The following is a 45,427-nucleotide window of genomic DNA, read 5'->3' as shown; positions in this document are numbered from 1 at the left end:
GGTACTGCCGCCACCGCCCCAGCCAGAGGCATTCCCCGCCCAAGAGCCATTGACGTAAAACTTGGGAATGCCAACCATTCTGCCGATATGCCCGACGCCAGAGACGGAGGTGGAATCTTCCCCCAACAATGTATCGGAGCTGGCACAGGCGCTTAACGACAGTGCCAGCAGCATCAGACAAATCCAACGATGTAATACGGATTGTTTTGCTTTCATTTTTCTTGTCCTAATTATTGTTAGTGCCGTCAAAGAAAATGCCAATGTTGAGGGTATATTCGCAATGACCGCCAGTGGCGATAGGTAGTCCCCGTGGGCAGGTTACTTCTACCGGGACCAAGCAGTTTTTGGCGATAGTCATGGTTGCCCCTTCTTATTGATGCGTTTGTCATCCAACGGTGATGCATAGCCGGGACCTGGGCGACTACTCGGGTAAGCAGGGCCTGGATAATCAGGTGACTCTGGATAATACTTATTCACCGACCAAACTTCGACCTTGTTTTCTGGTAAAAAATGTACATAGAGATAGCCAAGCCTATCCTCTGCAAAATGCACTGGCACAGTCGTCTCATGCCATTCGCTGATGCAGCGTGAGTCAGGGTCAACGGCAAGGCCATTGACGAATTTGATATGACTGATGTCACAAGTTTCCCACTTCACTGTCACCATCGCCGGTTTGTTCGGCTTCGGTTTAGGCACTTTCGCGCAACACACGGTACTGCCGCCACCGCCCCAACCAGAGACATTACCTCCCCAAGAACCGTTTACGAAAAACTGTGAGACGCCAACCATTCTGCCCATATGGCCGACCCCCGATACAGACGTCGAATCTTCTGCTAAAAATGCATCGGAGCTGGCACAGGCGCTTAATGACAATGCCAACAGGATTGAAAAAAGCCAGCGGCGTAAAACGGATTGTCTTGTCTTCATTCTGCATTCTCCTTGACTATGCTTTGACGACATCTTGCGGTTTCGCATGCGCTAAAAATGTCGCCCAGTCTCGCTGTTCCAACGCATTTCCTCGTGTGGCAAACATGTACTTACCAAACGCGGTTAGCACGTGCTGATTGCCATTCCCACTTTGCAGCCACAAATTCACGCAATGATGCGCAAGGCTCCAATAGGCGTAAGTGTTTTCTCCCAATGTTTGCGGGTCGTAACCTAAGCGATCAAGCAGATTGTCGGGAAGTGCCGCCGCCATCAGTTGATCCATTTGATCCGTCGTCAGTACCCAAGGCCCATTATTTGGTTCGGTGTCAGGTGTAGCCAGCGGCAGATCGAGGCGGGAATCATCACGCTGGTGAATTTGCCATTCGGTCATCGGGCGAGTTAATCCGCGCCATTGCTGTGGCGTGAGCGCGTTGGCTAGATGCGGGATCAAACGGCAATCTGCAAAGCGCAGAAAGTACACAGTCCCGGTGTCATCGAAAATACGGGTGAACTGCTGCAAGTGCTGCACCAGTTCCAGTGCGGTGAGCGTGGTGCGTATCAGCGATAGATGCAGACTGGGCTTGAACGCATTCCACATCGCTTTTACTTCATCGAAGTGTTGCGTCGCTTCGACTGCGGCTGCATCTATGATGATTGGCCCAAGCAGCGCTGCATCTTTACTGGCATATAGCGGATAAAGCCACGCTGGATGAGATTGCGGATAATAGTTGTTGAGACCACCTATCATCGCAGCGTCGAGCAATACAAAAAGTGTCGGTGTCGTCATGGTGGCCTTACTCCGAAATGATAAAAGGACTGGCCGATTTGGTTTGTCGCAACAAGCAAGGTATGCACGGTTCGACTGTTGGGAGCGTCGGCAGACTGTCCGGCATCAATTTCGGCCCTGGCACGGAGTTTTTTGCATTGACGATATGGTCTTGTGCATAGTGATTGATCTCACTACTTTTCCAGACAGTACGCGCGCCACCCTCGACACCGATTTCCACCTGCGTCTTGGCGATGATGAGAATGCCTTTGTCGGTGCTGATGATCTGAATGCTTTCTTTGGCGATCATTTTGATCATGTCGGTCAAGGCTTTGATTTCGATGATGCCGGCAGCGGCCACCATTTTGATGCCCAGCGTGTGGACAAACCAACGCATGCCCTTGCCGACGCTGCCGAATAAACTACCGACGCTGGCAACTGAAAAATGGCGGCCGGTCGTGACGGCGGTATCTTCGCCGCTGGCGATGTGGGTTGATTGTGCAGTGGTGGTCTCGATACCGGCGGGGCTGGCGAGGATTAAGTGCGGTTCGGCCAGTTCCGGAAAGTCGCCCGCAGCAGGATTGCCGCCACTGCCTTTGATAGCGTCATTTTGCGCTTTGATGGTTTTGGTGACATCGCGCTGATCAGCGTCGCTGCCCTGTGCGTCACCTTGCCGGGCGAGATCGGCAAGGTTTTCGTGTTGATCACGGGCATTGGTCAAGTACCCCAACGGTTCCTGCATGTCCTTGATGTGGCTGTTTGCCTTGTCTCTGGCATCGGTAGAAATCAGCATCCCCTTGCCGGAACGAATGCTGCCGTGACCATCTGAGCGCAGCTCGAAACCCTGACCGCGTTCGTCCTTGCGCCCTTGGTTGTCTTCAATGCGCGTGATGTAACCCAAGCTCAATTGGCTATGCTGATGGTCCGATTTCAGCTGCGCCTGAATCTTGCCTTCGCTATCGTCCATCACCAGGTGGTTGCTGCGTCCACCGGCAGCATTACCCCCATCGGTCGTCAATTCCCTGGAGCGAAATCCCGACAAGGCCTGCTGGCTGGGAAGTTGCCACGACGGCAGATTGCTTTGGTTGTGGACGCGGCCCGTACAGATCGGTAAATCCGGATTGCCGCTGATGAAGGCGATCAGCACTTCCTGCCCCATGCGCGGGATGTGCACACTACCTAGCTGGTTACCAGCCCACGGCGAAGAGACGCGCACCCAGCAAGAACTGTTCTGGTCGTTTTTTCCTAGGCGATCCCAGTGGAACTGCACCTTGATACGTCCCAGATTGTCGGTCCAGAGATCTTGCTTGTCGGGACCGACCACGATCGCGGACTCCAAACCATACATCTTCGGTGCCGGGGTTTTGTTGGCAGGACGGTAGCCACCGGCCCCTTTTAATGGATAGACCTCGAAATCCGCCTGCACTTCATGGCGCTGGGCGTGCGGATTCCCTGGCCTTTGGGTTTCCTGGGCGACGTCCCTGATCGTCAGGGTAGTGTTGAGAATCAGGTACTCGACATTGGCGGCAGTACGCGGATGCTCCTTGAGCGTGAAACTGTGACCAGGCTGCATGCCTTTGAGGTGGCCGCTGCCGTGGGCGCGATAACCCTGGCAGTGCAATTGCTCCATGCGGATACGCGCCAGGAACTGGCCTTCGTCCAGCGGGACATTGGTAGCCTGGTTCGGACCGGCTTTCGGTTGCACGTAGTGGTTATGGCCACTGTGGGGGCTGTGCCACTCATACACTTCGTGTTGATTGTGGCTGGCGTCCTGTATCGGATCTTCCTTGGTGACAGTGAGATCGGCACGCGGGCGGGTGTAATCGAAATCCCTGGTGGTGAAAATGCCTGAAGCGAGCTTGTTTGTCGGGACGAAGGCGTGGATATATTCTTCGTCGATCTTGGCATTGGGAGTATGGAACAGCACCGTTTGATAGGCTTCGCTGGGATTGGGCTGATAACCGCCCATATAGTCGGTGAAGATTAATCGGTGCTTGCCGTCGCTGTGTTCGAAGAAATAGCTGATGCCCCAGGTTTCGCACAGGCGACTGACAAAATCGAAAGTGCTTTCGTTAAATTGGGTGGTGTAGTCGCGCTTGGGATAGGTATCGATCAGCCGCCATGCGATCGGATAGGTCAGCCCGGACAGCGATTCGTCGATGACTTCCTTGACGGTCTTGTTTTGATAGATCTTGCAGTTGGTGACGAGCGTGGCGGCGAACAGCCAGGGTTTCAGTTTGACCTCGTAGAACGCGTATCGCCCCTCTACACGTAAGAAGCTGGCATCGTCGATGATGCCGTTGATTTCACGCACGCCAGCGCCGACATTACCCATGCCGCTCATGCCCATTTGTCCAGCCACGAATTTGCCATTTCCTTCCAGCTGGATTCGTACCGACATTTCCTCCCCCAACCAGGCGGCGGTGTTGAAATTAGTGGTGTCACTGATCAGGTGATTCAGGGAATCGGGTGTCTTCAGGATGACCTGATAGTCGAATAGACTATCCACACCTTCACTGCCGACAATGGACACTGCGACCAGCGCGGACTCACCCAGAATCTCCGGAATGACGACACTGCTAACGGATAAAATTCTGTTACTGAACTTGTTCGAAACAGCAGTCATTTAGCGGCATCCTGACGAAAAAGGGATTGCCAACTATTGCACAATAGACAATGAAATGCAATGAAAAATTGCACTAATGACATCGATCATTAACCAATGTTAAATTCACTGCCCCTCTAACATGCAAAAAAAGTGCGCACGCCGGGCGCACAAACAGAAACGCCGGATCAAACAATGTGATCCGGCGTTTTTTTGTCACCTTTCAACGGCGCAATCAGTGATCGACCGCCAGCCTGGCCACCTGCAACACTTCGCCATTGCTCGCATTCTGGACAAAGGCGACGATGCCGAAACGGTCGGCGCGAACATCGGCGCCGATGCTGTCGAGCGCGATCTTTTCATTGATCTGCACCGCCCCGTCCTTCAGTGCAAAAGGCCCCAGCCAGCGCCGCACAACATAATCGTGATGCAAGGTCACGCCACCGTTCTCGCCTGCCGCCACGTTGGAGACAAGCTGGTTTTCGTAGACCGCAATGTAAGCGTTGTGGCTGTCCTTGGAAGGCTGGCGCAGCTTGACCTTGGTCGACAAATCGAATGTACGCGCCGCCGTGCCCGACAATTTGATCGCAATATCGGCCAGCGACGGTTGATCTGTAATTTTACCGATCGCAGTATCGAAGTCGCTCTTCGTATTCCAGTGCCTTAACTCACGGCCGCCGGCGAAAATTTCCGGCGTATACACCACATGCTTACCGGTAAACGCCGCCAGCTCCTGCTGCCGCACAGTGAAACGATGATCGCCGAAGCGGTCCTTCCAGCCCAGGTTATCCCAATAATCGACGTGCAGCGCCAGCGGCACAATCCGTTCCGGCTTGGCTTGAGCCCCCAGTTTGGATAGCCATTGGTCAGCCGGCGGGCAACTATTGCAGCCTTCGCTGGAATACAGTTCGATCAGCGCCACCCGGTTGGGCGGACTCTGCGCGCTGTAGTCCAGCGCGTAGGCAGTGGACGAAATGCCCAACGCAAGCGCGCTTAGCGCCAAATTCTTTGCAGTATTGATAAGGATTTGCACCTGAGTCTCCTGGCTGGTTATCTGCCTGTTAGTCGCCCTAACCGCTATTTCCTTACAAGTCAGCCTCAACCCAAGCCAAATTTCCTACGGCGCCCGATATAAATTAATCACGTCACGCTCCACCCGCACCAGGTTTTGCCCCGCATCCACCACAAATTCAGCGCCGTTAAAGGACGGCCTGGTCAGCAGCAATATGGCGTCGGCGATTTCCGTAATCGGCGCAATATAACCGAGCGGGGTCGAATGGGCCGCAGCATAGTCGAAATCGGCCTGGCTCTGATCGCCGCTGTTCATCATCAGCCCGGGATACAGGGCGTTGACGCGCAGCACCGGCGCCGCCGACATCGCCAGCATCGCGGTCAGGTTGCCCAATGCGGCCTTGGCCACGGTGTAGCTGAAATCGTCGGGATGGAAATTGGCGCGCACCTTCTGGTCCACCACATTGATCACCACGCCCTGCTGCGCGCGCTGCCTGGCTTGCCGATGAAACGCCTGAGTCAGCAGCAACGGCGCGCGGCAGTTCACCTGCCACGATCGCTCCAGATCCGCCAGCGCAAAATCGGCCAGCGCATCCGGGAAAAAGACCGCAGCGCAATTCACCAGCACATCCAGCCGGCCGAAGCGGGCATAGATAGCCGCCATCATCGCCGTCAACTGCTCCGGCGCTTGCAGATCGGCTTGCTGGGCAACTGCAACGCCGCCTCCAGCTTCGATCGCCTGCACCGTATCCAGCGCCTCCTGCTGCGAGCTGCCGTAATGCACCACGACGGCATAACCCGCCCGTGCAAACCGCTCCGCAACCACCCGCCCGACCCGCTTGGCGGCGCCGGTAATCAACACCACTGGCGGCGTCGCACCATTCGTTACACCGGTCTTGGCCGGCTTTGCATGTTTATTCAATTTTTGACGGCGGCGCTAGCGTGGCGCTCCATGAATGTCGCCAGGCGGACGTCGAGATCGGTAACGCCGTTAGCGTCATGGGTGGTCAGCACCACCTCCACCCGGTTATAGACATTCGACCACTCGGGATGATGGTCCATCTTTTCCGCCAGCAAAGCCACCTGTGTCATGAAACCGAAGGCAGCGTTGAAATCGGCAAACTTGAAGGTCTTTTGAATCGCATCGCGGCCATCCACCGCAGTCCAGCTTGGCAGGCTTTGAAGTGCGGCGGCAGCGCCGATATGAGTAGAGCTTGGCATTGAAGTATCCGTTCGTGAAAACTTCAATTCTATAACTGGAAGGGATGGAATGCTTGAAAGATGGGATGTGGGGAGTAATGCCGTTCAGTTAAGCCCAGAACGGCATTCTTTAGATGGACCGATGCGGTCATTCCGTCATCCCCGCGGACGCGGGGATCCATGTTGCAGAGCATGGTGATTAAAAATGGATTCCCGCGTTCGCGGGAATGACGGGGTCGCCAATGACGCAGCTAACGCCATTCCCCCGTAACCTTAACTGAACGGCATTAGGATGTGGGGAGATATTTTAGTAGTGGTGACGTTGGTTGTGGCAGCTCAAGCTCGATCTGACAGAATTGTTTGATTTGAGCGAGTGCGATCGCCCCAATCCGGACTTCAGTTCAAATATTCGTCCAAATGGCTGGATTCCTCTGCAAAGCGCCTGATGAGAAAATCGAGAAGAGCCCGCAGGCGGGGCGCCATGTACCGGTTACGTTGATATAGGGCATGCACCGGCTCGCCTGAAGAACGCCATTCCGGCAACAAAATGTTCAAGCGTCCTGCACGCAGGTCTGCGCCAATATCCCAAATCGATTTCATCGCAATGCCGTGACCATGCACAGCCCACTCCCGCGCGACTGCGCCGTCATTGGTCTCGCGCGCGTCCGCAAGCGGGACCGTATAATTTTCGACTTTGCCGTTTTGGGTAAAGCGCCAGTCGTTCGCGGGCCCGGCCGCAGAGCTGAGGACAATGCAGTCGAAACGCGCCAGATCCCGCGGGTGTTCAGGGGTTCCGTGTTTCACAAGATATCCGGGCGATGCACACAACACGCGCCGGTTGGACGCCAAGGGCCGGGCAACGAATGAACTATCCTGCGGCACGCCGAATCGGATGGCGAGATCAATATCGTCTTGCAACAGATTCGATAGCGAGTCCGACAGCACCAGCGCGAACCTCACCTCGGGGTATTGCGTGTTGAACTCGTCAAGCCAGATCTTGAGCACGTGGCGACCGAAATCCGAGGTTGCCGAGATACGCACCTTTCCACGCACGACGCTTTTCCCTGCCTGTAGAAAGGCGTGGCCATCATCGAGCGCCTGGAGTGCTTGCTGGCAATAGGCTAAATACGTCCGCCCCTCATCGGTCAAACGCAGATGGCGTGTCGTGCGCTCGAACAGGCGCGTATGCAGCTCAGATTCGAGCTTGACGAGGCGCGCACTCGCGGCCGCGGGGGACAGCCCGAGCTTGCGGCCGGCAGCCGATAGTCCGCCCAGATCTGCCGCTTCCACAAACAGCCTGATGTCACCAAGATTGTCCATGATATTTCCAATTTATTTGAAAATCATTCAAATGCTACGCCAATTATCAAATTGACGGAGCGAAAGCAGAATAGCGACATGAAGAACCAACTGCCACCTTGTCATGAAGCTTGACCATGCAACGATTATCACCGGAGACCTCGAAGTGCACGGCGTTCCTAGTCGCCAATCAGCACCCCTCCCCCCTCGAATTCCGCACGTTCCACTTTCCATCAAACCTAAAGGCTATCAACCATGTCTACTCCTTCGATTCTTTTTACTTCCACCAACGTTGCCGGCCTTGAGGTGCCGCACCGTGTCGTGATGGCGCCGATGACGCGTGCCCGGAGCACCCAGCCCGGCGACATCCCCAATGCGATGAACGCCCGCTACTACGCCCAGCGGGCGTCAGCGGCCCTGATCGTGACCGAGGCGGCGCAGATTTCGCCGCAAGGCAAGGGCTATTCCTTCACGCCCGGCATTTACAGCCCCGAACAGGTTGCCGGATGGCGTCTGGTGACCAAGGCCGTACATGCCGCAGGCGGGCGGATTTTCCTGCAGCTCTGGCATGTGGGGCGCATGTCCCACCCCGACTTCCACGACGGCGAACTGCCGGTGGCGCCGTCCGCAGTTCCGTTCGAAGGGAATATCTGGAAGGTCGATCCGGCCACCGGTGCTGGCGCCATGGTTGACTGCCTGCCTCCGCGCGAACTCACCATTGACGAAATCAAGGACGTCATCGCGGATTACCGCCGCGGGGCGCGCCACGCCATCGATGCGGGCTTCGACGGCGTGGAGATTCACGGCGCGAACGGCTATCTCATCGACCAGTTCCTGCGCACGAACTCAAATACGCGCACCGATGAATACGGCGGTTCGCGCGAGAATCGCCTGCGATTTCTAAAGGAGGTGGTCGATGCGGTGGCAGACGAGGTTGGCGCCGGGCGTACCGCCATTCGCCTGGCCCCCTTTCTGACCGCGCGCGGCATGGTCTGCCCCGACATCCTGCCGACCATTCTCAAAGCCACCGAATATCTGCAGAGCCGCGGCGCCGCCTATCTGCACCTGGTCGAGGCGGACTGGGACGATGCGCCGCAATTCACCGAGGAATTCCGCCAGGCCATCCGTGCGCGCTTCACACGGCCGATTATCGTTGCCGGCAACTATGACAAGGCACGAGCCGAGTGGGTCGTCTCCAAGGGTTATGCCGACTTAGTCGCGTTCGGCCGGCCATTCGTGGCCAACCCGGACCTGCCGCGCAGGCTCGCCGAAGGCTTGCCGCTGGCCATGCTCGACAGCAAGGCGCTCTATGGCGGCAGTGAGAGCGGCTATAGCGACTATCCGAACTGGAACGATACCAGACGCGCCGGCGTGGTGAAGGAAGCGGCGCGCCTTGATGCCAGCGCGTAGCGCGCTACGTCCTGAACAGCCCGCTGACCCGGCGCGAAGCCGAAACGGAATAAAAATCTACTATTAAAGGTAAATGCAAAATGTTTAATTATCACGAATCGACTGCGTTGGTCACAGGGGCTTCCAAAGGAATCGGCGAAGTCTTCGCCGAGCATCTTGCCGCACGCGGCATGAACCTGGTACTGGTTGCGCGTTCGCTAGATGCATTGGAAAGCCTGGCGCGACGTTTGTCTGCCAAATACGGAATTCAGTGCACTGCACTCAATGCCGACCTCGCTGATCCAGAGTCCGCAAATTGGATTGCCGCCGAACTTGAACGCCGCGGCATCCAGGTGGATCTGCTAGTCAACAACGCCGGCTTAGGATTGAGCGGCAATTTTCTGTCGCACGAACTGCAGCAGGAGCAAGGCAGCATCCAGGTGAATATACAGGCGCTCGTCGCCCTCAGCTATCTGTTAGGCAAAGGCATGAAAAGCCGTGGCAAGGGCGGCATCATCAATCTTGCCTCCAACGCCAGTTTCCAGCCCCTCCCCGCGATGGCTACCTACGCCGCAACCAAGGCCTTCGTGCTTCATTTTAGCGAGGCGCTAAGCTATGAACTGGCCGGCGACGGTGTGCGTGTGATGGCCGTGTGTCCTGGCCCGACAGCCACCAATTTTTTTGCGGGAACCGCAACCAGTATGTCTGTGAAGAACATGGACACTTCAGAGTCGGTGGTTCAAAAGACGCTCGATGCATTTGATCAAGGCAAAACCGTCGCATATCCCACACGCATAAGCGTGCGGCTCGGCACGTTATTGCCAAGATTTCTTCCCCGATCGCTCGTGACGAAAGTTGCTGGAATGACGACCAAAAATATGGGTCTTCATTAGAACTCATTTTAAGTTCAACGCGGCTTCTTCTGCCTGCTGGTCAGCACCAGTGCAATGCCGCCAAGGATCGCCGCAGAGGCAGCCGCCAGGCGCGGCGTGATCGCTTCCGACAGGAACGCCACGCCGCCAAATGCGGCGATGAGCGGCACCGACAGCTGTACCGTGGCGGCTCGCATGGCGGAAAGCCTGCTCAGCGCGGCATACCAGATGACATACCCGAGGCCGGACGTCAGTGCGCCGGAGGCAATCGCCAGGACGACTCCAGCTGCATTCGCGTAAGCGTTGGCGACCGAAAGCAAACTCAGCACGAGGGCCAGCGGCGCAGCCCGCGCGAAGTTGGCTGCCGTGGCGGCCAGCGGGTCGAGCACGCCGCGGCCGCGCAGCGAGTACACGCCCCACGCCACGCCGGCAACCGCCATCGATGCGGCGCCGAGCAACGGCGGCGCCGCGACACCCGGCGACACAAGGTAGACCAGCCCCGCGACAGCCAGCGCCAGACCTAGCCATGCGATGGCGCCGAACATCTCGCCCGAGCGCAAGCCCACGATGAACATCGTCAATTGCACCGCGCCGAACAGAATCAAGGCGCCTGTGCCCGCAGGCAAGGTGAGATACGCGAAGGAGAACAACGCGACATAGGCAAACAGCATGGCCGCAGCGAGCCAGTCGGCATGGCCGGGCGAGGACCGTTCGGTCCTGAAGCGCACGATCGCGGCCAGCGTGATCGCTCCGGAAACCAGCCTGATGCTGGCGAAGCTGGCCGGATCGATAGCCCCTCGCTGCAGCGCAAGCCGGCACAACAGAGAATTGGCCGCGAAGGCGAGCATCGCCGCCGCAGTGAGAACTATCGTCTGCAAGGCGAGCGGACCGTTGCGCTCTTCATGCATGGGCCGCCACCAGCACCACAGCCCAAGACAGCAGCGCAACACCGAGCGGCGCGCTAAGACGCCGGCCCCAGCTAATATTCTTTTCGATTGCCATCGCAGCTGCCAGCAGAAGCATCCAGCCGAGACTGCCGGCGCCGAGCGCGAACATCAACAGCATCAGCGCCCAGCAGCATCCGACACAGAACAGGCCGTGCTGCACGCCAAGCGCAAACGCGTGCCGCGCTTGCGCCTGCCCGCGCCAGCGTTCGATAACGAAACTCAAGGGCGTACGGCACTTTTCCAGGCATCGGTACTTGAGCCGGCTGAACTGAAAGGCGCCGGCCAGCGCAATTGTGGCAGTGCCGATCAGCCAGCCATGCCAAGCCAATGCGGGCACGCTGGCGAGCAGGAACAGCAGTGCGCCATGCAGTGCGTGCGCCAGCAGCCCGAATGCGCCCCACACCGTCATATAGCCCAGGCCGAGCAGCGTCAGGAGGCGTCCATGATCCGGACGCCGGGCCGTCAGCCGGTCGAAGGTGTTGAACAAGGGCAAGGTGGTCGGCAGCATCATGGCTGCCGTCATGAGTATCCACGCGGCGGCGTAGAGCGCCATGGGCACGACCACAGCGCCGGCGGGAACGACACGGCACAGAAACGCAGCAGGCCCTGAGACGGTCCAGTCGCCGTGTTCAAGATAGCGTCCGTACGGACTGCGCGCCCATGCCCATAGCGACAGCCACGCGAGCCCGATCAATGCTGCCAGGACCGGCAGGAATACCCGATGGCGACGGGAATTGCCGGACGGCAGCGGGCCTGCCGAAGCGCTCATGCGTCGAAGACGAAGGTGCTCTGCAAGGCGTTGTGGTTCTTGATGTTGAGATCGATGCCGAGGGCCGCGTTCTTGGATCGATAGGTCGGGGCCTTGCCGACAAACACCGGCGCTCCCGGCACCGTCGAGAACACGGTGTCGGAGAGAGTAGTCTGGCCGCCGGTGGCACCGAGATAGGGCTCAAGTTCGGCGTAGTAGTTCTCGCCGATCTCCAGTTCACCCTTGCCCGCGACCACGGTGAAGCGTATCGGCGCCCGCTCTACCGACACCACCTCGCCGATCAGTGCGGCGAGTTCGGCGATCGGCCCGCCGGCTTTGCCGGTGTAGACCTTCAGCAACGCTTCCTCCTGCTCCTTGGAGGCCTGGTCGTCGACATAGATGGCGGCAGTCCAGTTGCCTAGCAGAATATTGCCGGGTACATGCGCCACGGCCGCGATGGTGTTGCCGCCCACATCGAGGCCGTCGATCGTTCCCTTGTCTATGCGCCAGGCGACGATGGTGTCGCAGGTGCCGTTGTCAGGGTCCTCGCCGATCCAGCAGGGGCACAGGACGTTGCAATTGCAAACCTCAAGCAGACGGCCTTCCAGGTGATAGCTCATACCAACCTCCGCAGCAGTCACAGCAACACGGACTTGTCGCCGCAGCTCGTAGCGGCAAGGAATAAATCATTCTAGGTTGCGTGCCGGGTCAATTCAAGTTCGATGACGGCCAGGCAAGCCGCCGCGAGAGGCTGCCGGGTTATCTCTGATCCTCGGGGCGGCTGGCGCCGAGCGCCTCGATCAGCGGCCGGAGGGCATCGAGTTCCGAGCCGAAACCGCTCCAATCCCCCGCCTTCAATCGCTCGATGGCGCGGTCATAATGGGCGAGTGCCTCGCGGGCGCGCGCGTCCGCCGTGCCACGGGGCGGCGATGCCGCCGGGACGGTCTCCTTGAAGAGCGCCGCCAAGGCTTCGCCCAAGGTCTCCTCCATCACCACGTGGTCGCCATAGGCGGCGATCACCCGCTTCAACTCGGGCAACTGACCGGACGCCGCGCGCAGGTAGAGCGGGGAGACGTAGAGGATCGAGTTCTCGATCGGCACGACCAGAAGATGGCCGCGGATGACGCGCGAGCCCATCTGGTTCCACAGCGAAATCTGCTGCGAGATCTCGGTATTCTGCTGGATGCGCGCCTCGATCTGGAACGGCCCGAAGACCAGCTTGTCCTTGGGGAAGGTGTAGACGATGAGCTTGCCGTACTCGGGCGGATCGCAGCGCGCCGCCAGCCAGGCGATCATATTCTCGCGCTGGCTGGGCGCCATCGGCAGCATGAGGACGAACTCGGCGCGCGGCTCCCCAGGGAGCCGCATGATCATGTAGTAAGGCGTCATCGGCGTGGCGGGGGCATTCCCGCCATCGATGCCGGCCACCCCCCGGGGGAATTGCCAAAGATCCTCGCGATTGTAGAAGACTTCCGGCGCGTCCATATGGTAGGCGCGGTAGAGTTGCGCCTGGATCAGGAACAAATCCTCAGGGTAGCGGATATGCTGCTGCAGGTCTTGCGGCATTGCCTTCAAAGGCTTGAATAGACCCGGGAAGATGCGCTGGTACGTCCGCAGAATCGGATCGGCAGGATCGCTGACATAGAAGTCGACCGTGCCGTTATACGCATCGATCACCACCTTGACCGCATTGCGGATGTAATTGGCGCCGTCGCCGATACTCGGCTGGGCGTAGGGGAACCAGCGGCTGGTGGTATAGGCGTCCTGTATCCAGAAAAGGCGCCCTTCGCTCGCGACGATATAGGGGTCGTGGTCGAGGCGGAGGAACGGGGCGATCGTGCGTACCCGGTCCTGAATGTTACGGTGCAGCAGGATCCGGCTCTGGTCCGTGATGTAGCCGGTAAGCAGGATGTTGGGATCGTCGAACTGCCAAGCGAAGAGACTGCGTCGCGCCATGCTGCCGATGGCGACACCGTCGCGCCCGCTGTAAGTGGTGTAGACGTTGTCCTTGCCCATGGGGTAGTCGAATTCGGGTACGCTGCCCTTCACGATGACGTAGCCATGACCGCCTCCACCGAAATAGAGGCGCGGTTCGCGGATGGTCGGGCCGCCGTTGGCGACGGGCGGAATATCCTGCAAATAGAGGGAAGGCAAGCCTTCCGTGGATTTCTCGGTGACCGGCGACATCACGACACCGTTGCCGTGGGTGAACAGGAGATGCCGGTTGACCCAGGTCTGGGCGTTTGCCGGAAGCATCGCCGGCTCCAATTCGCGCGCCGACAGCATCACCTGCCGGTAGCCGGCGTCAAGCCGGTAGCGGTCGATGTCCACCGAGAGGAATTTGTAGTAGGTCCTGATCTCCTGCAGCTGCGCGTAGGTATCCATCAGCGGCTGCACATCCCACAGGCGGACATTGTCGATGGTCGCGCGATTGGCCTGGAGCGAAGCGAAATTCAGCCCCTGCTCGGCCGGAAACGGTTTTGCTGCAATCTGCTCCAGACCGTAGGCCTGCCGCGTCAGGGCGATATTGTGCTCGATATAGGGCGTCTCCAGCTGCAGCTCGCTCGGCTTGACATAGAAGCGCTGGAACAGCGCCGGGTAGATCAGGGCGAACACAAACGAGCTGCCGAACACCAGCAGCACCGAGGCGGCAGGAATGCGATAGCTCCGCCAGCGCAGGTAGATATTGGCCCAGGAGGCGACGGCCGCGGCAGCGGCGAGGCCGACCAGCAGCCACAGGACCGGCAGCTCGACGTGGATATCGGTATAGCCGGCGCCGACCACGACGCCGTTGTCGCCGTAGAGCAGCAGAAAGCGGTCGAGCCAGTAGGACCAGGCCTTCAGCACAAAGAATAAACCGAGCAGTGCCGAACCGTGAGCGGCGGCGGCGGGCGAGAGCCCGGGCGGCGGCGACGGCCCGAGCGCGATGTCGCCGCGCACCCCGTAGATCACGCCTGCAACGACCGCGCTGCAGAAGAGCAGCTGCAGCAGCCAATTCTTGAGCGCAACATAGGCGGGCAGCGAGAAGAGATAGAAGCTGATGTCCTTGCCGAAGATCGGATCGCGCGCACCAAAGGGAGCCTGATAAAGGAAGCGAAGCGCCATGTCCCAGCTTGAGATTTCGAAGGCGGCGATAACCAGCCCGAAGAGGACGGCGCCGCCAGCAATGCTGGAGCGCCAAGGAATGCGCGGCGCGACCTGGTCGGCCAGGTCGCTTATGACCTGCGGCGTACCCGGCGAAAAGGCAGCTACCGCGTGCAAGGCACCGACCCTCCTCGCGTAACGATGCGCCAGGAACCCCGACACCCATATAGCGCCCGCCGAGACGGCGAACACGGCGACAAACAAGAGCGCCTGGGCGGATAGAACCGTCCAGAAAACATCGATATAGCCGACCGAAGAAAACCACAGCCAGTCGACCAGGACGCCAGTGATGCGCCCGACGACGATCAGGCCGCCAATGACGACGACCGCAACCGTGATCGCATTGCGTCTCAAGCGCAAGCCGGATCTCACTTGTGACCGCATGATCCTCCTTTGCTCGGCTATCACCCATGGCCGGCTGCGACCGGACCATTGCGCACCGCAGATCTGCCAGGAGCGCGGCCGAACGGGTTATCAATGCAACGCTCATAGCCGGCGCGCAGCCAGGCAATGACTAGCGCCAGATGAATGATTGTAGCCCAGTAAACCAGGAGGCGGCACGCTCGCCGCCAGACGCTCCCTCAAGATCGGCTTGTGTGATATCTCACTCGGCGCCCGGTGTGTTTGACCATCCTGCAGGTTTCTCGATGTGCCCCAAAAAATGCTAATCACACCCGAATTCGCGTGGTGTCGAGGTAGAGCGAAACGCATCGACGGACACTCCTACGATGTCGAATTCTCGTGCTGAAGACAGTACCGGGTTATTGCCTGAATTCTCGCAATGCTCGGTTGTCTGAATGCCGGAGGCCGCTATCTGGCCGTTGTATCCACCGGTTGAGTCCACAACCCAAAACGGACCTTTTGCCTACAACCGCCTTTCGCTGCTTACTTGGGCAAGGCAACGCTTGCAGGCCAGATTATGGCCTGCGCGACGATCACATGTTCCCCATTGAAAGTGGCTGCGGGGGAACCATGGAGCACGTAGCCTATTTTCAGGGCATCGCTTACGCGGTGGCAGAACGTGGCGTCATCGGGTCCTGTCAGTACCCTGTAAATAGGAAGCCCTCCAGGCGGCAAACTCATATATCAGTCTCCTCGGATAGTTAATGAATCGGATTACTTCTAATAACTCAGCCTGCCTAAGCTTGCGGCCCGGTTCCTGATTTTGAATGATTCACTGCGTCAGCAAATCTTGAATGTCCCGTCCGACGGTGCCGGCTCCACGGCATCCTCGATGGTCACATTACTTACCCGGGCGGCGGGTGGGCCTTGCCTTGCCCAAAGGATGATGGCCTCAATCGCCGCCACTTCGCCATGAACGCAGGCTTCCACGGAGCCATCGCGGCGATTGCGCACCCAGCCGGAAAGGCCCAGAGCAACCGCCTTGTCGGCAAAGGAAGCGCGATAACCGACACCCTGCACTCGTCCTTCTATCATCAGCCGCTTAACCATCGCCAGTCTCGCTTTGTCGAATTAACGTATCTTCCAAGAGCATGCATTGAAGAGACGTAGTACAACATAACCCGGTTCCGCTTCATCGCGCGTTGGCGAACAGATGATATCGACCCGCCGCTTAAGGTTCTGCATCATCACTGGCAGCCTTGAACAGTTCGTCAAGGGGATCAGGTTTCTTTTGGGTGCGCACGATACCTCGACGGCCTGTGAATTCCTCTTCTATGTTGTCGCGGTAATAGCTCCACGCCGAACCCGAGGTCGACAGCCGACGCCAGACCTCGTTCCCGACACCCGAATAATCTATTACGCTTCCATCGTCGAGTTCGACCCGCAGCGTACGCTCTCGCGGTTCATATCCGATAGCACGCAGTTTCCCGGCATTGATGCGCTTCATCTCCATGACTGCCTCCTGTATATACGTATTCTACGGGCTCCCATGACGATAGAAACGGTCGTTATTGCCGTTCAAGCGACTCAATCAATGATGCCGAGCCAATGAAGGCTATTGGCCGATTATCGCACACACGGCAACCGCAACTTGACACTTCGAGGGGCGCGAACTATATATAAAAGTACATTGCCCTTTTTATAAAAGTACATTGTCCCGGTACAGCTATTGCCACCAGAAGTAATGCAATTCGCATCTGTCTGCACGATCGTATTTGTTGGTAAAGGCGCCAATAAAGGCTCTCACATAATCAGACCTCGAAGGAGTGTAAACATGAATCGTTTTTTCAGAATGGTCAGTCGCGTGTTGATTGTAAGCATGCTGCTGACGTTTCATCCGGCTCACGCCGGTATTGTGGGAACCGACCAGCTGATCAGCGCGACACAGGTACAAGGCGATCGTGAAAAGGTGCTGAACTTCATTAGCCGCACGAATGTCCAGCAGCAGTTGGAGACACTCGGGGTGAAACCGGGGGCAGCGCAAGAGCGTGTCGCTGCCATGACAGACGAAGAAGTCAGAACCCTCGCCGGCCAAGTCGATACCTTGCCTGCCGGCGGCACCCATGGCTGGGCTATTGCGGCGGCAGTCATCCTCATTGGAGCGGCAGTTCTCTATTTCGTCTACAAGTAGTGCGCTGCATGCGGCTCGGAATATCAGCCCGCCTCCTGGCGGGCATTCTTTTTCTGGCGCTGATGCTTGGCGGCTGCGCAATTGCGCCACAAACGCGCCTGCTGGAAAGCAATCGTCCAACCGACTTGCCGGAGCGTGCAGAGCTTACGGCAGTCCCCTTCTTCCCGCAGGAAGAATACCAATGCGGACCGGCCGCACTTGCCACGGCCCTCAACAGTGCCGGCGTAGCGATCCGCCCGGATATATTGACCGATCAGGTTTATCTGCCGTCACGCAAAGGCAGCCTGCAGATCGAAATGCTTGCAGCCACGCGCCGCAACGGGCTTGCCGCATACGTTCTCGCGCCGCAGCTTGCCGATGTGCTCAAGGAAGTCGCGTCGGGCACGCCGGTTGTGGTGCTGCAGAATATGCTGGTGAGCTGGTATCCGCTGTGGCATTACGCGGTCGTGGTCGGGTATGACTTGGACGCGTCGCAGCTGATCCTGCGCTCAGGCGCCAACGCCCGCCAGGTATTGCCGTTTTGGTATTTCGAACACACTTGGCAGTTCAGCGGGCATTGGGCGATGGTGACGGTCCGCCCGGATCACATACCGGCGACCGCTACCGAGATCGGCTATGCGTCCGCTGCGGAAGCGCTGGACGCAAGCGGACAAAAAACAGCGGCCGCCACGGCCTACTCCACGCTTTTGACACGCTGGCCCAACAGTCTGGTCGGCCAGCTGGGGCTGGGCAACATTTACTATGCCGCCGGCAAGCTGGGCGAAGCTGAATTCGCATTCCGGAAGGCGACAGAAAACCACCCGGATTCGGCCCCGGCATTCAACAACCTGGCGCAGACCCTCGCGGATCAGGGGAAGCTGCCGGAAGCATTGCAGGCAGCGCAAACGGCGGTCGGTCTCGGCGGGCCTTTTCTTTCCGCATCCAAGGAAACGCTTGAGGGTATTCTGAGCAGAGGGGCCGCGCCGCCATTATCACGCTAGAGTGCAGCTTATTGCATGGATCGGCGGCTTCGCGTTCAATATTCATCCATCATGCCAAAACTGGTGTAAAGAGAACGATTGAACTCTACAAGCAAAGGAACAGTTAGGTACCGCACTCTCAATGGCGGGCCACGAACCGTACTTCACACCGGCTAATTCGCATCAACAAAATCGATACCGATGGTGCCTTTGTATTCGGGAGAAATATAATGAATTTTCTTTTCAATTCCATTGACGTAAATGGTCGCTCCTTCGACAACATTGACATCAACAGGTATTTGGCCCGGACGGAGGCGATAACCTCCAGCCCCATCTAGACCTTCCTGTAAATTCTCGCGCGGCAAAGAGTCTGCTCGCCGTTGAGGAGCAAGTGGGGCCAGAGGCATTGGGATCACAGGCAGAGGACCTATCGAGCTTGACGCGTGCATAGGCGCACTGTCTTCATGCCCTCTAGCAGCACTGCTAGGCGGAACATCCATTCCGTCTAGCAATTTTCCCGTGATAAGGTTAAAAAGTTCAGGATCGGCCTCCCGTGCTCCACCCGGGTCGCGGAGAAATCGTTTTCCTGCCCATTCGTTGGCGTGGGCAATTAGCGTATCCCTTTCTTGAACCTCGCCCGTTTGATCAAAATCGATGTAGATAAGGTCGGGGGTGCCATCTTTTTCACCTACATTGGCAGGTCGAAAATCGGGAAACGGTTCTGCTTTTCTTTCCATCATCGCCGCTATGTTAGTTTGAAATATTTCAGAAATTGCTCGTAAGCGCTGTTGCAATAGTCTTTTTTCGGCTGTATCGTCCTTAATCGATTTAATGCGATTCCACATGGCCAGAGCATCCACAGATCGAGCTACCTTTTCAACCTCGTAAGCGCTATCACTCAGCGCTTTGACCTCAGGCACTCTTATCCCAGCAATTCTCCTTAGATTGCCGCTTAATTTCGACATATTCGCCATGCCTTGCCCGATAGGCGTGGCTTCGGCCTTTCTAGCCCTGACGATAAAATCGGCTTTCGTGGGGTGCTCTAGAATGGTGTGGTACCCACCAGAGTCATTAAGTATTCTGAGTGTGTGAGTGCCTCCAAGCAGAGAGATGGTTTGGGTTGCCGGCGTACTTGCGGACCCTTCGCTTGAATGAACCCCACTGGAACTGCTTGGTGGGTTGAGCGCCTCTGCCAAAGTATCTGCAGTAACCTTTATATCCGCCCCATCGACTAACAATTCTATCTGAGCTCTCTGTTCAGAGGTCAATTGCTTCCATTGGCTATTGAGCTTCTTGCCCTCTGTTAAGCATTGAATTTTAAAATTCACGCTGCTTATTCTTACTCCTGCAATGTCTATAGCCCGCTGCACTGGGGCCTGACATGAAGTGACCCTTGGTCTCCCCCCGTATGGCTGATTAATAGGGGCCGATGCGGCTCGTGGCGCTATAGTCATCCGTTCCGCACGCTCTCCCATCCGATCCGCTTCAGCCTCCAACCCTTCGTCATCATTCACCGACACTCCAGTCTTGGTTTGCAATGTCGGCTTTACCCGTCCCTGAGCCTGCTGGACTACGTGCCACGCTTCGTGCGAAAGATGCTTCTCTTGCCCAGGTGCCAGATGTATGTCGCTACCTTGCGCGTATGCGTGCGCCCCGACCTGCGCCGGTTTGGCCGAGTTGTAATGCACCTTCACGTTATCCAGCGCCATACCAGACAGGTTTTCGACGCTGCTTCTCAAGGTATCAGGAAGACCACCGTCCATGCCAGGCGACGCTTCAGCTGGTCCGGGGAGCTGCGGAACGGAATCGTAGCCGATACTGGTCGCACGCCCCCGGATCGCGCTCCCAGCATAGTGATATGTCCCCATTGCAGTAAGATCGTTGCCACGCACCTGCGTCGCGCCAAGTTGTGGAGTCAAGTTGCTTTGCGTACTAAGCTGCGTCACCTGCTTCGGTGCCTGCGACTTCATTTTTTGCATGCGAAACGCCTTCCGACTGACAAGTTCGATTTAGTTCCCACAGTGCAACGTACGAGATTTTTAATCAAAAAGCAATTGCAGAATGACTGCCTATTGATTTTCATTGCCAGATTTAACAAATTCGCCTGAGTCAACTAGATGCATTTGCGGAGCGACCATCGCTGCGGCCGAGGTTCGAGTCCATGGCGCGGCTGGTACAGGGCGGCAAATCCGCTTGCGCTCATGATGAGCAAATGACCCTTGCGTGCCGCCCAGCGTCGCGCTACAGTGGAAAACAACCGGTCCAACGTGCGCAGCGCTCCGACACAGCCTCAAGCACGCGGCTCCCGCCAACCCATGGGAGATGGTGCGATGCAAAACCTCATCCAGATCGCGTGCGCTGCCTGCTTGGTCGTGGCAACCGCCGCGACGGCGCAAACCCCAGCCTCACAACCCCCGGCGGGCGGGACGCCCGACAAGATGCCATTCGACATTCCCTATGGCACTACGATTGGCCTGGACACCGCAAAGAGGCTGCTCACGGTTGCGGAAACCGAAGCGAAGAAACACGACTGGAAAATGAACATCGCTGTCGTCGACACGCATGGCGAACTCCTCGCGTTCGAGCGAATGGACGGTGCGCAGTTCGCGTCGATCGCGATATCGCAGAACAAAGCACGCACGTCTGCGAGATTTCGTCGTGAAACCCGGGTCTTCTACAACCAGTTTGAGACCGGACATGGATACGTGCACACGCTGGATGCGACGTTGGTGGCAGCACCGGGAGGGTTTCCGCTCGTAGAGGGAGGAAAGCTTGTCGGCGCTATCGGCTGTAGTGGCGGCACAGGCGATCAGGACGCTGCTGTGTGTAAGACTGCCGCCGATACGATCAAGTAGTGCGGCGCCACTGTTCGCAGCAGTCGAAGACAGCGAAACGAAAGATCGCTAAGGCCCGCAGATCAGGCTGCGGGCAGGCAAGCTAGATGCCACAAGCCACGCAAACGGCCGATCTGAATCGGCCGTCTGTTCACTTCACTTGAACCCAAGCAGAATCAAGCCGCCTTGCACAATTGCGCCGTCACCTGCAAAAATTTATCGATGTCTTGCGCCGAATTACAGTGCAGCGGCGATATCCGCACCGCGCCGTCCATATCGAAGGATTCCAGCATTCGTTTTGAATAGATGCTCGACGCCGCCCGCTCATAGACGATAACCCCTCTCTTCTCATATTCCCTGACGGCCTCGGTGTGATCCAGCTTGTCGATGCCGATGGCAACGATCAGATCGCGTTTCGACAGGTCTTCATAATCCAGGAATACCTTAACGCCGTTCAACCCTCTAAGGCCGGCAATTTCAGCAGTACCGTTGAGCATCCTCGACAGCAAAGCCCGTTCGTGCAGCGCGATCTGATTAATCCCGCCAACGAACAGCGCGCGCCGGTCATCGCTATCGACGAATTTGGCGCCGAGCCAGCACACATAATCGACGATTTCAGTCACCACGGAAAATTGCCAGGGCGCGGCGCTGCCGAGATCCCAGAAGTTGGCTTTCTTGCCGCCTAGTTTGTGGTGCGGCAGTATCGATGCCCTGTCGGACAGCCATGAGATTCCGGATCCTCTGCAGCCAAAGAACTTGTAGGGAGCTATGTTGATGCCGTCGACCGGCGTTTTTTGAAGATCGATTACGCCGTGAGGAGCATGCTGTACCGCATCCACCAGAATATATACGTCAGGGTTGATCTGACGCGCCTGTTTGACGATGCTTTCGATATCGAGCTTGGCGCCTGAAATATTCGATGCATACATCACGTTGAGAAGGCAGGTATCGCTATCCACCAGTCTGGCGATTTCCTCGACATCGACGCCGCCGGTGACCGGATTGCTCTTGGCAACCCGCAGTTCCTTGCCGAGCTTTTCCGCGTAGAGCGTCATCGCATCAAAGGCGGAAGGATGCTCCAGCACGGTGGTCACCATATTCGTGCCGCGGACATTTTCAGCGACAGCTCTCACCATGTCGAACATGGCTGCGGACGCCGTCAGCGAGGAATAGACGCTGCCGCCGGTGGCGTTCAAGATGATGCGGACATCCGCGGTGCCGGCTGCCTGCATTTTCTGTAAAGACAAGGCGGTTTGGTGAATCCGTTCCGGGTTGTCTGGAATCGAGTCTGCCTTGGCAAATTGCTCAACGGCTTTCTTGAGCCGGAAAGAGCCTCCGGCATTATCAAAATACAGCCGCTCGCGCTTGGCCGGATCGCTATCGACGTAGTGGAAGCGGCTCTTGATCTCTTGCATCAATTCGTCAGAAAAAAATACTCCTCGGCTCACATCCATGACTAACATTCCTTTTTAAAAAGCGGTCGTTGCGGCATTCCCGCGACCAGAATCAAATAGTTCAAATATTTCTTTTTTTTGACAAACCCGATGGCGCAAAAAGGGCGAATTCTTAGTGGGAGCGCAGATCGGACAGGAATTTTTGAGCGCGTTCGCTTTGCGGCCGCAGGAAGAATTCTTCGGGGGTTCCGGTTTCAATCAGGCGGCCTTGATCCATGAACCAGACCCGGTCAGCGACTTCGCGCGCGAAGCCCATTTCATGCGTGACGCAAATCATCGTCATGCCGTCGCGTGCCAGGCTTTTCATCACTTGCAGCACCTCGCCCACCATTTCCGGATCGAGCGCGCTGGTGGGTTCGTCGAACAGCATGGCGGGCGGATTCATGGCCAGGGCGCGGGCAATGGCCACTCGCTGTTGCTGGCCGCCGGAGAGTTGTCCGGGGAAGGCGTCGGCCTTGGCCGCCAGGCCAACCCGTTCTAGCAATTCGCGGGCATGGATGCGCGCCTGGGCGCGCTTGGCGCCAAGCACATTGACTGGCGCCACGACGATGTTATCCAGGACCGACAGATGCGGAAACAGATTAAAGCTCTGGAATACAAACCCAACCCGCGCACGGAAGTGATTCAGGTCGAGCTTGGGGACATAGATATCCTGTCCGTCAAACACAATCTTTCCCTTTTGGATTTCTTCCAGTCTGTTTACTGTACGAATCAGCGTCGATTTTCCAGAGCCGGACGGGCCGCAAACCACGACAACTTCGCCTTTTTCAACTTCGGCCGACACATCCGTCAGTGCATGGTAGGAGCCGTACCATTTGTTTACGCAATCAAAAGTAATCATATTCGGGGTGCTGATACTGTTGCCAAAAGGAGTAAGTGTCATGGTTGAGATATTCCAGTTTGAACGGCTATCATTCGACCGCTTGCGCCAGCGCCAGATTCACGTCTGGTTCAGACGGTTTTTTATTGCCGGCGCCGGCGCGTTTATTGGTGATTCGCCGCTCCAGGAAATGCGCGAACTGCGACAGCGTGAAGCACAGCAAGAAGTAAATCAGCGCCAGCAGCATGAATACCGGGAATGGCTTGGTCAGCAAGGTGGAATTGACCTGGTTGGCGGCAAAGGTCAACTCATTGACACTGATGACATACCCTAGAGAGGTTTCCTTGATGGTCGATACAAACTGGCTCACCATGGCCGGCAGCATGTTGTACAGCGCCTGCGGCAAGATGATCTTGACGATGGTTTGCATATAGCTCATGCCCAGCGCTCGCGCCGCCTCGCTCTGCCCTCCCGGCAAACCCTCAATCCCGGCCCGGATCACCTCGGCCAGGTACGCCGCCTGATAAATCACCAAGGTAATCAGCATCGTGGTGAAGCCGCTGACGGTGCTGCCGATCAGCAGCGGCACAAAAAAATAGACCCAGAAGATAAACATGATCAAGGGTACGCCGCGCACCACATACACCACGACCGTGGCGGGCATTCTGATCCACCTGAGCGGGCTGACACGGGCGATGGTCAGCAGGATACTGACCGGGAACGCCAGCGCCAGTCCGGCAACCGATAGCAGCAAGGTAATCGCCAGGCCGCCGAGGGGGCCGTTTGGATATTGGCCGATCAGCAGCAAAATCCAGTTGTCTCTTACGATATCTAAAATGTCCATCATGATTACCTGGCCTTGATCCGATAGCGGTGTTGCAAGCCGGCGCCGGCCGCCATGATCAGCAGCGATATCGCGAGATAGATGGAAGTGGCCACGATATAAATTTCGATGGTGCGAAACGATTGGCTTTCAATTTCGCGTGTGGCGTAGGTCAGCTCGGCAACGCCGATTGCCATTGCCAGGCTGGTGTTCTTGAACAGCAGAACGGTGTGGCTGATCAGCGTCGGCAGCGCAATCCGTACCGCCTGCGGCAGAATGATCAGGCGGAACGCCTGCAGATAACTCAAGCCCAGCGCCCGCGAAGCTTCAAGCTGCGATTTGGGTATAGAACGGATGCCGCTGCGCAGGTCTTCCGACATATACGCCGCCATGCACATGCCCACCGCAACGAAGGCAAACAGGAACTCACTGCGCTGGGCATTGATCCAGTGCTGGACAGCCGGCGACAGCAAAGTCGGCACGCCGAAATACCAGATGAATATCTGCACCAGCATCGGCACGTTGCGGTGGTATTCGACGTAGACCGAGACTGCGCGTTCGGCCCAGCGGTTTTGCGTCATGCGGATCAGCGCCAGCAGTGTGCCGAGCACCATCGCCAGCAGCCACGCAAAAGCCGTCAACTGCAGCATCGTGATAATGCCGTCAATGATCCAGTGCCGATATACGGCATCCAGCAAGACCGAAAAATCAAGCTTCGAGTTCATGGCGAACAGGCCTTATGAATTGACATGCCCCTATCCTTCCAAGCGGATAGAGGCGATGTGCTGTTAGCCCTTGATCGGCTCGATCTTGAAACCGCGGTGCAGCTTGTAAGGCGAGTTGGCGCCAAGCCATTTGTCGAATATCTGCGTGGCTTCGCCGGATTTTTCCATCGATTCAAGTACGTTGTTTACCTGTTTGATGAGCCCGGCCTCTTCCTTGCGCATGCCGATTCCCCATGCTTCGTTGAGCACCGCGGGTTCGAGGATGTCGATCAGGGTAGTGGCTTCGGTTTGCTGCTTGAATTTGAGGAGCATCAATTCAGAAACGGCAAAGCCGTCAACCTTGCCTTGTTGCATCGCCAGAAAGGCTGCCGGAGGATCTTGAAAGGTGACGGTAGTCGCCGTCGGGATTGCCGAGCGCACCGCCATTTCGGAGGTTGAGCCTTTGGGCGCACTGACACGCTTGCCGGCCAGGTCTGCCGGCTTTTTGTAGCCGTCGGAGCGTTTGGTTGCAACCTTGGTCAAGCTGACATAGTAACTATCGCTATAGGCGATTTGCTGGGCACGCTCCGCAGTCCAGCCGAGATTGGCGGCGAGTACGTCGATACGGTTCTGCTGCAGTTCGGGGATGCGGGCAGCTACCGAGATCAGTTTCAACTCAAGCTTCACGCCGAGGCTTTTAGCCAGGGCCTTACAAAAATCCACGTCGTAGCCCTGCACTTCGCGGGTGGCCGGGTTGGGGAAACTGAATGGTTCAGCGGTGCCAAGTGTGCCGCATACCAGTACCCCCTTCTGCTTGATGTCGGCAAGCTGGTCTGCGGCTGCCGAAGCACTGATAAGCAGTAGCACGGTGGCGATGGATGCGGCTCTTTTAATGTTGAACATGGTGCCTCCTGTTTCAATTGGGTGAATTCGTTTATCAGTGAATCGACAGCAGCCGCATTTGTTAGCAGCCCGGTTTGCAGCCTGTTCGAGAATAATAAAAGGTCTAAATAATTAAAAAAAGCGATATTTAATTATGAGTTAGCATCGCTTTAAGTGATGTAATATCGGTCGTTGGCATCGTTGAATCAAGGAGATGAACAATCATGTTTTCCTTCAAGCAACTGGAAGCAATCTACTGGATCGCCGAGCTCGGCGGCTTTGACGCCGCTTCCAGGCATCTCAACACCACCCAATCCGCCATCTCCAAGCGCATAAAAGAACTTGAAGCCGCGCTCAGCACGGAACTGTTCGACCGCAACCACCGGCATGCGCGCTTGTCGGAAAAAGGCGAGGAAATGCTGCTCATCGCCAAGCGTCTGCTGGAACAACGGGATTTGGCGATCGAACAGTTCAGTACCCCGGAAATCGTCGAAAGACGCTTGCGCATCGGCGTCACCGAGTTGACCGCGATGACCTGGCTCCCCCGTTTGGTGCGCCTGGTGCGGACGCACTATCCCAAAGTGGTGATAGAGCCGGATGTCGATCTGAGCGTGAATCTGCGCGACAAATTACTGGCCGACGAGGTCGACCTCATCATCACTCCAGACGCCTTTGCGGAAGCCAGGTTTTCCCTGATACCGCTGGCCGTTGTCAAAAGCGTCTGGATGTGCAAACCCGGCTTGCTGCCTACCTCGCGCGTGCTGCGCATGCATGAGCTGGCGTCATACACCATCCTAACTCAGGGCAACATGTCCGGGACTGGCATCATTTACGACCGGTGGCTAAAAGCGCAGACCATTTCATCGGCGAATTCCATCAGTTGCAATAGCCTGGTTGCCCTGATCGGGCTGACCGTATCGGGGCTGGGGATCAGCTACCTGCCGCAGCAGTGCCTGAGCACGCTGGTGGAGCGAGGAGCGCTTGAAGTTGTACAGACCTCCCCTGCCCTGCCGGAAATTTCATATGTCGCCATGTATCGAGGCGAGCGCAAAAGCGCATTCGTTTCTTCGATCATCATGCTGGCGCAAGAGTGCTGCGACTTCTCTGATTTATTTCAGACGGATGAAGTTGTTATTGACGGTGTCAGTAACAAAACTGAAGGGCGATCTGGGGTTGACTTTTTTTAAATCATGCATTTTTGCCAGCGTTCAGTGCTACACCGTATACGGCGTAACACCACAGCCGCGGTCTGCCGTGCGCTAGTGACGCTGACGGCTAATACCGCTTGTTCGGTATCTCGGGGAAGCAGGTTTGCTCATGCCGTCAGCTTACTTGATGACACTACTGAGTGTCGCGCCGACTGATTTATGCCACAAAGCCATTTGGCATATCAAAAATTTAACAAAATTCATGGCGACAGTAGATTTGATGGGTTAATATTGACGTATTGTTAACAAATATTGTCCGCCGTCATCGCTAGGAGTCGCTATCGCCATGCTTACTTCCTCACGAACGCTCATCGCAAATCCGGAACTTGCGGCGCCGCATCTGCTGCTGGCCGGCGCTACAGGCATAGCAAGCAGTACGCCAGAATCGACGCACATTGCCAGTGGCGAGCACATCGCCTTGACCAGCGGCCGGCATCTGCCGATGTCGGTCGGCAAATCGCTGTTTGCCAGCATCGCTGAAAAATGGTCGGTCTTTGTGCAGCGACTGGATCTGATCATGATCGCAGCCAAAGGCAAAGTTACCGTGCGCGCAGAGAGCAACGCGATGGAACTGCAAGCGATGAAGGAGCTGCACATTACCAGTAGCGATGACAGCATTTATATCACCGCAAAGAAGAAAATCGTTGTCAACGGCGGCGGAAGTTTCTCCGAATGGAGCAACGGCGGCATAACCCATGGCACCGTTGGCGCATGGATCGAACATGCAGCAAGTAAAAGCTCGCCTGGGCCGAAAAGCATAGACCAAGCTTATCCAGTGATGAACATCGCAGAAGCAAAGTATGCAGAGAAATTTTCAATCTTTGAGCCAGCCAGTGGTTGGTCACTTCCGAATCAAAAATACCGCATCATTTTTGACGGTGGGCGCACGGTTGAAGGTGTCTCCGATGCGCAGGGAAAAACCAATATTGCCGCTTCGGAAGTGGCGCAAAACACCCGCATCGAACTCCTTAGCGGTGCAAACAATTATGTGTGGTCGTCATTTCTCTGGACAGTCATAAAGCCACAAAATCCTAACGCATAGGAAGAATATGAAACAACCAATATCCGTAATAAGCAGTGAAAAAAAGGGCGTGAAAATTGGTGGAGTCGTACACACCGAGCCAACACTGGAAGACATTCGTACTCATGCTGTCATCACATGCGACGCCAACAATTGGGGAATGCGTGAATCTAACATGCTGCCGAGAAATGGCAAAGACCAATGGGAATATCCTGTGGCGAAAGCCTATGTGCAAGGCATAAAGCCCGCGCTAGAAAAATTGCCCTGGTCGCAAATGACTTGGCCGTTTAACGAAGAACAGCAAAAGCAAATCGAATTAGCAATAGAACCTCACTTGCGTCAGGCTTGGGCTGCAACAGAATTTGGATTGCCACAAGCGGCTTTTGCTGAGATTGTTTTCCCTGATCAAACAAATGGAAGTCCGGCAACTGATTCGGGACAGCATGGCTCATTTAATTCGGATAAATGGGAAATCAAGCTAGAAAAACTGGCTTTTGAAATCTTACTAGATAAAAATCAGACGGCGGATGCACGAGCACAAGCAATCGGGGAGTTAGCTTTGACGTTATTCCACGAAGGTCGTCATACCCAGCAGTTCTTTTGGATATACACATCTGTCTTTGCATACCCGGAAGATTATGAAGATTACGCACTCATACATGCATTGTTTACTGATCTGGTTAAAAAGAAGGTTTTAGATGTAATGAAAACCAAGAAGATCCCTGACGAACCTTTCGCAAAAATCTCAATTAAGCGTTTGGCTTTGTCTGCATATTATCGCAACCTATGCTTTTTTATCGATAGAAATTATCGAACCGATTTAATTGGAAATGAAAATGATCCCAACTCAGAAGTTTACAAAGTACGGTCTGAACTGGAACGTTTCTATCAAAATGTCCCCATCAAAAAAATTGGGCATGATAGAGACGGTGGATACCGGATACGTCCTACCGAAGAAGATAGCTTCGCATTGGAAAAAATTGTTGAGCACTATTGGCATGGCCGTGACAGTGGCATTCCCAATCCATCTAAATGCACAAACCTCTACCAAGGCGTCGTCCGAGCCAGCAACCCATAAAATATTGACGGTGGAAGACATGAAACAACACGAAGAGCAGTTTCGCCGAGAGTATCAAGCGTTTCGCTATACCGATGACATGCGATTAAAAATATTGGAACTACTTCGACTCGTTGAAGATGTGATTGCGGGTAATCAACCTGTTGCAGCACTAAAAAATATGGTTCGGATTAGTACCAGGGGCGATAGCAAGGATTATTATCGGGGCGAGTTTTTAAGCAAGTGGGGAGCATTCACTCTACGCTATAACTCCGATCCCGCTTTCCCTAACGGAATAGAACCTCGCAGCTTCTATTTTCAATTTGGGCCATACCTGGATGGCATTAGCCTTGAACAGCTCGAGTCCACGTTGGGATTAGACCGCAAGCCAGAAAGCGAAGCAAGGATCAACGTGCCTAACTTCAATATGGAAACGGGAAAAATAACGGAGTCTGTCAGCCTATACCGCAAATATTTGCGTTGCGGTGATTTTTCTCTCGGCGTTACGATTGGGTACGATGCAAACGACAGTTATGAAGTTTCGTACCCAACAAAATTAAAGACAATAGAAATAGATCGCATTCCCCTATACGATGAAACCCGCAAAATCCGCGACCAAATGTTTTTTGGAGATTTGCCCAGAACGGGTGACATGTGCCACCTGACCGGCTATTACCTTCCGATTTTTCCTAATCAAGAAAAATTTGCGTGGGCAACGGAACGTCCCTTGTCGCGGCAAGTGTACAACTATGCCGCTGGCCTTCCATTCCAAGATTTCTCTTGGTATAACGCAAAAACCGGCAACTACGAGAACGAACCGGTATTTTGGAAACTCATGCCAACTGAATTAGTGCGTGGGCCACTTAGCTGACGCGATCAGTCAATCTGGTAACGCTACAAAATTTGATCGACCGCCTTCGGGTGGTCTTTTTTTACTACCGATTGGTTCGGCCGAACCGTTGTCATTCATCAGGTAAGCAGGGATAGTCCCGATAATGAATTCAACATGAGTTACCGGCATGGATATCGGCTTTGTTGCATAAATAATCGCTGGTCGTAACGCCCCATTCCCCAGACGAATGAAATGGACGCCGCCCTCCTCGTACCAGAGAAACGAGGAGCAAGGATGCGTGGGATTGGCGCATCGCCGATGCTGTTGTCCGTGACCTCAATGGTGCGATTTTCCAGCGGTGCGGCGTCAATGCCCAAGTGCACCTTGCGCCACTGGCGACGGTAGTCGGCACCGTGTTTCTTGGTTTTCCATTCGCCTTCGCCCAACATCTTGATGCCGGTGTTGTCGACCAGCAGGTGCAAGCCGGTCCTGGTCGGCCTGGCTTTGATCGCCACGCTCAGCTGCTTTTGTCGACGGCTCACGGTGCTGAAATCCGCCACCTGCCGTCCAACCCCGCCAGCTTCAGCAGACTTTGCGCCAGATTGAACAGGCACTTGATCGTCAGGCAAAACTGGATGGCGGCGTCACTGAACTTCGGCCTGCGGTCCTGCTTGCCATTCGCGCTGCCTTGCCAGCGCATCTCTTTGTCCAGCCAAATCAGCAGCGAACCACGCGACTTCAACGCCGTTTTGTACTCTTTCCAATTCGTCGTTCGGTATCTCGGGGAAGCAGGTTTGCTCATACCATCAGCTTACCTGATGGCACTACTGAGTGTCACGCCGACTGATTTATGCAACAAAGCCATCTGCTGCTGTCAAAACAAACACCATCAGCTCTAAAAAAGGAGACACCATGAACTCGAAAATCATCGCAACAATGTTATGCACGCTGGCACTCGCCGGCACGGCCGCTGGCGCCAATGCCAAAGGCTGTTTGAAAGGCGCTGCGGTTGGCGCGGTAGCCGGCCACTATGCAGGCCATCATGCAGTGGCCGGTGCGGTTGGCGGTTGTGTCGTCGGCCGCCATATGGCTAACAAGAAAGCTGCTGACCAAGCCGCTGCCGCGCATGCGTCCGCTCCGGCAGCGCAGCCTGCTCCAGCAAAATAAGCCGGCAAATCGCTGGCCCTGCCAGGCGCAAGCCTCGCCTTTAAACCCGCGCAGACTCCGGTTTGCGCGGTTTTTTTCACGGACATCTCATTCTCCAAGCGGCAGCAAGCCATCGAGCTTGTTGGCATAATGGGCATCCGTGCAAATTCCTTTGGGCAACATGAAATTCCTCGCCATCTCGGGCAGCCTGCGTGCTGCCTCTCACAACTCTGCCCTGCTGCGCGCCATGGCGCGTCTGGCGCCGGCGGATGCCGGCATTAGCCTTACGCTGTACCGTGGCCTGGGCGATTTACCGTTGTTCAATCCCGATATCGAAGCCAGTGATCCCGCCGCTGTGGCAGATCTGCGTGAACAGATCAAGAATGCCGACGCCGTGCTGATCGCCAGCCCGGAATATGCGCACGGCATTACCGGCGTGATGAAAAATGCGCTGGACTGGATGGTGGGTTGCGAGGCTTTCGTGCGCAAGCCGGTGGCGTTGCTGAACGCTTCGCCAAGGGCAGTGCACGCGCAGGCTTCGTTGACAGAAATCGTAACGATGATGTCGGCGCGGATTGTCGAGGCGGCGTCGGTCACGGTGCCGATCCTTGGTGCGCATCTGAGCGAAGACGAGATCGTTCAGCACCCGGATATTTCGGTAGTGCTGCGCAGCGCATTGCAGGCATTGCGCGCCGCCGTGCTGGCGGCACGCCTGGAGCCGCAATAAATTCAGACGCTGGCAGCGCTATCGGTTGATCAGCAGAAAAACCAGCGCGATGGCTGCCGGTACGGCCTGTATGATCAAGATCTTGCGGCTGACGGTGACGGCGCCGAAGATGCCGGCGACAATCACGCACGCCAGGAAAAAAATCTTGATCGATAAGCCTGGCGCGCCCAGACACACACCCCAAGCCAGGCCGGCCGCCAGAAAACCGTTATACAAACCCTGATTGGCCGCCAGCGCTTTGGACGCCGCGGCAAACTCCGGCGTCAGCCGGAAAGTCTTGATGCCGAACGGTTTATTCCACAAGAACATTTCGAGCACCAGAAAATAGACATGCAGTAAGGCGACCAAAACAATCAGCAGGTTTTAGTTTTTGGCTTCGGCCTGCTTGACATGCTGCGCCGACAGTTCGGCATCGAGCGCGGTGACGCGTTGCACTGCCGGCCGCGCATTGACTCTGTCGATATACGCCTTGATCACCGGCGACATCGGCACTATCTTGAAGCCGGTGGTCCAGGTCAACGCGGTGCCCCACAGGACATCGGCGGCGCTGAATTTTTCGCCGAGGATATAAGGGCCCTTTTCAAGCTGGTCGGTCAAGGTTTTCAGCATGGTGTCGAAATCGCTGTAGGGGCACATCGACGCCGGCGTCGGCGGGTGCTTTTGCGCGCGATCGACCAGCGCCGGTTCGAAACAGGAACCGTAGTACACCATCCAGCGCAGATACGGGCCGCGCAAGGGATCGTCCAGCGCCGGCGCCAGCCCGGCGTCTTGATACAGGTCGGCCAGATACAGGAAGACCGCCACCTGTTCGGTAATCAACGCTTCGCCATGCCGTATCGCAGGCACTTTGCCCATCGGATTGATCGCCAGATATGCCGGCTTGCGCTGCTCTCCGGCTTTCATGTTGAGCGCATGCAGTTCATAGTCGGCGCCCAGTTCTTCGAGCAGGATACGGGCGCCCGTGGAACGCGTATTGGGCGAATGGAAAAACGTTACGCGACGGTTCTGTGTCATGGCATCTCCTGTTTTTTTGTGAGTGGCGCTTGGATTCAGCGATGGTTCACTAATATAGCCGAAGCGTTGCCGACACATAAGGAAACAGACAGATAAAATTTTGTGCTTGCAACAGTCGAAATCCTCTATTTCGACTACGCTGCGACCTGTTTTATTAATCTATTCACAAGTCCGCCATGATCTTCGCGACCTTCGCCGGGAGCGCCGGAAAAATCCAATCTTCCATAGGGAAATCACGCCGACCTGGCGCCCTGGGCGCAATCGGAATAACAGATCCTGGCTGTAAGTGGAATGTGAAAAGTGTAAGCAAATGCACGCGACACATTTTGGCAACTCCGGCTTCGTACAATCGATAGCACTGAACACTTTCAGGAGCCCAAATTGAAACACCCACTCAGCATCGCAGCAATCATCGCCGGACGCTTTTCGTCTTTAACCAAGCCGCCGCAAAAACATCAGGACAACCCTGATATTGTTCTCAGAAATGCACCGCCGGCGCCTAGGGAAGAAGCCGAGCCTGGCCCGCGCGCCGGCCTGGTATGGAGCCCTGGATTCTGGAATTATGTCGGCGGCTGGTATGTATGGGAAGCCGGTCATTGGGAATTGGACCGGACCGATCAGTCCTACCTGAAACCGGGCTGGCAGAAAGTGATACATGGCTGGAAGCTGCAACGCGGCGAATGGCGCATCACATCGATCAGTTTTATCAAGCAGGGAAACAACGCCAAGGAGCAGGACAACGCTGCGGAAGCGCACTACGATCCGCTGGCGGCGTTTCGCTAGAACGCTTTATCCGGCTGCTCATTTATCTTGCCAGCGCCTCGCGCCGCAGCCGGCTGCGCTCCTGGCAGCGGAAACAGACCCAACGCCTGGATTTATTGCGCACCACGAAATCGCCGTCCGCTACCGCTGCTTCACCCTGATGATGCGAGCAAAATCGCTTGCCGGTAACGTTTGCCGTGGCCTGGGTCACCAGTGCCAGCCGGTCTTGTCGTTGCAGATATGCGGTCATGCCGATTCTTCTTTCAATATCTTCTTTTAGTATGCTCGGTTCAAATCAGATCATCAGGCGCGAGCTATTTTCCAAATGGATTGATGCTGACGGCCTCTTGCGTCTTGCTCGACACGGCAGGCGACTGCGCCGCTAGCGGGCTGGGTAAAAACCGGCCGTGATCCTGAGCCGCAACCATAGTCTGCGGCTTGGTTTGCGCTATCGAATCGTCCACCGAAAAAACAGCGTATACGCCGCCGGCGCCAAACACAAGGGCCGCTATAGTCCAGGCTAGATTGGTTTTGTTCATGTCCGGCTCTCCGTACACAGGCCAATTCTGTCGATCCAATTACTACCACCTAGTCGCCACTGCGGATCAATGCAATCCACAGCGGCGACTACCGACAAGCTAACTACGGGTTCCTCGGACGATTAACGTGCGAAATCCGAAGTGTTGGCGATGAAGGTATTGAGTTTGGCAATGTTCAGGCTGCCGAAACCTGTAGTTGCATCCCAGCCTGCGCCTGCCTTGTAGCCGTAAGAACTGCTGGCGCCGTTGGTGCCGGAGGTAACGTCATGCAGCAGCGAGGCATTGGCGGTCAGGCGGAAATACTTGTAGAAGCTGGCCGCAGGGAAGCCCAAGGCATTGTTGTTAGCCGATTGCAGACGGGCCCAGACGCCGGAGAAAATCGGCGCCGCCAGGCTGGTGCCGCCCACCACGTTGCCGCTGCTGCCGTTGATGACGATATCGGCGCCGCTGGCGCCGGCGGCGTCGAATGCAATGTCTGGCAGGCCGCGTGTGGTTTTGCCGGCGGCAATCACACCCGATTGATAGCTAGGCGCCGCTTCGAATTTGCTGTAGCCGCCGCCGGTGGCCCACAGGCGTAGGGTGGAATCGTAGTCGCCTGCGGCGTCGTAGGTGCCGATCGGGCGCAGGCCTTCATTCCACACGACTTCACTGCTGTAAGCGCCGGCGTTGGTATACAGGGCTGTTCCGCCGACGGCGATCACGTAAGGAGAGCTGGCTGGTTCGCTGACGTCATAGGTGGCCTTGCTGGTCGGTACGCCTGGCGCGCCGGAAATCGAACTGACCTGGCAGTTGTAAGCGCCGGCGTCGCCAGTCGAAATGGAGAAGGTCTGGCCTTGCGCCACAGCCTGCTTGAAGACATTGTCGTCGGCTGCCTGGGTGCCGTCGGCATGGGTATCCGATTCGCAGCCGCCGAGCGAGACGTTGATGACCTTGGCGAGGTTGTCGGACACTGCCTGGTTGTAGGAGGTGGTAATGCTGCTGAATTGCATGTCAGGCGATGCGTAGAAGATCAACTGGCCGACGCCGCCGGAAGTGCCGGTGATGGACTGGCTGTCCAGATTCCATTCGACCTGGCCGGAGGTATCGCTATAGTCGGCGCCTGCGGGGCCGGTTTGCACTACCGAAGTGTTGACGGTAGCCAGGCCGTTATTCGCAGTAAACGTTCCCAGATCGGCAATCGTCGGATCGATATTTCCTTCCGAGATGATGCCGACCACGGTGTTCGATCCGGTTGGCGTGCTGCCGGCGTTATAGATGGTTGGGAATTGTGCCGGATTATGCGAGGTTTTCACCGGTGTCGCATTGGTTCTGGCTGAGGCTTGCAGGCTTGCTGTTGCAGCGGCTTCCGCCTTTGGCAACAGGCGATGATGGGTTTGCGCGATCGCGACGTTTTGCAAGCCGAGCACAGAGCCGACGATGTGGCCCAGTGCGCTCGGCACTTGCGCTGCATCGGTATTGGCAAACACCTTGCGGCCGTCTTGCTGGAAGCGTTTCAATCCAGTACGGAAGCCTGTTTGCACCGTGGCGGCGGTACCATCGGCCGACACCAGCTGGCGATTCTTCGCGACCTTGATGTTGACAAAGCCGGATTTTCTCAGATGCGCAACCACTGCCGCCACGTCTTTTTGAGTCGGGCCGTATTCTGCGGCGAACTGGGCCGGTGTCAGAAATTTACCGAAGGAAGCGGTGCCTGGAGTATGCAGATCCTGCAGGAATTTATCGAGCTTGGCTTCGTTGCGCAGATTCAGGCTGACTGTCACATGGACCGGCTCGCCTTGCGCCAGTTGCACGGCCGCCGCCGCTGGCGTAGCCCCGTTGGCGTCAAGCGCCGCGCTCTTTTGAGCGGCTTGCACTTGCGGCAAGAACGCCTGGGTCTTGGTGGCGACCCAAGTGCCGGTGTCGGCCACGGCCGCATAAGCGGACCCCGACAAGGATGCAAAAACCAGGGACAACGCTAATGACAATGCCGAAGCCTGGAAATGTCCTGCTGATGCTTTCGCTGAGTTTTCCGATTTCATATCGCTAATTCCTCTTGAATGGAACAGATAAAAGACGCCGCAGCTCGGCATTGCGATCGGCAATGCAAAGTTGATCTGGCGCTGGAGTCTGCATCACCGGTCGTGATGCAGTGCTTAACGGACGTAAAGTCCGCTAACGGGGGGCAGCAGCGTTAACGCTGACAGTGCCGGAAGCTGGGAGGAGCTGTGGTGCGGTGAGCTGCGTATGATGCGCAACGCGAAGCGATGAAGATCGGATTGAGTCTGATGCAAATCATGGGGCTTCCCTCTTGAGGATTAACAACAGCATCGAAAACTCTTTTGGAGTGAATGCCGTATAAAAAATCAACGCTAAATCAACGCTTGATAGCTTGTGCTTCACATCCTGTTTTCACGATTCAAATTCGTTCATTTGATGATTCAGAATAAAGCAATTATTTCCATTCAGCAATATTAGATGCGCTGAAAATGAACTGATATTTTCTTCTAACGAAACATGGTTTTCGTTCGTGTTTTTACTACCGTTGAAATCTTCTCATTCATTGGCTGGAGTCAATCCCGACGCCGACGATGGGGGTATTTTCCGGCTTGATATTGCGCGCCGAAAAAAGCGCGCCGGGATTAAATACCGAACGCGGCAAGGTCGCCCACAAGGTGGCGCCGACGATCAATGCACCGCCGATCCAGGACATGGCGCCGAGCTTTTCGCCCAGCCAGAAAGAAGCAAACAGCGCACCGAATACCGGCTCGCTTCCCATCAGCAGAGAAACCCGGGTCGGGTTGCTGCGCCGTACGCCATAGTTCTGCGCAAAAAAAGCAAAGATGGTGCAAAACAAGACCAGGTAAGCCGTGCTGGCCCAGAAGCCGGGATCTCTGGGCAGAGGCGGCAGACCGTCCTGCATGGACAGGCTGGCGACCAGCAGGCAGCCCAGGCCGACAACGCCGGATTGCACCGCGGTCAGGGCCAGGTTCGACATGTTCTTACCGACCGTCAGACGCTTGGTCATGACCATCATGCAGGCGCGCAGCAATGCTGCCGCCAGCATCAGGCCGTCCCCCAGATTGAAAGTCAGATCGCTGCCGATGGTCAGCAGCCAAGTGCCGAAGAGCGAGATGAAAGCCACCACAAACGCGCTGACCTTGGGCCGCCGCGCCATCACCAGCCACTCGACGAACGGCGTGAAGACCACGCACAGGCTGATCAGGAAAGCGGCGTTCGAGGCCTGGGTCAAGGCCACGCCGAAAGTTTCGCAAATAAAGATGGCAAGCAGAATCAGGCCCAGGGGCAAGCCTGCGCGCAAGGCTGCCCGGCCTTCCGGCCTGGCCAGTTGCCGCAAGCTGGGCAGCAGCAATAAAAAGGTCATGCAAAAACGAATCGCCACAAAACCCAGCACCGGGTAAAACGCCAAAGCGTCCTTGGCGACACCGTAGCTGGTGCCCCAGACGATCGCGACCAGCAATAGCAGCAGGTCGGCAACCCAGAGACCTTTGGTGGAAGAGCGGGCAGATAAATTGGTCACTTCGTTTTACTCCAGATAGCGCTACCAGCACTATCGGTTAAGAAAAAAAAACGTTCCGCCAAGGTGGAGGCTGAGCGGAACAAACGGCGGGAGCACCGAGGATATTGGTCAGTTCTGCTTCGCTATGCGGTTCTGCTGTAGGCAATCACCAGCACATCTCTGAAGGCTTCACGTTTAAGTTCGTACGGCAGCACCTTGGTCACGCCGTGCATGGTGCGGGCGTCGTCGGCCAGCATCAGGTCGAGCGGATCGGTCAAGGTATAGCGGCACATCAGTTTGCCGGCGACATCGGTAATATAGGTTTCGCCGCCGGCCACGTTGTGACGGCGCACCATCATGGTGACGATGTAATCGACGCCGTCGCGATGCAAGCCTTCCGGCGTCGGATTGCCGGGCGCATGGGAACTGGCGCGTATGCGGTAGGGATGGAGACGGATATTCCATTTGCCGCTGCTGCCTTCAACCTGGTCAAACACCTGCGCTAGAGAGTGCAGCAAGCCGGACAGGAAAGGATTGTCGACAAACTGCTGTTCCAGCGGCTCGAAATGACGGGCGATGTCGCCATTCAGTTTATTGATGTAGCTCGGCTGCACGTAAGGCGCATGCGGCAGTTGCGTCAGCACGCCGTCGGCCGTATCCAGCTCGAAGGCGCCGTAGCGGCGGAAGCGATAGCTGCCGTTGTCGCCCATGAATTTGTCTTGCGGCAGGTTGTTCCAGCAAGCGGCGAACTCGTCCCAGGTAGCCGGATCGACATCGCAGGCGGCCTGCACGGCGCGGCCGGAAAGCACGGTGAACAAGCGGTTGCGCAACTCGCCGCTGAGATGATCGATGATGGGCGGTGCGATCTTGATAGGCGCCAAGGCATCGATGTGCATTTAGTTTTCCTCCGCCAGCAGCTTGCTTGCATCCAGTACCGAACTGGCGGGCAGGGATAGCTGCCGGCTGGAGCGTTGCGCGGCAATCTCTTTTTCCCAGCTGTCGCGATCGGTCAGGTAGAGCGGCGCATCGGCCCGGATCGCGCAGACGTCGGCAGCACCGGCGCGCAAGCGGTAATTGACGGTGCCGTTGACGTATTGCGCGGTGTCGAGGATGAAGCGGTCGGTGGCTGCGCGCAGCGGCGTGAACCAGCGCCCTTCGATCGCTTCGCGCACCCACAGTTGTTCCATCCTGAGTTTTTCGCGCAGCAGCTCGGCGTCCAGCACGGCAGTCTCCAGATGCCGGTAGGCTTCCAGCAAGGCCATGGCGGCCGGCGCTTCGCGTACTTCCAGCACCTTCTCGCCCTGCTCCAGGTGCTCCAGACCGCAATAGCGGCCGATGCCAAACGCGCCGACGCGGCGGTTAAGGCGGGCGATCAGTTCCACCAGCGGCAGGGCCTCGCCGTCGACGGCGACCGGACGGCCGCCTTCAAACCTGATCGACAACTCAATGCTGGCCAGCGCCGGATCGGGCGCTGCGGTCCAGTCGAACAGCGATTCCGGCACCCAGAACGATTCCGGATTGTCGAGCGAGCCGGATTCGAATTCGCGGCACCACAGATTGGCGTCGCCGCTGATGCCGCGCGCCTGGAAATGCGGCAGGCCGGCGGTGCGCAAGGCTTCGATTTTTTCTTCGCGGGAAATCGCGGTGTATTCGTAAGGCGTGCCGTAATAACCGGCGTAACCGAGCTGGGCAATCGCGCCATTCAGGCGGCGCAGGGTGTTCTGCGATTGATTGGCAGTGTGGACGATGGCGTTGCAGCCCAGGCGCAATGCGGTCTCGACCGCGAAGCGGGCGATGATCGGTCGCGACAGCGACGAACTGATCGGATACATGCCCATATAACGGGCGTTGGCGCGGATCGCCGGCAACACTGCATCTTCGGCAAACGCTTGCTGGCCGTCTATCACCAGCAGCTCGGCGCCGAAGTGGGCCGTGATCTGCTGCAGATCGGCGGCGTTGACGCCCTCGCCCAGATCTACCGTCAGCGCCGTCACGCGGCAGCCGCTGTCGACCAGGCATTTCAAGGCATAAGTGCTATCCAGTCCACCGCTGAACAAAGTCAGGACATGCTCGCAATGGCCGGCGACCAGTTTCAGGTCGTCGATGCTGCGTATTCTTTTTAGCGGCTCAATCATAGGCGCTCCGGCATTCGAAAAGTGGGGGTGTTTGATTATTTACGAAGCACTGTATTTGTGAAGCACTACAGCAGATAGCGTGAATAAATCGATAAAAATAATCATTCGATGTGGGCTATTATGTTTTATTCCGGCAATTACGATAATCTACGTATTCAGAACAACACTTGTGCGCGGCGGGAACAAATGGGAGCTAATCGATACATCAAGCTGATGCCGGATATGGCGGTGTTTGTGCGCGTGGTGGAGACCGGCAGTTTTTCGACGGCGGCCATGGAGTTGGGCATGACGCCCTCCGCCGTCAGCCGCCAGGTGTCGCGGCTGGAGCAGGCATTGTCGGTCAAACTGCTGGAGCGCACCACGCGCAAGCTGCGCCTCAGCGAATCCGGCAGCGAGGCTTATCAGCGCTGCCTGGAAATGGTGAATGCGGCCAAGGCGACAATGGAGGTCGCCGATAAATTCGTGGCGCTGCCGCAAGGCTTGCTGCGGGTCGGCATGCCGAAAGCTTTCGGCAAATCGGTAGTGACGCCGCTGATACCGGGTTTCCTGGAAAGATATCCGCAAGTCGATGTGCAACTGATTCTGACCGATCGCCATGTCGACCTGATCAACGACGACGCCGACCTGGTGATCCGCATCACCAGCCAGCCGGCCGACGGCCTGGTGGCGCGGCCGCTGATGTCGATCGATCAGGTGCTGTGCGCCACCCCCAGCTATCTGGCCCAGCACGGCACCCCCAAACAGCCGCAAGACTTGTGCAGCCACAGCTGCCTATACCTGGGCGAAAATGCCGGCGACTCCGACTGGCACTTCATACGCCAGGGCGAAACCACCATCATCAAAGTCCGTGGGCGGTATGTGGTCAATCACAGCGAAGCGCGGCTGGAGGGCGTGCTGCAAAACCTGGGAATCGGCTGCCTGCCCTACTTCATCGTGCGCAACGCGCTGGAGCAAGGCTTGGTAAAAGCGGTGCTCACCGATTGGGAGTTCGTCGCTGCCTACCAGGGAACGGCTTTCATACAATACCTGCCGACGCGTTATCTGGCGCCCAAGATGCGGGTCTTCATCGATTACCTGGCGACCCATCTGGAGGCCGATCTGAAGCCCTTGGACCGGCGGCGGCTGGCGGCAGGGAAATAGCAAAGAATGCATAAATCCGCTCTACGCCAAAGCATCCTGGCCGTGGCCAGCCTGATTTGTCTATCTAGCCTGCAGCTCGCCGACTGCGGCGCCCAGCAAGTGCTGATCGATACCGGCCATACCACGGAAAACCCCGGCGCCATCGGCGCCGCCGGCCATCGTGAATTCGATCTGAACCGGCAACTCGCCGTCGCCTTGAGCAAAGCATTAAAAGCGCAAGGACTGGATGTGGTCGACGTCGCGGCGCAAGGCTCGCCGGCCTCATTGCAGGCGCGGACCGAAGCCAGCGGCAGCGCGGCGCTGTTCGTCTCGATCCATCACGATTCGATGCAACAAGCCTGGCTGGACGCCGGCAGAAGCCGGGAATTTTCCGGTTACGCCATATTTGTTTCGGCCAGCAAGCCACAATATGCGCGCAGCCTGGAGTGCGCAAAAAGCATCAGCCGCAAGTTGCTGTCCATGGGCGAACACCCTTCGCTGTATCACGCCACGCCGATTGCCGGCGAAAACCGCCCCTTGCTAGACCGCTCTCTCGGGATTCATCGCTTTGACGATCTGGTGGTGTTGAAAACCGCTGAATCGCCGGCGCTGCTGATCGAGATCGGCGTGCTTGCCAACCCCGATCAGGAAGCGCGCCTGGCGTCGCCGCGGTTTGCCGGGCTGGCCGCCAATGCTATCGCCGGCGGCATCCGCCAGTGCTTGCCTGTAGCGCCCTAGCTATTCAGCGTTTGATTGGGCTAATTCCATAGCGGGTAGCGCTAAATCATGAAATATTTCAGATGTGCAGCTCTGCCCTCCCCCCAATGCTCAATTTTATTAATAAAAAAATAATTCCATCAACTTAAAAAACATGCAATACTGCTATCGCAAATAGTTAAATCTTAGAAATTGCCGGGAGATTCGGTTAAAGTTGGCTACGCTTAACGAGCCCACGGGCCGCCTAAACAACTTCAATCTGCCTTATCTTAAAATCAATTTAACAAGAGAAAATCATGGTCAATTACCTTAATACAAACAATGCTTATTTGTTATCACTGTCAAGGTTCCTATTGTCCTTCCTGATTCTTTTTGCACTGTTTTTCTTGATGATCTCTCTGAAGTTTTCAGCATCATTTGCTTTGGATCATTTGCTGAACAACCCTGGAAAGTGGCTACTACCTATAGCAGCTCCTTCTCTATTAATTGCTTTTAGAGCGAGATCATCATTAAAAAAGAAACTATCAAAAAACGATAGGTAATTTCTTTCTTATCAACAAACCGACGAGGCGATAATGGAAATTCTTTCTTTAAGTGTCATGCGAAAATCGCGGCGATCAAGGAGTGCGGCGGCAATTTGACGCAAACCATGGAATTGATCAACCGCACCAATCTGAAGGTTCTGTGCGGCGACGACGCCATGCTGTTCAACATGCTTTGCCTGGGCGGACACGGCGCGATTTCCGCCGCCGCCCACATCCGGCCGGATCTGTTTGTGCATTTGTTCGAACTGGTGCGCGCTGGACAGATCGGCCCGGCCCGTTGCCTGTTCAAGCAGCTGCTGCCGATGATACAACTACTGTTTTCGGAACCGATTCCTGGCCCGGTGAAAGCGGCGCTGGCCATGCGGGGCCAGATATTGGATGAATTGCGCCTGCCGATAACGCCTATGTCGGCAGCGGGGCGCATCAAGCTGGGCAAGGCGTTGGAAAAACTGAAGACGATCCCGCTTGCCGGAAAAACCGCAAAGTCCGGACGCGCCGCCGGTGAACCAAGAATGCTGGGGCTGGTGAAATGAAGATTTCTTGATCCCGACTGTCTATGACAGGGGGGCGGGGAACGGCTAGATAGCGGACGCATATATAAATGGCAATCAACACTTGCCAAAAATGCCTGATACGTGTCCAATCGCCATATGAAAATTTCCCCTGTACTTCCTATATGGTCCATCGCCGCCCCGGTTGCCGGCTGGCTGCTGCTTGGCGGCGCCAGCTTGAATTTCGGCGGCGCTTATACAATCTTGCTGGTGGCCGGCTTGCTCGGCAGCGTGCTGGCGGCGGTGTATCACGCCGAGGTGGTGGCGCACCGGGTCGGCGAACCTTACGGCACCCTGGTGCTGGCGCTGGCGGTGACCTTGATCGAGGTGGCGCTGATCGTCTCGCTGATGCTGGCCGGCGGTGAAGAAACCATGGGCCTGGCGCGCGACACCGTGTTTGCCGCCATCATGATTATCCTCAACGGCATCGTCGGCATCTGCCTGCTGGTGGGCGCCAGCCACCATAAAGAGCAGAGTTTCGGCTTGCTCGGCGTCAGCGCTTCGCTGGCCACGCTGGCGGCGATCGCGGTGCTGACCCTGGTACTGCCCAATTACACCTCCAGCGCGCTGGGGCCGTTCTACAGCCCGAGCCAGCTGGCGTTTATCGCCATCATCTCGCTGATACTCTACGGTACCTTCGTGCTGGTGCAAACCGTGCGCCATCGCGATTACTTCCTGCCGCAGGAAGCAGTTAGCGATGAAGATGTGCATGCAGCGCCGCCAACGGTCAAAGTGGCGGCAATCAGCGGCGGCTTGCTGCTGGTTTGCCTGGGTGCGGTAGTGCTGCTGGCGAAGTCGCTGGCGCCGACGCTGGAAACCGCCGTGGCAAGCGTCGGCGCACCCAAGACCCTGGTAGGCATCATCATTGCCGCGGTGGTGCTGCTGCCGGAAGGATTGGCGGCGGTGCGGGCCGCCCGTGCCAACCGCCTGCAAACCAGCCTTAACCTGGCGCTGGGTTCGGCGCTGGCCAGCATCGGCCTGACCATTCCGGCGGTGGCGATCGTCTCGCTGACTACCGGCTGGACTCTATCGCTCGGCCTGGATATCAAATCCACCGTGCTGTTGCTGCTCTCGTTCATCGTCGCCACCTTATCGCTCGGCACCGGACGCACCACGGTCATGCAAGGCACGGTTCATCTGGTGATTTTTGCGGTCTATCTGTTTACCACTATCGTTCCCTAGACCGGGTATTTGATTCAGGCTCCGATGGGGCAAAAATCCGGGGCAGCTTAGGCTGCCCGTTTTTTTGCACTAATCAAGATCATTTTCTACACCCGCAATGTGCCACCGCATCATTCAGCACCACGCTGGTGCGTCTGTCCCGCATCAAAATCCGGTCTCACCAAATATGGGCGCCGGCATTCCGGTTAGCGCCAATTTTTCTCCAAATCCAAGTAACTTCCTCTGAAACCGGCGCAAGACGCCGCCCTCCTCACTGGCATGCATTCTGCTAAAGCCTCTGGGTAATCAGCTCATCTCAGTATCAATTTTCTTGCCTGCTTTCTTAGCCCGTGCTTTTTTTCTGTGTTTCTGTTTTTATCGCTCACTACTGGAGGAGAAATTCATGTCACGTCGCACCCTTCTGAAAGCTACCGCGCTCGGCGCTTTCACTCTTGCCGCCAGCGCCTGGCTGCCGTCTGCATTTGCCGCCGACACCATCAAGGTAGGCATCCTGCACTCCCTGTCCGGCACCATGGCCATCTCTGAAACCTCGTTGAAAGATGTGGCTTTGATGGCGATCGAAGAGATCAACGCCAATGGCGGCGTGATGGGCAAGAAACTGGAACCGGTAGTGGTCGATCCGGCCTCCAACTGGCCGCTGTTTGCGGAAAAAGCGCGCCAGCTGGTTGCGCAAGACAAGACATCGGTGGTGTTCGGCTGCTGGACATCGGTATCGCGCAAATCGGTGCTGCCGGTCTTCAAGGAACTCAACGGCCTGCTGTTTTATCCGGTCCAGTATGAAGGCGAAGAGCTGGAGAAAAACGTGTTTTACACCGGCGCCGCGCCGAACCAGCAAGCGATCCCGGCCACTGAATATCTGATGTCGAAAGAAGGCGGCGGCGCCAAGCGCTTTGTGCTGCTAGGCACCGACTATGTGTACCCGCGCACCACCAACAAGATCCTGCGCGCCTTCCTGCACAGCAAAGGCGTCAAGGACACCGATATCGACGAAGTCTACACACCGTTCGGCCACTCCGATTACCAGACCATCGTCGCCAACATCAAGAAATTCTCCGCCGGCGGCAAGACCGCCGTGATCTCCACCATCAACGGCGACTCCAACGTACCGTTCTACAAAGAACTAGGCAACGCCGGCCTGAAAGCCACGGATGTACCGGTAGTAGCGTTCTCGGTAGGTGAAGAAGAACTGCGCGGCGTCGACGCCAAGCCGCTGGTAGGCCACCTGGCCGCCTGGAATTACTTTGAATCGGTAAAGAACCCAGTCAACACCGCCTTCATCAAGAAATGGAAAGCCTACGCGCTCGCCAAGAAACTGCCGAACGCCAGCACCGTAGTCACCAACGACCCGATGGAAGCCACCTATGTCGGCATCTACATGTGGAAACAAGCCGTAGAAAAAGCCAAATCCACCGACACCGACAAAGTCATTGCCGCCATGTCCGGCCAAAAATTCAAAGCC

Annotated in this window: 45 protein-coding genes and 2 pseudogenes; 17 read left to right on the top strand and 30 right to left on the bottom strand. The window is 56.6% G+C overall.

The window, feature by feature from the left end; all coding sequences use genetic code 11:
- The 8 genes and pseudogenes from KHU33_RS13450 to KHU33_RS13415 all read right to left on the bottom strand — a co-directional run.
- A pseudogene (locus KHU33_RS13450) lies at positions 1-216 on the bottom strand (hypothetical protein); the annotation flags it as partial.
- A 138-nt stretch (positions 217-354) separates the two neighbouring features.
- The gene (locus KHU33_RS13445) at positions 355-927 is read right to left on the bottom strand and encodes a DUF3304 domain-containing protein (protein ID WP_211463674.1); all 573 of its coding nucleotides are present in this window, start codon (positions 925-927) and stop codon (positions 355-357) included.
- Between the two features lie 16 nt (positions 928-943).
- Entirely contained in the window at positions 944-1,714 is a 771-nt protein-coding gene (locus KHU33_RS13440; RefSeq protein ID WP_211463672.1) for a DUF4123 domain-containing protein, read from the bottom strand.
- A 7-nt stretch (positions 1,715-1,721) separates the two neighbouring features.
- The gene (locus KHU33_RS13435; protein WP_211463670.1) at positions 1,722-4,319 is read right to left on the bottom strand and encodes a type VI secretion system Vgr family protein; all 2,598 of its coding nucleotides are present in this window, start codon (positions 4,317-4,319) and stop codon (positions 1,722-1,724) included.
- Positions 4,320-4,533: 214 nt separating this feature from the next.
- Complete coding sequence (locus tag KHU33_RS13430) at positions 4,534-5,331, bottom strand: DUF1223 domain-containing protein (RefSeq protein ID WP_329956053.1); 798 nt, start codon at positions 5,329-5,331, stop codon at positions 4,534-4,536.
- 84 nt (positions 5,332-5,415) lie between these two features.
- Positions 5,416-6,231, bottom strand: coding sequence for an SDR family oxidoreductase (locus KHU33_RS13425; RefSeq protein WP_211463662.1), 816 nt, complete (start codon positions 6,229-6,231; stop codon positions 5,416-5,418).
- Positions 6,228-6,563 (bottom strand): 4a-hydroxytetrahydrobiopterin dehydratase, encoded by a 336-nt coding sequence (locus tag KHU33_RS13420; RefSeq protein ID WP_407928281.1) that lies wholly within the window; start codon positions 6,561-6,563, stop codon positions 6,228-6,230. The genes KHU33_RS13425 and KHU33_RS13420 overlap by 4 nt, the downstream gene beginning before the upstream one ends.
- Positions 6,564-6,905: 342 nt before the next feature.
- Entirely contained in the window at positions 6,906-7,829 is a 924-nt protein-coding gene (locus KHU33_RS13415; RefSeq protein WP_211463658.1) for a LysR family transcriptional regulator, read from the bottom strand.
- Positions 7,830-8,063: 234 nt separating this feature from the next.
- On the opposite strand from KHU33_RS13415, the gene KHU33_RS13410 reads away from it, so the two are divergent.
- The gene (locus KHU33_RS13410; protein WP_211463656.1) at positions 8,064-9,218 is read left to right on the top strand and encodes an alkene reductase; all 1,155 of its coding nucleotides are present in this window, start codon (positions 8,064-8,066) and stop codon (positions 9,216-9,218) included.
- An 80-nt stretch (positions 9,219-9,298) separates the two neighbouring features.
- Complete coding sequence (locus KHU33_RS13405; protein ID WP_211463654.1) at positions 9,299-10,090, top strand: SDR family NAD(P)-dependent oxidoreductase; 792 nt, start codon at positions 9,299-9,301, stop codon at positions 10,088-10,090.
- Positions 10,091-10,104: 14 nt separating this feature from the next.
- On the opposite strand, the gene KHU33_RS13400 is transcribed toward KHU33_RS13405, so the two are convergent.
- The 7 genes from KHU33_RS13400 to KHU33_RS13370 form a co-directional block, all read right to left on the bottom strand.
- Entirely contained in the window at positions 10,105-10,977 is an 873-nt protein-coding gene (locus KHU33_RS13400) for a DMT family transporter (RefSeq protein ID WP_211463653.1), read from the bottom strand.
- Positions 10,970-11,785, bottom strand: coding sequence for a DUF2182 domain-containing protein (locus KHU33_RS13395; RefSeq protein WP_211463651.1), 816 nt, complete (start codon positions 11,783-11,785; stop codon positions 10,970-10,972). Before KHU33_RS13395 ends, KHU33_RS13400 begins: the two co-directional genes overlap by 8 nt.
- A complete protein-coding gene (locus KHU33_RS13390) occupies positions 11,782-12,384 on the bottom strand; it encodes a DUF1326 domain-containing protein (protein ID WP_211463649.1) in 603 nt (200 codons plus the stop codon). The genes KHU33_RS13395 and KHU33_RS13390 overlap by 4 nt, the downstream gene beginning before the upstream one ends.
- Positions 12,385-12,523: 139 nt before the next feature.
- The gene (locus tag KHU33_RS13385) at positions 12,524-15,292 is read right to left on the bottom strand and encodes a UPF0182 family membrane protein (protein ID WP_211463647.1); all 2,769 of its coding nucleotides are present in this window, start codon (positions 15,290-15,292) and stop codon (positions 12,524-12,526) included.
- A gap of 501 nt (positions 15,293-15,793) precedes the next feature.
- Positions 15,794-15,991, bottom strand: a complete 198-nt coding sequence (locus KHU33_RS13380; protein ID WP_211463645.1) for a DUF1737 domain-containing protein — start codon at positions 15,989-15,991, stop codon at positions 15,794-15,796.
- 99 nt (positions 15,992-16,090) lie between these two features.
- Positions 16,091-16,345, bottom strand: coding sequence for an acylphosphatase (locus KHU33_RS13375; RefSeq protein ID WP_407928280.1), 255 nt, complete (start codon positions 16,343-16,345; stop codon positions 16,091-16,093).
- Between the two features lie 136 nt (positions 16,346-16,481).
- Entirely contained in the window at positions 16,482-16,763 is a 282-nt protein-coding gene (locus tag KHU33_RS13370; RefSeq protein WP_211463641.1) for a KTSC domain-containing protein, read from the bottom strand.
- A gap of 321 nt (positions 16,764-17,084) precedes the next feature.
- On the opposite strand from KHU33_RS13370, the gene KHU33_RS13365 reads away from it, so the two are divergent.
- Both KHU33_RS13365 and KHU33_RS13360 read left to right on the top strand, forming a co-directional pair.
- The gene (locus tag KHU33_RS13365; protein WP_211463639.1) at positions 17,085-17,441 is read left to right on the top strand and encodes a PA2779 family protein; all 357 of its coding nucleotides are present in this window, start codon (positions 17,085-17,087) and stop codon (positions 17,439-17,441) included.
- A gap of 8 nt (positions 17,442-17,449) precedes the next feature.
- Positions 17,450-18,421 (top strand): PA2778 family cysteine peptidase, encoded by a 972-nt coding sequence (locus tag KHU33_RS13360; RefSeq protein WP_211463629.1) that lies wholly within the window; start codon positions 17,450-17,452, stop codon positions 18,419-18,421.
- Between the two features lie 152 nt (positions 18,422-18,573).
- On the opposite strand, the gene KHU33_RS13355 is transcribed toward KHU33_RS13360, so the two are convergent.
- On the bottom strand, positions 18,574-20,379 hold the full coding sequence (locus KHU33_RS13355) for an eCIS core domain-containing protein (RefSeq protein WP_230414251.1): 1,806 nt from the start codon (positions 20,377-20,379) through the stop codon (positions 18,574-18,576).
- Between the two features lie 351 nt (positions 20,380-20,730).
- Here KHU33_RS13355 and KHU33_RS13350 point away from each other — a divergent pair, with 351 nt between their 5' ends.
- Positions 20,731-21,255 (top strand): GlcG/HbpS family heme-binding protein, encoded by a 525-nt coding sequence (locus KHU33_RS13350; protein ID WP_211463627.1) that lies wholly within the window; start codon positions 20,731-20,733, stop codon positions 21,253-21,255.
- Between the two features lie 155 nt (positions 21,256-21,410).
- Here the strand turns inward: KHU33_RS13350 and KHU33_RS13345 are convergent, their stop codons facing one another.
- The 5 genes from KHU33_RS13345 to KHU33_RS13325 all read right to left on the bottom strand — a co-directional run bounded on the left by KHU33_RS13345 (position 21,411) and on the right by KHU33_RS13325 (position 25,938).
- Positions 21,411-22,688, bottom strand: a complete 1,278-nt coding sequence (locus KHU33_RS13345; protein WP_211463625.1) for an aminotransferase class V-fold PLP-dependent enzyme — start codon at positions 22,686-22,688, stop codon at positions 21,411-21,413.
- Between the two features lie 112 nt (positions 22,689-22,800).
- Positions 22,801-23,529, bottom strand: coding sequence for an amino acid ABC transporter ATP-binding protein (locus KHU33_RS13340; protein ID WP_211463685.1), 729 nt, complete (start codon positions 23,527-23,529; stop codon positions 22,801-22,803).
- Positions 23,530-23,599: 70 nt separating this feature from the next.
- On the bottom strand, positions 23,600-24,355 hold the full coding sequence (locus KHU33_RS13335) for an amino acid ABC transporter permease (RefSeq protein ID WP_211463621.1): 756 nt from the start codon (positions 24,353-24,355) through the stop codon (positions 23,600-23,602).
- Positions 24,356-24,357: 2 nt separating this feature from the next.
- Positions 24,358-25,056, bottom strand: a complete 699-nt coding sequence (locus tag KHU33_RS13330; protein WP_211463619.1) for an amino acid ABC transporter permease — start codon at positions 25,054-25,056, stop codon at positions 24,358-24,360.
- A 63-nt stretch (positions 25,057-25,119) separates the two neighbouring features.
- Positions 25,120-25,938 (bottom strand): ABC transporter substrate-binding protein, encoded by an 819-nt coding sequence (locus tag KHU33_RS13325; protein WP_211463617.1) that lies wholly within the window; start codon positions 25,936-25,938, stop codon positions 25,120-25,122.
- Between the two features lie 203 nt (positions 25,939-26,141).
- On the opposite strand from KHU33_RS13325, the gene KHU33_RS13320 reads away from it, so the two are divergent.
- The 4 genes from KHU33_RS13320 (at position 26,142) to KHU33_RS13305 (ending at position 30,074) form a co-directional block, all read left to right on the top strand.
- A complete protein-coding gene (locus tag KHU33_RS13320; RefSeq protein ID WP_211463615.1) occupies positions 26,142-27,104 on the top strand; it encodes a LysR family transcriptional regulator in 963 nt (320 codons plus the stop codon).
- 307 nt (positions 27,105-27,411) lie between these two features.
- The gene (locus tag KHU33_RS13315; protein ID WP_211463613.1) at positions 27,412-28,167 is read left to right on the top strand and encodes a DUF2345 domain-containing protein; all 756 of its coding nucleotides are present in this window, start codon (positions 27,412-27,414) and stop codon (positions 28,165-28,167) included.
- A 7-nt stretch (positions 28,168-28,174) separates the two neighbouring features.
- Positions 28,175-29,224 (top strand): hypothetical protein, encoded by a 1,050-nt coding sequence (locus KHU33_RS13310; RefSeq protein WP_211463611.1) that lies wholly within the window; start codon positions 28,175-28,177, stop codon positions 29,222-29,224.
- Positions 29,225-29,243: 19 nt separating this feature from the next.
- Positions 29,244-30,074, top strand: coding sequence for a hypothetical protein (locus tag KHU33_RS13305; RefSeq protein WP_211463609.1), 831 nt, complete (start codon positions 29,244-29,246; stop codon positions 30,072-30,074).
- A 176-nt stretch (positions 30,075-30,250) separates the two neighbouring features.
- Here the strand turns inward: KHU33_RS13305 and KHU33_RS13300 are convergent.
- Positions 30,251-30,837 (bottom strand): annotated as a pseudogene (locus KHU33_RS13300) (IS5 family transposase); the annotation flags it as partial.
- Between the two features lie 110 nt (positions 30,838-30,947).
- On the opposite strand from KHU33_RS13300, the gene KHU33_RS13295 reads away from it, so the two are divergent.
- Both KHU33_RS13295 and KHU33_RS13290 read left to right on the top strand, forming a co-directional pair.
- Positions 30,948-31,202, top strand: a complete 255-nt coding sequence (locus KHU33_RS13295) for a hypothetical protein (protein WP_211463607.1) — start codon at positions 30,948-30,950, stop codon at positions 31,200-31,202.
- Between the two features lie 160 nt (positions 31,203-31,362).
- Complete coding sequence (locus tag KHU33_RS13290; RefSeq protein WP_211463683.1) at positions 31,363-31,908, top strand: NADPH-dependent FMN reductase; 546 nt, start codon at positions 31,363-31,365, stop codon at positions 31,906-31,908.
- A gap of 18 nt (positions 31,909-31,926) precedes the next feature.
- Here the strand turns inward: KHU33_RS13290 and KHU33_RS13285 are convergent, their stop codons facing one another.
- Positions 31,927-32,256 (bottom strand): DUF1304 domain-containing protein, encoded by a 330-nt coding sequence (locus KHU33_RS13285; RefSeq protein ID WP_268907124.1) that lies wholly within the window; start codon positions 32,254-32,256, stop codon positions 31,927-31,929.
- Between the two features lie 15 nt (positions 32,257-32,271).
- Positions 32,272-32,922: a glutathione S-transferase family protein gene (locus KHU33_RS13280; protein WP_211463605.1), complete on the bottom strand. Its 651-nt coding sequence runs from the start codon at positions 32,920-32,922 to the stop codon at positions 32,272-32,274.
- A gap of 381 nt (positions 32,923-33,303) precedes the next feature.
- On the opposite strand from KHU33_RS13280, the gene KHU33_RS13275 reads away from it, so the two are divergent.
- Complete coding sequence (locus tag KHU33_RS13275) at positions 33,304-33,705, top strand: hypothetical protein (RefSeq protein ID WP_211463603.1); 402 nt, start codon at positions 33,304-33,306, stop codon at positions 33,703-33,705.
- Positions 33,706-33,727: 22 nt separating this feature from the next.
- Here the strand turns inward: KHU33_RS13275 and KHU33_RS13270 are convergent, their stop codons facing one another.
- The 6 genes from KHU33_RS13270 to KHU33_RS13245 all read right to left on the bottom strand — a co-directional run bounded on the left by KHU33_RS13270 (position 33,728) and on the right by KHU33_RS13245 (position 39,854).
- Positions 33,728-33,934 (bottom strand): hypothetical protein, encoded by a 207-nt coding sequence (locus tag KHU33_RS13270; RefSeq protein WP_211463602.1) that lies wholly within the window; start codon positions 33,932-33,934, stop codon positions 33,728-33,730.
- A 64-nt stretch (positions 33,935-33,998) separates the two neighbouring features.
- The gene (locus tag KHU33_RS13265) at positions 33,999-34,223 is read right to left on the bottom strand and encodes a hypothetical protein (protein ID WP_211463601.1); all 225 of its coding nucleotides are present in this window, start codon (positions 34,221-34,223) and stop codon (positions 33,999-34,001) included.
- A 122-nt stretch (positions 34,224-34,345) separates the two neighbouring features.
- Entirely contained in the window at positions 34,346-36,241 is a 1,896-nt protein-coding gene (locus tag KHU33_RS13260; RefSeq protein WP_211463600.1) for a S53 family peptidase, read from the bottom strand.
- Between the two features lie 518 nt (positions 36,242-36,759).
- Positions 36,760-37,740, bottom strand: a complete 981-nt coding sequence (locus KHU33_RS13255) for a DMT family transporter (RefSeq protein WP_211463599.1) — start codon at positions 37,738-37,740, stop codon at positions 36,760-36,762.
- A 122-nt stretch (positions 37,741-37,862) separates the two neighbouring features.
- The gene (locus KHU33_RS13250) at positions 37,863-38,615 is read right to left on the bottom strand and encodes a 2OG-Fe dioxygenase family protein (RefSeq protein WP_211463598.1); all 753 of its coding nucleotides are present in this window, start codon (positions 38,613-38,615) and stop codon (positions 37,863-37,865) included.
- Positions 38,616-39,854, bottom strand: coding sequence for an argininosuccinate synthase-related protein (locus tag KHU33_RS13245; protein ID WP_230414250.1), 1,239 nt, complete (start codon positions 39,852-39,854; stop codon positions 38,616-38,618).
- A gap of 186 nt (positions 39,855-40,040) precedes the next feature.
- Between KHU33_RS13245 and KHU33_RS13240 the strand changes: the two genes are divergently transcribed.
- The 5 genes from KHU33_RS13240 to urtA form a co-directional block, all read left to right on the top strand.
- The gene (locus tag KHU33_RS13240) at positions 40,041-40,994 is read left to right on the top strand and encodes a LysR family transcriptional regulator (RefSeq protein ID WP_211463597.1); all 954 of its coding nucleotides are present in this window, start codon (positions 40,041-40,043) and stop codon (positions 40,992-40,994) included.
- Between the two features lie 6 nt (positions 40,995-41,000).
- On the top strand, positions 41,001-41,711 hold the full coding sequence (locus tag KHU33_RS13235) for an N-acetylmuramoyl-L-alanine amidase (RefSeq protein WP_230414249.1): 711 nt from the start codon (positions 41,001-41,003) through the stop codon (positions 41,709-41,711).
- A gap of 520 nt (positions 41,712-42,231) precedes the next feature.
- Positions 42,232-42,768 (top strand): dihydrodipicolinate synthase family protein, encoded by a 537-nt coding sequence (locus KHU33_RS13230; RefSeq protein ID WP_211463676.1) that lies wholly within the window; start codon positions 42,232-42,234, stop codon positions 42,766-42,768.
- Positions 42,769-42,885: 117 nt separating this feature from the next.
- The gene (locus KHU33_RS13225) at positions 42,886-43,968 is read left to right on the top strand and encodes a calcium:proton antiporter (RefSeq protein WP_211463596.1); all 1,083 of its coding nucleotides are present in this window, start codon (positions 42,886-42,888) and stop codon (positions 43,966-43,968) included.
- Positions 43,969-44,350: 382 nt separating this feature from the next.
- On the top strand, positions 44,351-45,427 hold a 1,077-nt coding region (urtA, locus tag KHU33_RS13220), incomplete at its 3' end, for an urea ABC transporter substrate-binding protein (RefSeq protein WP_211463594.1).

The sequence above is a fragment of the Collimonas silvisoli genome, from assembly GCF_018305005.1.
GTDB lineage: Bacteria > Pseudomonadota > Gammaproteobacteria > Burkholderiales > Burkholderiaceae_D > Collimonas > Collimonas silvisoli.
This window is presented reverse-complemented; position numbering and strand designations above follow the sequence as displayed.

Coding starts and splice junctions, on each gene's coding strand:
- KHU33_RS13265 (WP_211463601.1), bottom strand. CDS start 34,223: ATGAACAAAACCAATCTAGCCTGGACTATAGCGGCCCTTGTGTTTGGC.
- KHU33_RS13395 (WP_211463651.1), bottom strand. CDS start 11,785: ATGAGCGCTTCGGCAGGCCCGCTGCCGTCCGGCAATTCCCGTCGCCAT.
- KHU33_RS13270 (WP_211463602.1), bottom strand. CDS start 33,934: ATGACCGCATATCTGCAACGACAAGACCGGCTGGCACTGGTGACCCAG.
- KHU33_RS13225 (WP_211463596.1), top strand. CDS start 42,886: ATGAAAATTTCCCCTGTACTTCCTATATGGTCCATCGCCGCCCCGGTT.
- KHU33_RS13405 (WP_211463654.1), top strand. CDS start 9,299: ATGTTTAATTATCACGAATCGACTGCGTTGGTCACAGGGGCTTCCAAA.
- KHU33_RS13390 (WP_211463649.1), bottom strand. CDS start 12,384: ATGAGCTATCACCTGGAAGGCCGTCTGCTTGAGGTTTGCAATTGCAAC.
- KHU33_RS13245 (WP_230414250.1), bottom strand. CDS start 39,854: ATGATTGAGCCGCTAAAAAGAATACGCAGCATCGACGACCTGAAACTG.
- KHU33_RS13340 (WP_211463685.1), bottom strand. CDS start 23,529: ATGATTACTTTTGATTGCGTAAACAAATGGTACGGCTCCTACCATGCA.
- KHU33_RS13290 (WP_211463683.1), top strand. CDS start 31,363: ATGAAATTCCTCGCCATCTCGGGCAGCCTGCGTGCTGCCTCTCACAAC.
- KHU33_RS13350 (WP_211463627.1), top strand. CDS start 20,731: ATGCAAAACCTCATCCAGATCGCGTGCGCTGCCTGCTTGGTCGTGGCA.
- KHU33_RS13330 (WP_211463619.1), bottom strand. CDS start 25,056: ATGAACTCGAAGCTTGATTTTTCGGTCTTGCTGGATGCCGTATATCGG.
- KHU33_RS13380 (WP_211463645.1), bottom strand. CDS start 15,991: ATGAGTTTGCCGCCTGGAGGGCTTCCTATTTACAGGGTACTGACAGGA.
- KHU33_RS13435 (WP_211463670.1), bottom strand. CDS start 4,319: ATGACTGCTGTTTCGAACAAGTTCAGTAACAGAATTTTATCCGTTAGC.
- KHU33_RS13260 (WP_211463600.1), bottom strand. CDS start 36,241: ATGAAATCGGAAAACTCAGCGAAAGCATCAGCAGGACATTTCCAGGCT.
- KHU33_RS13415 (WP_211463658.1), bottom strand. CDS start 7,829: ATGGACAATCTTGGTGACATCAGGCTGTTTGTGGAAGCGGCAGATCTG.
- KHU33_RS13325 (WP_211463617.1), bottom strand. CDS start 25,938: ATGTTCAACATTAAAAGAGCCGCATCCATCGCCACCGTGCTACTGCTT.
- KHU33_RS13385 (WP_211463647.1), bottom strand. CDS start 15,292: ATGCGGTCACAAGTGAGATCCGGCTTGCGCTTGAGACGCAATGCGATC.
- KHU33_RS13250 (WP_211463598.1), bottom strand. CDS start 38,615: ATGCACATCGATGCCTTGGCGCCTATCAAGATCGCACCGCCCATCATC.
- KHU33_RS13360 (WP_211463629.1), top strand. CDS start 17,450: ATGCGGCTCGGAATATCAGCCCGCCTCCTGGCGGGCATTCTTTTTCTG.
- KHU33_RS13370 (WP_211463641.1), bottom strand. CDS start 16,763: ATGGAGATGAAGCGCATCAATGCCGGGAAACTGCGTGCTATCGGATAT.
- KHU33_RS13295 (WP_211463607.1), top strand. CDS start 30,948: ATGAACTCGAAAATCATCGCAACAATGTTATGCACGCTGGCACTCGCC.
- KHU33_RS13445 (WP_211463674.1), bottom strand. CDS start 927: ATGAAGACAAGACAATCCGTTTTACGCCGCTGGCTTTTTTCAATCCTG.
- KHU33_RS13375 (WP_407928280.1), bottom strand. CDS start 16,345: ATGATAGAAGGACGAGTGCAGGGTGTCGGTTATCGCGCTTCCTTTGCC.
- KHU33_RS13355 (WP_230414251.1), bottom strand. CDS start 20,379: ATGCAAAAAATGAAGTCGCAGGCACCGAAGCAGGTGACGCAGCTTAGT.
- KHU33_RS13240 (WP_211463597.1), top strand. CDS start 40,041: ATGGGAGCTAATCGATACATCAAGCTGATGCCGGATATGGCGGTGTTT.
- KHU33_RS13305 (WP_211463609.1), top strand. CDS start 29,244: ATGAAACAACACGAAGAGCAGTTTCGCCGAGAGTATCAAGCGTTTCGC.
- KHU33_RS13335 (WP_211463621.1), bottom strand. CDS start 24,355: ATGATGGACATTTTAGATATCGTAAGAGACAACTGGATTTTGCTGCTG.
- KHU33_RS13235 (WP_230414249.1), top strand. CDS start 41,001: ATGCATAAATCCGCTCTACGCCAAAGCATCCTGGCCGTGGCCAGCCTG.
- KHU33_RS13310 (WP_211463611.1), top strand. CDS start 28,175: ATGAAACAACCAATATCCGTAATAAGCAGTGAAAAAAAGGGCGTGAAA.
- KHU33_RS13440 (WP_211463672.1), bottom strand. CDS start 1,714: ATGACGACACCGACACTTTTTGTATTGCTCGACGCTGCGATGATAGGT.
- KHU33_RS13320 (WP_211463615.1), top strand. CDS start 26,142: ATGTTTTCCTTCAAGCAACTGGAAGCAATCTACTGGATCGCCGAGCTC.
- KHU33_RS13410 (WP_211463656.1), top strand. CDS start 8,064: ATGTCTACTCCTTCGATTCTTTTTACTTCCACCAACGTTGCCGGCCTT.
- KHU33_RS13365 (WP_211463639.1), top strand. CDS start 17,085: ATGAATCGTTTTTTCAGAATGGTCAGTCGCGTGTTGATTGTAAGCATG.
- KHU33_RS13315 (WP_211463613.1), top strand. CDS start 27,412: ATGCTTACTTCCTCACGAACGCTCATCGCAAATCCGGAACTTGCGGCG.
- KHU33_RS13280 (WP_211463605.1), bottom strand. CDS start 32,922: ATGACACAGAACCGTCGCGTAACGTTTTTCCATTCGCCCAATACGCGT.
- KHU33_RS13400 (WP_211463653.1), bottom strand. CDS start 10,977: ATGCATGAAGAGCGCAACGGTCCGCTCGCCTTGCAGACGATAGTTCTC.
- KHU33_RS13345 (WP_211463625.1), bottom strand. CDS start 22,688: ATGGATGTGAGCCGAGGAGTATTTTTTTCTGACGAATTGATGCAAGAG.